Source organism: uncultured Bacteroides sp. (genome assembly GCF_949298305.1).
In the GTDB taxonomy this organism is placed as follows: domain Bacteria; phylum Bacteroidota; class Bacteroidia; order Bacteroidales; family Bacteroidaceae; genus Bacteroides.
Genome location: NZ_CASFWU010000003.1, coordinates 1 through 57671 on the forward strand (window position 1 = coordinate 1; position 57671 = coordinate 57671).

A 57671-nucleotide genomic window follows, 5' to 3' on the forward strand; every position below is an offset into this window, starting at 1 on the left:
CTGGGGCGCCTGCTACGCCCGCCACGTCTATCCCCTCGTGGCCCGTGTGCTCACCGGCGTGTCCGACCTCATCCCCTTCGCCGTGGGCGACCTCTTCATCGCCCTCAGCATCGCCTGGCTCGTTGTCTATCCTTTTTATGCCCGCCTCCGCCGGAAGAAACCGTGGCGGCGCATCGCAGGGCGCGAAGTGGAATATCTGCTGTGGGTGTACGCATGGTTCTACCTGGCCTGGGGGCTGAACTACTCGCAACCCGACTTCTACCGGCGGACGGGCATCCCATACACTCCCTATACGGCAGAGAACTTCCGTGCTTTTCTGGACAACTACATCCGGCGGCTGAACGCCTCGTATGCAGAGGTCACCTCCATCAACGAACCGCTGGTGTGCCGCGAGAGCGTCCTGGGCTATCAACAAATCAGTGATTCGCTGGGCGTACATGCCCCCTTTCATCCCTCGCCCCGCGTAAAGACCATGCTGTTCACACCGCTGATTTCCAAAGTGGGCGTCACGGGCAGCATGGGTCCCTTCTTCTGCGAGTTCACACTGAACGGCGACCTGCTGCCCTCGCAATATCCCGCCACCTATGCCCACGAGCTGGCTCACCGCCTGGGCATCACCAGCGAGGCCGAGGCCAACTTCTACGCCTATCAGGTCTGTACCCGCTCCCAGGTGCGGGGCATCCGCTTCAGCGGCTATTTCTCCGTGCTTTTCCATGTACTTTCCAATGCCCGCCGCCTGCTGGATGAGGCCGAATACGCCGCCCTCGTAGACAGCATCCGGCCCGAAATCATCCGCCTGGCCGAAGAGAACCAGGCGTATTGGGCAGCCAAGTACAGCCCGCTCATTGGCAGCATCCAGGACTGGATGTACGACCTTTACCTGAAAGGCAACAAGATAGAGAGCGGACGGCAGAACTACTCGGAAGTAGTGGGACTGCTGATTTCGTATGAGATGAGGGGGAAAAGGACGGAAATGTAGACGAGTGTATCAAATTAAGGAAGCGTTTTCCTTTAGGCACGGATTACACGGAAATTCGCGGATAGTTGCGCTGCCATATTAAAAGAGAGGGTGTATCGAAACCCTAAGCGGCTGACCTTTTGTTTTTTTTGGCACGGATTACACGGAAATTCGCAGATTATAATTTTTCTTTCTCTGTGTTTTCCGCGTAATCCGTGCCTAAAGGAAAACGCTTCCTTAATTTGACACACCCCCTACAAAGGTATTTGCCATAACCGTATTCCTTCATATTAGTACTCTCTTTCACTCCACAACCTTGAAGGCCACAGGTGTACCGCTCTGGCTGTCGGGGGCTACCCACAGGTTGAAGTCGCCCGGCTCAACCACCCGCTTCATGTCTATGTTCCAGAAAGCCAGTTCTTCCATCGGCAGCTCAAACGTCACGGTCTTTTTCTCGCCCGGCTTCAGGCTGACGCGCGTAAAGCGTTTCAACTCCTTCACGGGGCGGGTGACGGAACCCACCTTGTCCTGCACATAGAGCTGGGCAATCTCCGTCCCTTCATAACGGCCGGTGTTCTCCAGGTCGAACGTGACGGTGAGTACATCGCCCGACTTCAATTCTGTGGCCGACAGCTTGGGCTCGGAGTAACGGAAAGTGGTGTAGGACAGGCCGTAGCCGAAGGGAAACAAGGGCTCGAACCCGGCATCCAGGTAGTAAGACGTACATCCCAGCGAGGTCTGTCCGGCTTCCAAAGGTATATCGTCCAACAGGATTTCCGTCCTGCCGGCAGGCCGGCCCGTGTTGTTGTGCGAGTAGTACACTGGAATCTGCCCCACCATCTTGGGGAACGTGACCGGTGTCTTGCCGCTGGGCACCGCCTTTCCCCACAACAGGTCGGCCAGCGCCGGGCCGCCCATCGTGCCCGGATGGAACATGTAGAGCACAGCCGACGACTGCTCCACCTCATCGCCGATGGTCAGCGGACGTCCGGCCATGACCACCGTCACCAGCGGCTTGCCCGTCTGCGCCAGGGCGGCTATCAGTTCGCGTTGTGCTCCTTGCAGGTTCAAGTCGGCCAGGCTGTGAGCCTCGCCCGAAAGGATGGACTCCTCGCCCACAAAGGCCAAGACGACATCGGCACGCAACGCGGCAGAAACGGCACGGGGTATGCCCTGACGGTTCTTGTCGCGGCTGCACACCAGAGCAGGTTCATACAACACCTGCACTTTTCCGTCCATCGACTCCCGGATGGCCTGCAAGGGTGTGACTGTCCGCTCCTTCTCGCCGTCGAAAGCCCAGGTGCCCAACTGGTCGTGCGGAGCGTCAGCCATCGGACCTACCACAGCCACAGTCTTGACAGAAGCCCCCAACGGAAGCACATCGTCTTCGTTCTTCAGCAGGATGGCCGACTCCGTAGCCGCCCGCTTGGCCGTTGCCAGATGTTCAGGGGCATACATCACCTGCAGGCTCTCGTCCGTATAAGGCCGGTCGAACAATCCCAGACGGAACTTGATGCGCAGAATGTTACGCACAGCTTCATCCAGTACCGCCTCCTTCACCTTGCCTTCTTTCACCAGTTCCGGCAAAGCCTCCAGAAAAGTGCCGCTCACCATCTCCATGTCCACACCCGCATTGACCGCCTTCATGGCCGCCTCTTTCCTGTCCGCGGCAAAGCCGTGGCTGACCATCTCGAAAGCCGATGCCCAGTCGGTCACTACAAAGCCGTCAAATCCCCATTCGTCACGCAACACTTGGCGCAGCAGGAAGATGTTTCCCGTGGAAGGCACTCCGTCGTTGTCGTTGAACGAAGTCATATAGGTGGCCGCACCGGCCTTGGCAGCCGCCTCGAACGGAGGCAGGTAGACATTGCGCAGACGGCGTTCGGGAATGAACGTCGAGTTATAATCCTTTCCACCCTCGGCGGCACCATAGCCGGCAAAGTGTTTGGGGCAGGCCGCCATGGAAGTCGGTTGGTTCAGCGAGTCGCCCTGAAAGCCTTTCACCATGGCCGCTCCCAACACGGACGTCAGATAGGTATCCTCTCCGCAGCTTTCGGCTATCCGCCCCCAGCGCGGGTCGCGGGCGATGTCAATCATGGGGGCAAACGTCCAGCGGACACCCGTCGAGGAGGCCTCGATGGCCGCCACACGGGCTCCCTCCTCCACCACCTGCGGGTCAAACGTAGCCGCCTGCCCCAGCGGAATGGGCATCACCGTCTTGAATCCGTGAATCACATCGCGCCCCATCAGCAGGGGAATCCCCAGTCGGGACTCTTCCACCGCCACCCGCTGCAAGGCATTGGCCTGCACAGGGTCGACCACATTGAACAAAGAACCTGTCTTACCAGCTTTTATGAAAGGAATCATCTCCTCCACATTCCCATTGAAAGAAAGCTGGTTCATCTGTCCGATTTTCTCCTCCAGCGTCATTTGGGACAACAAAGCATTGATTTTCTCTTCAACATGGGCATTACTCCCCTGTTGTTTTTGCGTACAGGAAGCCATTCCTGCCAGAAACAGCAACCCGACCGAAAATAATTGAATCGTTTTCATACCAAAGATTATAAGATAACTCTCCACAAAAATAACACTTTCATACCTATAATACCCTATAATCCCATTTTTAAAAACAAACAAATTCAACCCATTCAGAAAACTATCTCTTCTTCCGTCCCCCGTTTTGAAATTCTTTGTACCTTTGCGCCACTATTCTAACAACCAAGATCATGCAACATACCCGTAAAGAGCAGATGGAAGCCTTTGGACGCTTCCTCGACATACTGGACGAACTGCGCGAGAAATGTCCGTGGGACCGCAAGCAGACCAACGAGAGCCTGCGCCCCAACACCATTGAAGAGACTTACGAACTGTGTGATGCCCTGATGCGCGACGACAAGCAGGACATCTGCAAGGAACTGGGCGACGTCCTGCTCCACGTAGCTTTCTACGCCAAAATAGGCAGCGAGACGGGCGACTTCGACATCAAGGACGTCTGCGACCGCCTCTGCGAAAAACTCATCTACCGCCACCCGCACGTCTTCGGCGACGCCAAAGCCGAAAGTGCTGCCCAGGTAGTGGAAAACTGGGAACAGCTGAAACTGAAAGAGAAAGGCGGAAACAAGACCGTGCTGAGCGGCGTACCCGCCGCCCTGCCCTCACTCATCAAAGCCTACCGCATTCAGGACAAGGCCCGCAACGTGGGCTTCGACTGGGAAGAGCGCGAACAGGTGTGGGACAAGGTGAAAGAGGAGATTCAGGAATTTCAAGCTGAAGCGGCCAATATGGACAAGCAGAAGGCCGAAGAAGAATTCGGCGATGTACTGTTCAGCCTCATCAACGCCGCACGCCTCTACAAAATCAATCCCGACAACGCGCTGGAGCATACCAACCAAAAGTTCATCCGCCGTTTCAACTACCTGGAAGCCCACACCATCAAGGAAGGCCGTAACCTGCACGACATGACGCTGGCCGAAATGGATGCCATCTGGGAGGAAGCCAAGAAGCAGGAGAAAGGAGAATAAGAGTTAGCGGTTAGTGGTGAGCGGTTAGTGGCCGTCCGGATAGGTACTAACCACTAACCCCTTACCGCTAACCACTAACCGTTCACCACTAACCGCTACATCCTACTCTTCAACTGGTGAATACCCCATTAAAAAAGGGGATGCGCCCAACAACAGCACATCCCCTCTTTACATATTTTCCTCAGGAACAAGAAATGACCAACGGCATTACCTCTTTGGAGGAGCACCTTTCGCCTTTCGCATCCCCTTCAGCAGGTCCCGGTTGAAGCGTACTTCGGCCCGCTGAACCAAATAAATCTTCTTGTTGGGAAGCACTTTCTTGAAGCGTTCGTAATAAGTCTTGTCCAGGCGTGCCGCAGCGATACGCGCTTCGTAGACGCCTTCCATAATCTCATTATATTGCTCCTCGGTCGTATTCTCTTCCTTCCCTTGACGAAGGAGTTTCCAGGCATCGTCATTCAACGCCTTTTTCCGGTCTTGCAGTTCAAAATAAATCGGGAAAAACTTGGCGGCTTCTTCCGCGGTCAGTCCAGCTTTTTCTGTGATATAAGCTTTCTGCTTGGCACGAAACTCTTCTTTACTCAAACGTTGTTGGTTACATCCGTCCTCCGCCTGAAGCACAGGCACCAGACTGAATATCATGACCAACAGTACAAACAGTTTTCTCATCGTTCTAAAAAATCCATTAATTGTAATAGAATGGCCGTCGTATCTCACGTCGCTTGCCGACAAAGGCCGCTTCTTGAGAACTCACGTCCATTCACTTTGTTTTCACCATCATTCCGCATCAGCTTCCGTCAGGTAAACGTAGAAGGAATAGTCATCCAACATCGAATTATCCACAATGGAGTTGATGTATTCCGTTTCCTGCTCCGTATCTTCTACTGCGACACGGTCGGCAGCCGGAACACGGTCTGAAGAAGCAACGCGGATAATCAGCGCCGCCCCTACAAACATGGCAGCCATATACATCCACGGCTTCACTTTATCCCACAACGTAGGTTCTTTCTGCTCGTAAGCGGGAGTCTCTTTCTCAGGAAGCCGGTTCATCACCTCTGAAGTCAGATTCTCAAAGAAACCTTCGGGTACACGAAAAGGATTCTCCGTACCCACCGTTCTTAAAAGTTTGTCTTCCTCTTTCATAAAGCATTCTCCTTTCTGTTTTTTTAGACAGCATTTTCCGTTGAAGGTTTAATCTTCCCCTTCCAAAAACTTCTCTATTTTTTTCACGGCATGGTGATACGAAGCCTTTAGTGCCCCGACCGAAGTACCGAAGATGTCGGACATCTCTTCGTATTTCATTTCCTGATAATACTTCAGGTTGAACACCATGCGCTGCTTCTCGGGCAGAGTCTGCAAGGCTCTCTGCAAGGCCAGCTGTATCTTGTCGCCCGAGAAGTACGGGTCACCCTCCAGACGGTCTATCATGGCCGCTTCGGGGTCGTCCAGCGAAACGGTGGCCGCAGCCCGCTGTTTGTTCAGGAAGGTCAGACATTCGTTCAGTGCGATACGATAAAGCCAGGTAGAGATCTTTGCCTCCGCCCGGAAATAATCTATGTTGGTCCAAGCCTTGATGAAGGTATTCTGAAGCAAATCGTTGGCATCGTCATGCGAAAGCACCATACGACGGATCTGCCAATACAGCTGTTCGCTATATTGGGCCACAATCATCTCAAATCCACGCCTCTGTGTACTCTCTTCCTGCAAAAGCGCCAACACTTCGCGTTCATTGTAAGAAGGATCCATATCTATTCATTCGCATTTTATTCCTTAAGGCATCGGCCTGCAGGCGTCGCCTTTTCTACTTAAATATCAAAAAAGACCGAGGGTTTAATCGGTTTATAATAAATTCACTATATCGGCACACAAAGTGTCTCGCAGGCAAGCTGCGTCTGGGGGAAACAGGCCTGTGCCTGCTGCAACAGGCGAGACTCGTCTTCATAGCGGGCCGAGTAATGCCCTATCAGCAGTTTCTTCACTCCGGCATCCCGGGCCAGCCGGGCTGCCTGTCCGGCCGTCGTATGGAAGGTTTCCTTGGCACGAGGAGCATCCTCGTCCTCAAAAGTCGCTTCGTGGAACAACAAGTCCACCCCCTGAAGCTGCGCGGCCAGCCCCGGACAATAGATGGTGTCCGAGCAGTAGGCAAACCTGCGCGGCGGATCGGACGGAGAAGTCAGGCGTTCATTCGGCACCACCTCCCCTTCGGGCGTCACATAGTCCGCCCCGTTCTTGATGCGGTTAAACTCTGACACAGGCACTCCGTAGCAGTCCAGCATGTCGCGCAGCAGATGACGGGGACGTGGATTCTCTGCAAAAAGGAAACCACAGCAGGGCAACCGATGGCGCAAGGGGATGGTCGTCACCGTGATGGAACGGTCTTCAAAGACCACCGCAGGCTCCCTCGTTTCAAACTCATGGAAAACCACCTCATACGTCATCTGACGGTTGAGGAACATGAGCATGGGCCTCAACAGTTTCTCCAACCCCTCCGGCGAATAGATGTGCAGGTCTGCCGTCCGCCCCAAGAGGTTCAGGGTGGAAACCAGCCCCGGCAGTCCCAGACAGTGGTCGCCGTGCAGATGGGAAATGAAGATGTGGTTCAAACGGGAGAACTTCAGGCGCGACTTGCGGAACTGCAACTGCGCCCCCTCGCCGCAGTCTATCATAAACAGCTTGTCGCGCACGTTTACGACCTGCGAAGTAGGGAAATGGCGTGTAGTAGGCAAAGCGGAACCGCATCCCAGTATATGTAATTCAAATTTCTCCATGTCAATGCAAAGGAACACAAATTAGCCTAATTACACAAGTCTCCACTCCACATTTATCAAGGAAAATCAAAGGCCGGGAAGGATTTTCATACCCGACATGTCCTGCCTGCATATAAAAAAAGAGAGCATGCCAGCGAGGCACACTCTCTTTCCATATTTCAAGAAATCCAATTATTATTTCTTCTTGCTGTTGGCTTCCAGCTGTTCCTTCAGGGCAGCCAGTGCGTCAATATCGCCCAGCGTAGTGGAAGCAGCCTGGTTCTGGATTACCGGAATCTCTTCCTTCTTGCTGTTGGCCTTCTTGGCAGCCTTCTTCTCTGCTCTCTCTTCAGCCTTGGCAGCATCTTCGAAGATACGGCTGTGAGACAGGATGATGCGCTTGGCATCCTTATTGAATTCAATCACCTTGAACGGCAGTTTCTCATCCAACTGGGCCTGTGAACCGTCTTCCTTAACAAGGTGCTTCGGAGTGGCGAAACCTTCAACACCGTAAGGCAGTGCAACTACGGCACCCTTGTCCAGCATCTCTACGATGGTACCTTCGTGTACTGAACCTACTGTGAACACTGTCTCGAATACGTCCCAAGGATTCTCTTCGAGTTGCTTGTGGCCGAGGCTCAGACGACGGTTTTCCTTGTCGATTTCCAGTACCTGAACGTCGATGTCGGCACCAATCTGAGTGAATTCAGACGGATGCTTAACCTTCTTCGTCCAAGACAGGTCGGAGATGTGAATCAGGCCGTCAACACCTTCTTCGATTTCAACGAATACGCCGAAGTTAGTGAAATTGCGTACCTTGGCAGTGTGCTTGCTGCCGATGGGATACTTCTCTTCGATAGTTTCCCAAGGATCGGCCTTCAGCTGCTTGATGCCGAGAGACATCTTGCGCTCTTCGCGGTCCAGCGTCAGCACTACGGCTTCCACTTCGTCGCCCACCTTCATGAAGTCCTGTGCAGAACGCAGGTGCTGGCTCCAGGACATTTCAGAAACGTGAATCAGGCCCTCTACACCCGGAGCGATTTCGATGAATGCACCGTAGTCGGCCATCACAACCACTTTACCCTTCACGTGGTCGCCCACCTTCAGGTTCGGGTCAAGAGCATCCCAAGGATGCGGAGTGAGCTGTTTCAAGCCCAGAGCGATGCGCTTCTTCTCGTCGTCGAAGTCGAGAATAACGACATTGAGCTTCTGGTCGAGTTCAACCACTTCTTTCGGATCGCTGACACGACCCCAAGACAGGTCGGTGATGTGAATCAGACCGTCTACGCCGCCCAGGTCGATAAATACGCCATAAGAGGTGATATTCTTGACGGTTCCTTCGAGAACTTGTCCCTTCTCGAGCTTGCCGATGATTTCCTTCTTCTGCTGTTCCAGTTCAGCCTCGATAAGAGCCTTGTGGGAAACAACCACGTTCTTGAATTCCTGGTTGATCTTGACAACCTTGAATTCCATTGTTTTGCCAACGAATACATCGTAGTCGCGGATAGGCTTCACGTCGATTTGAGAACCCGGCAAGAAAGCTTCGATGCCGAATACGTCTACAATCATACCACCCTTTGTGCGGCACTTGATGTAACCCTTGATAATTTCTTCGTTCTCCAGCGCAGCGTTCACGCGGTCCCAAGAACGGGTAGCGCGGGCCTTGCGGTGAGACAGTACAAGCTGTCCTTTCTTGTCTTCCTGATTTTCGATGTACACTTCTACGGTGTCACCAACCTTCAGGTCAGGATTGTAACGGAATTCACTCATCGGAATGATACCGTCTGATTTGTAACCGATGTTCACAACTACTTCACGCTTGTTCATTGAAATCACGGTTCCGTCAACTACCTCGCGGTCGTTAACCTTGTTCAGCGTATTGTCATACGCCTTCTCCAGCTCTTCGTGGCTGACGTTTGTTACGGCTTCGCCGTTCTCGTAAGCATCCCAGTTGAAGTCTTCGATGGGAGCAACATTTTTAAAGTTTTCCATTAATAAAATAAATTGTTTAACTCGTTAATTAAGTGAGACATTATGTTGACTCAATTTTCAAATCGGCTGCAAAGATAGCAGTATTTTCCTGAACAGCAAACAGGAGAGTGAAAAAAACTACTGCCAACCAGCGAATTGCCTCCGTGCCGATGACCGCCGCAGCACCCGGCACGTGTCTTTACATATCTTTCAGAAACTGATGTTCAGTCCGGCCATGACCGTGGCCCGCGGCATGGGATAGCCGGCATTGATTTCGTAAGACTGTGCCAGCAGATTCTCCCCGCGGGCCCAGACGGTGAGCCAGCCCGCAGGACGGTACGAAGCCCGCAGGTTCCACAGCACGAAGTCTTCGGTCTGCACCGGGTCGGTCTGCGTATAAAGTCCGGCAATGTACTGCAGGCCGGTGGAGAGGGTCCAGCGTCCCTGCATGAAACATGCGCCGGCATAGAGCTTGTGTTCGGGAGCCGCCACAACGGGATGTTCCATGTGGAGGTAGCTGTAGTTGCCGTCCACCGACCAGCGGCGGTCAATGCGCCAGGCGGCCTGAACCTCCACGCCCGCATTCTCAATCTCGCCCGAGTTCTGGTTCAACATGCCGCTCCCGTTGGGGTTGGGCAGCGTCTGGATGAGGTTCTTGCCGTCGATGTAGAACAGGTTCGCGCCGTAGGTAAGGCGCCCGTCCATCAACCGCTGCGAGAAGGCCAGCTCGTAGTTCCATACGGATTCGGGCTGCAAGTCGGGGTTCTGGGGCGGAAACATGTACATCTCCCGCAGGATGGGATAGCGGAAGCCCTTCGAGGCAGAGACCTTCAGTTCTGCCGCACGGGGCAGGTGGAAGGCCAGCCCCGCCTGGGGCACCCACTCCGTGCCGACCCGCGAATGGTGGTCTACCCGGAGTCCGGCATTGAACGTGAGCCAGGAACCGATGTCCTGACGCAGGTCGGCATAGCCGGCAAACTCATCCTCCCGCTTGTCCACCAGGTCGGAAGTGGTCCCTACGTTTTCTCCGCCCACATACTCGTTCCAGGCGTGGCCCCCATAGTGGAACCAGTCGAAGCCCAGCGTGATGCGGTTGCCCTGAAAGAATTGTGTACTCTGATAGACGGACACGCCCATCATATTGTCCGACGAGAGGAAGCGGTCGTCCTGAGGCCCCTCGCCCGCAGAGGGGGTATAGCCGTCGTTAATCCAGTGATGTCCCCAGTTATAGAAGAAGCTCACCGCGCCCGAAGTTTTTTCGTAGCTGTTCTCCACGGCCATTGAAGTCATGCCGCGGGTGATGCGCTGGTCGCCGTCGAGCAGCGGGGCACTGACCGGACCGGGGTAGGAAGCGTTGAAGTGAGTCACGTCCACGTCGGCGCGCAGGTTCCAGTTGTCCGACAGCTCATAGCCCAGCTTGGCATAGCCGCCATACTGCTCAAAGCCCATGTCGTCGCGGTGTCCGTCGGTTCGGTTGTACGAGCCCGAGAGGATGCTGGAGAAGCGTCCCCGACGGATGCGGTTGGTCAGTTCGGTCTCCAGCGTGTTGTAGGAGCCATAGCCCACTCGCACATCCGTACGGACCCCGTCCTCCTGCATCTTGCGGGTGACGATGTTCACCACTCCGCCCATGGCGTTCGAGCCGTAAAGCACCGAGGCCGGCCCCCTGAGCACCTCCACCCGCTCGGCCAGGAACGACTGGTAGGCATCGGCAATGGGGTGGCCGAAGATGCCGGCATATTGCGGATGGCCGTCTATCATCACCATCAGGCGGGCCGTGCTGCCGCTCAGTCCGCGCAGGGAGATGCTGCCCGCCGCGCCGCCGGACACACCGTAGCCCATCACACCCCGCGAGGTGACAAACAGGCCCGGAACCTGCTCGGTGAGTACGGGCAGCAGCGAAGGCTGCATGGCCTGCTCTATCCGCTCACGGTTGACGACTGAGACGGTCTGCGACAGATGGCGCACATCCGTCTCACTGCGTGCGCCCGTCACCACTACCTCGCCAATGGGATAGACGCGGGTGGAGTCCACCCGCATCTGCGCGCACAGGGGCAGCGCAGCGAACAGCGCAAGGCAGACAAGAATTCCGGTGGTTATGCTGACTGTTTTCATATACCTATTTATATTAGAGACAGCCGCCATGCGACCTCACGGCATCCAGACCGGTGCCGGAGCCGCATAGGGCGGTGCAAAAATAGCAATTATCGGCCTACGACCGCTTGTCAAGGCCGTTATTTTTACCCCTCAAGCCTCCCGGCCGAAGTGCAGACGGGGCCGCACAAAGAGCCGGCGAGGCCGGAGCGGCCGACGTCCCGGAACGGGGAAAAGCCTCATCCGCAGCAGCGACGGGGCATCGGCCCGACGGGCAGAAGACCTCCGCCCCGCGTCTGTCGGCCCGGCCGGCAGACAACTGCCGCCGGCCAGGGGGCGGTTTTTTCCCTCCGGCCGGCGGCAGGACAATGCGGCAGGCTGCGACGGCCGCTCCGGCTGCGGCGGGTGGAGCCGCCGCCACACAGTTACTTCAGCCGCCCGTATGCTTCGTCCGAAACCGGCTCCAGCCATTCGTTGGAAACGTCTTCGCCCGGCACCTCGAAGGCCAGGTGGGCAAACCAACTGTCGGACGCCGCACCGTGCCAGTGCTTGACGTTGGCGGGGATGTGGATGACCGTGCCGGGCAGAATCTCCACAGGCTCCTTGCCCTCCTCCTGATACCAGCCGCGGCCGGCCACGCCGATGAGCATCTGTCCGCCGCCCTTCGTGGCGCGATGGATGTGCCAGTTGTTGCGGCAGCCGGGCTCGAAGGTGACGTTGGAGACGGGCACCTGCTCGCTCGAGACAGGAGCCAGATAGCTGTTGCCCACAAAGTAGCGGGCGTATGCCGTGTTGGGCTCGCCGATGGGGAAAATCATCTCGCGCTGGAAGGCTGCCTTGGCGTCAGCCCCGCCGGCATCTTCGGCCCATACGTCCTTGGCCAGGCGGAAGGCCGCCCACGCCTTGGGCCATCCGGCATAGAAGCCGATGTGGGTCAGAATCTCGGCAATCTCGGTGCGGGTGATGCCGTTCTGCCGGGCCGTCTGGAGGTGGTAGGTCAGCGAAGAGTCGGTGATGCCCTGGCTGATGAGTGAGGTGATGGTGACCAGGCTGCGGTCGCGCAGTCCGAGTTTGTCGGTACGGCTCCACACCTCACCGAAGAGTACGTCGTCGTTCAGTTCCGCGAATTTGGGAGCGAAGTCCCCGAGCTGGTCGCGTCCAGCCGTCTGCTTGATTTTTTCCTGTGCCATAATGGTTGTAGTGTTTAATGTCCATGCGACAAGCGCAAGTAGAATGTGGGTTTTCATAACGTTGGCCGATTAATTGTGAGTACATCGTTTTCCTGCTGCAAAGGTACTCCTTCGGCACGGATTGGCGTGTATACATATTACGGATGTTTTTACCCGAAACGCCGATTCAGCCCTCGCCGCAGCCGGCACGGCGGACGGTCATTTTTATTTACAGGCAGAAAACACCGCCGAGGTTGGCAGCCTCGGTCGTATACAGAGGTACCCTCAGTCCTATACTTAGGGTGCCTCAGTCGTATTGTGAGGGGGTCTCAGTCAAGGACTTTTCCGACGGCTTCATAGCACGTTCATTATCAGGAGGTTGCAAACCGGCAGGAAGAGACAAGGCCGATAAGAATAATCTTTACACAACAAGGCCGCCGCCAACAGGTGCGGTCCCGGCCGGCACTCAGCGGTTGAACAGTTCAAAGGTGAACTTCACGCCCACTTCCTGATACTGCCAGTTGGCAAAGCTGGCAAAGACGCCGAAGTCGAACACGTGGGTGCCGATGCCGTAGCCCACCTCCAGATAAGGATTCAAGTGGGGCACGAAGAGGGTGTTCAGGTAGAGGCGCTCGTTGAGCACGTATTGAGTGTACTTCTTCAGGTGGTGGAGCAGCAGGAAGGGCGACTCATAGACCACATGAGTGCGGAAGTACTTCCGCGAGGAGTTGTACCAGCGTCCGTCCAACAGCTGGAACACGCCGCCTATATCGTCCGCCCAGCCCGTGGGGAGATTGGAGCGCCGCAGGTTGGCAAAGTCCACGAAGTAGAGTTCCTCCTGGTTGGTGAAGGCTCCCCACCCCACCCGATAGTAGATGTCGCGCATCAGTCCCAGGGAGATGTGGTGCTGGAAGTCCAACTCAATCCGCTCATAGTTTCCCGAGTTTTCAAAGATTCCGCCGATGCCCCGCTCCCAGTCTACGGACACGGTGGGATAGTTGGAATATAGATTGATTTTACGGTCGCCGTTCATGTAGTAATACTGGCCCGGCGTCCACGTCAGCCTCACGCCCGGCGCAAAGCTGGTGTACGTGTGGCGGAAGTGATTGAGCAGTTCGCGGTCAAAGTTGGGGAACAGCTGAGGCGGTCCTTCCTCCGAGCGGGTGACGGGAGGGCTGTCCGGGAAGAGGAGGACGAACTTGGACTTCTCGGCCTCGGTACGCCGGTGCATGGACAGGCTGACGTCCAGCGTCAACCCGTTGACAATCTCCCAGCTGTGGCGCAGGATGAAGTAGAGGTCCTTGAAATAGTCCAGATGAATCTGGTTGAAGTCGAAGAGGCTATCGGGGATGTTCTTCAGGTCGTCCAGCACGTCACTGCTGTAGATGCGGTTGCCGTTACCGAACTCCACATGCAGGGCCGCCCGCTTGCGGGGCCAATAGTCAAAGTCGGTATTGACACGCCAGTAGAACTCATTGCGCGTGAAGTTGTAACCGATGCGCGGCACAATGCGCAACAGGCGGTCGTGGGAGAAGAGGCGGTTGTACTTGAACTCCTGCCGGTAGGAAAGGCCGTTGGAGCCGCTGTAACTCAGCAGGAGCGGATTGATGAGCGGAGAACAGCGCACGCTGCCCAGCTTGTTGAGGTCGACGGTGTAATTGCTGATGAGGGCATCGCCAATCTCGCCCCAGAACTCCAGCGTCTTGTTGACCGGTTTCTTCTTCTTCACCTTCGCGGTATCCAGCTGCAGGAAGTAGTCCTCGTAGAGCGTCTCCTCGTGTTGGGTGAGCGGAATGGGGCGCACGGTCTTGAAGTAGGCCGTGTCGCGCAGATAGGCATTGGTATCGGTACTCAGGGTGTAGGACTTCGTGAGGTCATAGTCTTTCTTCTTTTTCTTTTCAAACAGCCTCTCGGTGTCCTTCTGCCGGATACCCTCATAGTCGAGCACAGCCACATAACTGCCCTCCACCACATTGCCCAAGAGGCGGAACGTGCCTTCCACGTTGTAGTGGACGGGCAGGAACTCGTCGTCCTCGCCTACCCCGCCCAGTTTCACCAGATTGTTGAAACGGAACATTTCCGAACGGCCCGAAAAGCGCATCTCGCGGATGCTCCACACCTGGTCGCTGACCACCATGTACCCCTCTACCAGCTGGTAGCTCTTGTTCTTGGGCACAAAGCGCACCTTGTATTGCCGGTCGTGGGGCTGGCCCATCACCGAGTCCAGATAATAGGCATAATACTTCTTGGCGTTGGGAGCCAGGGGCGAAAGCAGCTTGTCATAAAGCAGCGTGGGGGCATAGACATTGATGTGGAAGTACTCCAGCAGGCGGCCGTCGCCCTCCCAGAACTCGGAAGCCGTGCCCACACTGGCCTTCACCTTCTGGTCGTAGATGTCAGGAGCCGTGAAATGGAGGTCGCTGTATGTCTCCATCATGTATTCGTTCACACCTTTCCGCAGGCGGAACATGGTGGGGATGAAACGTATCAGCCGGTTCTTCTTGCGGATGTTGACCTGACCTTTGATGTACAGCCCTGCATGGTATTCGTCGATAATGCCTTCGTAGAAAGGGGCAAAAAAGATGACTTTGTCCATGATGGAGTCGGCCGTATGGGCAGTCTCTTTCCGACGGTCGGGCACAAGTTCCTCCTTTGCCTCCAGCCTACCCAGGAACAAGAAGCACAGCCCTATCCATATATACAGTAAACGTTCCAACCGCAATTTCTCTTTTCAATAGACCGCGGCAAATATAGAAAAAATAGAAAAAAAGGTGTACTTTTGCAGCCAACAATCAACAAAAGAGAAGACAAATATGTCAAAAATGAGATTTTTTGCTTTACAGGAGCTGGCCAACCGCCGCCCTCTGGAGGTCAATATTCCCTCAAACAAGCTGTCCGACTACTACGGCAGCCACGTTTTCGACCGCAAGAAGATGCAGGAATATCTGCCCCGCGAAGCCTACAAGGCTGTGGTGGACGCCATCGAGAAGGGCACCCCCATCAGCCGCGAAATGGCCGACCTGATAGCCAACGGCATGAAGAGCTGGGCCAAGTCGCTGAACGTCACCCACTACACCCACTGGTTCCAGCCACTGACGGACGGTACGGCCGAGAAACACGACGGATTCATCGAATTCGGCGAGAACGGCGAAGTCATTGAACGCTTCTCCGGCAAGCTGCTCATCCAGCAGGAACCCGACGCATCATCCTTCCCCAACGGCGGAATCCGCAACACATTCGAGGCACGCGGATATACCGCCTGGGACGTGTCTTCCCCCGCCTTCGTGGTAGACACCACCCTCTGTATTCCCACCATCTTCATTTCCTATACCGGAGAGGCACTGGACTACAAGACTCCGTTGCTCAAGGCACTGGCTGCGGTGGACAAGGCAGCTACCGAGGTCTGCCAGCTGTTTGACAAGAACATCTCACGCGTATTCACCAACCTGGGTTGGGAGCAGGAGTACTTCCTGGTAGACCTGGCCCTCTACAACGCACGTCCCGACCTCTGCCTGACGGGCCGCACCCTGATGGGACACTCATCCGCCAAAGACCAGCAGCTGGAAGACCACTATTTCGGTTCCATCCCGCCGCGCGTCACGGCGTTCATGAAGGAACTGGAAGTGGAATGCCACAAACTGGGCATCCCCGTCAAGACCCGCCACAACGAGGTGGCTCCCAACCAGTTTGAACTGGCCCCCATCTTCGAGAACGCCAACCTGGCCAATGACCACAACCAGCTGGTGATGGACCTGATGAAGCGCATTGCCCGCAAGCATAACTTCGCCGTACTGCTCCACGAGAAGCCTTACAGCGGCGTGAACGGCAGCGGCAAGCACAACAACTGGTCACTCTGCACCGACACGGGCATCAACCTCTTTGCTCCCGGCAAGAACCCCAAAGGCAACATGCTCTTCCTCACCTTCCTGGTCAATGTGCTGATGATGGTCTACAAGAACCAGGACCTGCTGCGCGCTTCCATCATGAGTGCCGGCAACAGCCACCGTCTGGGCGCCAACGAGGCACCGCCCGCCATCCTCTCCATCTTCCTGGGCAAGCAGCTTTCGGCCATTCTCGACGAAATCACCCGCCAGGTAAGCAGTAGCAAGATGACGGCCGAGGAAAAGACCACGCTGAAACTGGGCATCGGGCGTATCCCCGAAATCCTGCTGGACACGACCGACCGCAACCGCACGTCGCCCTTCGCCTTCACCGGCAACCGCTTCGAGTTCCGCGCAGCAGGCTCCTCTGCCAACTGTGCCGCCGCCATGATAGCCATCAACGCTGCCATGGCCAACCAGCTCAACGAGTTCAAAGCCTCCATCGACAAGGCCATGGAAGAAGGACTCAGCAAGGACGAAGCCATCTTCCAGGTGCTGAAAGAGACCATTGTGGCATCAGAGCCGGTACGCTTTGAGGGAGACGGCTACTCGGAAGAGTGGAAACAGGAAGCCGCACGCCGCGGACTCACCAACATCTGCCACGTACCCCAGGCACTGATGCACTACATGGACAACCAGTCGCGAGCCGTACTCATCGGCGAACACATCTTCAACGAGACAGAACTGGCCTGCCGCCTGGAGGTGGAACTGGAGAAATACACCATGAAGGTGCAGATAGAAAGCCGTGTATTGGGCGACCTGGCCATCAACCACATTGTCCCCACAGCCGTGGCATACCAGAACCGCCTGCTGGAGAACCTGCGCGGGCTACGGGAAACGTTCTCGCCCGAGGAGTATGACGAACTCAGCGCCGACCGTAAGGAACTGATCCGCGAAATCTCCAAACGTGTCACCGCCATCAAGATGCAGGTACGCCAGATGACCGAAGCCCGCAAGGTGGCCAACCACATGCCCCACTACAAAGACAGAGCTTTTGCTTACGAAGAGACAGTACGCCCCTATCTGGAAAGCATCCGCCAGCACATCGACCACCTCGAAATGGAGATTGACGATGAAATCTGGCCGTTGCCCAAATACCGGGAACTGCTGTTCACCAAATAAGCGGAACTCCACTTGAACGCAAAGGACGCGACTCTGCCCGGCATTAGCAACCGCCTGCACAGATTCGCGTCCTTTCTGTATCTGCCGGCACCGGGCCATCGGTGTCTCATTCAGCCGCATTGTGGCACCCGCCTGCCGTTATCGGCGGCAAAGCTACCGGTTTCAGACTCCAAAATCATCCTTTTATCCCGGAAGTTGCACATTTTTGCAACAAATGCGTAATAATTCATTTTTTCTTTTTACATTTGTGCTATATAACACAGTTATGCAGCACTCATGGTAAAAGTAAACTTGTCAGACATCAATGTACCGGAGCTGATCGCCGATATGTGGAGACCTCTCAGTGAAGAGCAACGGGAGTTCCTCGCCGAGCACTTTACACTTCAGAATTACAAGAAAAATGAAGTAATTCATTGTGAAGGTGAGACACCTACCCACCTCATGTGCCTGTTGAGCGGGAAGGTAAAAATCTACAAGGACGGCGTAGGAGGCAGAAGCCAGATTATCCGCATGGTAAAGCCTGTGGAGTATTTCGGCTATCGGGCTTACTTTGCCAAGGAGGACTACGTGACTGCCGCTGCGGCTTTCGAGCCGTCCCTGATTTGCCAGATTCCCATGAGTGCCATCATGACCCTGGTCGCACAGAACAACGACCTGGCCATGTTCTTCATCCGGCAGCTTTCCATCGACTTGGGCATTGCCGATGAGCGTACTGTCAACCTGACCCAAAAGCACATCCGTGGACGCCTGGCCGAGTCGCTGCTGTTCCTGAAAGAGAGTTACGGACTGGAAGAAGACGGCTCCACCCTCAGCATCTATCTTTCGCGCGAGGACCTGGCAAACCTTTCCAACATGACCACCTCCAACGCTATCCGTACACTGTCGCAGTTTGCCTCCGAAAGACTGATTACCATCGACGGCCGTAAAATCAAGATTATAGACGAAGAAAAGCTGAAGAAAATCAGCAAAATAGGATAAAAGTAAAAGATTAACGACAAATGGTGAATGGCTGATGATATATATCCCAATGGGACATCAGCCATTCACCATTTTCATTTGTCACGTTCCCTTCCTACTACCCGTTCAGCAGGTATCTTTCTGCCTCGATGGCAGCCTTGCATCCACTGGCAGCGGCGGTAATGGCCTGGCGGTAATGGGGGTCGGCCACATCACCGGCAGCAAATACGCCCGGCACCTTGGTGCGCGGAGTGCCCGGTTCGGTCAGGATATAGCCCACCTCGTCCGTGTCCAGATAAGGCTTGAAGATGCCGGAGTTGGGTTCGTGACCGATGGCCAGGAAGAAGCCGTCTATGGGCAGGTCGTAACGTTCCTCGTCAGGCTGTCCCATGCGTTTCACCAGATGTACGCCTTCCACCCCGCCTTCGCCATACAGGCCTACGGCATTGTGCTCGAACAGCACCTCTATCTTCTCGTTGCCCATCACACGTTCCTGCATGATTTTGGAAGCACGCAGGAAAGGCTTGCGGACGATGAGGTAAACCTTGGAAGCCAGTCCGGCCAGATAAGAAGCCTCCTCACAGGCTGTATCTCCGCCTCCTACTACGGCCACCACCTTCTTGCGGTAGAAGAACCCGTCGCACGTGGCACAGGCGCTGACACCGATGCCGGCATATTTCTTCTCGTCCTCCAATCCCAGATACTTGGCGGCAGCTCCGGTGGCAATGATAATGGTATCTGCCTCAATCACCTTTTCGTCGTCAATCGTCACCCGGTAGGGCTTTTGGCTAAGGTCGGCGGCAGTAGCCACTCCATAGCGCAGGTCGGTACCGAAACGTTCGGCCTGCTTGCGCAAATCCTCCATCAGTTGCGGACCGCTGATGCCTTCGGGATAACCCGGAAAGTTTTCCACATCGGTCGTAGTGGTCAGCTGTCCGCCCGGTTGCAGTCCTTCGTACAACACCGGCGAAAGGTTGGCACGACTCGCATAGATTGCCGCTGTATATCCGGCAGGGCCCGATCCGATAATCAGGCATTTCACTCTTTCTGTATCCATATCTTTCACTTTTAAATTTTAAATTTCATTCTTCACATTGCATCACCTCAAATCAATCACCTCTGCACCCGGATATTCCTTGGGGTCGAAAGTAAAGAAGCGGTCGGGGTAGGACTGACCGGTTTCGTAAGACGTGACCGAAACAACCGCCACGTCCTTCCCACCCCGCTGGGCCATACTGATTCTCAAGGGACGGAACGTATTTTTCTGCACATAGAGGATAATGCACTGCAATTCCTGCTTCGGGTCGGTAGAAGTCAGAATGACCTCGTAAGCATTCAGCTTCTGCCCGGTGGCCGTATTGCCCGTCTTCAGGCTATAGCCTTGTCTGTACGAATACAGCAGGGCGTAGGGATTCAGGCTTTGCAGTTCATCGGGGGTAGGCTCCGATACATTCACTTCCTCACTGGAAGTGAGATAACTCCACTGGGTATGTCCGTCGAACCAAGTCTTGACACCTTCGGTCTCCAGCACGAACTTGTCACCCTTCAGGAAAATGGTGCCCGAGGCCGTGTTTCCCTGTGACTGCACCGTAAACGTGGCTTTGATGCCTCCGGCCTTCTCGAAGTTGCCGGCCGTACGGTCCAGAATCTGGCGGGCATCCGGCTGCTGCGCCCACACCTGAAGAGCGAGGCACAACATCCCGATTAATCCTAATATACCTTTAATTCTCATATTTTTCAAACATTCGGTCATTGCAAATTGTTCAGTCGCATTTCCAGGTCGTTCTCATCGATACAGAATACCTCACGTGGCTTACTGCCCTGTGCAGGGCCTACGATGCCGGCCTTCTCCAACTGGTCCATCAGCCGTCCGGCCCGGTTGTAACCGATGGCAAACTTACGCTGGATGAGCGAGGTGGAGCCTTGCTGGTGGACAACTATCAATCGGGCGGCATCCTCAAAGAGCGGGTCAAGACGGCCCATGTCCACATCGCCCAAATCTCCGCCCGCACTTTCATCCACATACTCGGGGAGGTAGAAAGCAGTGGGATAGCCTTGCTGACGGGCAATGTATTTCGTAATCTCGGCCACCTCGGGCGTGTCGATGAAAGCGCACTGCACGCGTACCGGGTCTGCCCCTTGCAGAAACAGCATGTCGCCGCGGCCTATCAGCTGGTTGGCCCCCGGACGGTCGAGGATGGTGCGGGAGTCTACCATGGCCGACACGCGGAAGGCGATACGGGCGGGGAAGTTGGCCTTGATGGTACCCGTGATGATGTTCGTCGTGGGTCGCTGTGTGGCTATAATCATGTGGATACCTACCGCACGGGCCAATTGGGCAATACGGGCAATGGGCAGTTCCACATCCTTGCCCGCCGTCATAATCAGGTCGCCGAACTCATCAATCACCACCACGATGTAGGGCATGTAGCGGTGTCCCTTTTCGGGATTGAGGCGGCGGTTGATGAACTTCTCGTTATATTCCTTCACGTTGCGCACATGGGCCAGCTTCAGCAAGTCGTAGCGCGTATCCATCTCCACACAAAGGGAGTTCAGTGTCTGCACCACCTTGGTTACGTCGGTGATGATGGCATCCCCGCCGTCGGGCAGTTTGGCCAGGAAGTGGTGTTCAATGACCGAATAGATGCTGAATTCCACCTTCTTGGGGTCAACCAGCACAAACTTCAGTTCGGCCGGATGTTTCTTATATAATAAGGAGGTAATGATGGCGTTCAGTCCCACCGATTTTCCCTGTCCCGTAGCACCGGCCACCAGCACGTGGGGCATCTTGGCCAGGTCCACCATGAACACCTCGTTGGTGATGGTCTTTCCCAGGGCAATGGGCAACTCGTAGGTAGACTCCTGGAATTTCTTGCTGCCGATGATGCTCTGCCCCGACACGATTTTCGGATTGGAGTTGGGCACCTCGATACCAATGGTACCCTTGCCGGGAATGGGGGCAATGATGCGGATGCCCAAGGCCGAAAGGCTGAGGGCAATATCGTCCTCCAGACCGCGTATCTTCGAAATGCGCACGCCCTGTTCCGGTGTAATCTCGTACAGGGTTACCGTCGGTCCCACGGTGGCCTTGATGGAGTTGATTTCGATGCCGAAGCTGCGCAGGGTGTTCACAATCTTGTCCTTGTTGGCATTCTGCTCTTCCATGTCGATGGTAGGCCCGTTGTCGTCGTAATGCTTCATCAGGTCGAGCGTGGGGAAGTGGTAGTTCTCCAGATCCAGCCGCGGGTTGTAGGGCTCTGTCTCCTTGCCCTGATAGTCCTCTTCCTCCTCGGCAGCCGCTACCTCAAACCCCGGTTCGCGGTGGCTTTTTTCCTCGGTTTCGGCCGTTGCGGGCTCCGGTTCGGGAGTTTCGATGGTCATGGTCACCTCAGAGGCCGATGTGCGACGTTCAGCCGACGTTTCGTTATTCAGTTCCAGCGTTATCGGCTGTTCATCGTCCTTATCGTCAGGAGCCGTCTCGGGCTGCGGTTCGTCTTCAGTTTTTTCAACCTTGTCTGCTACAGGTTTCTTCTTTTCAGGCTTGCGTCCCTTCACTGTCCACGAATCCCTGAATTCCTCGGGCACGGTCCCCTCGGCACTCTCCTTCTTTTCCTTCCGCCTCAGGAAGTTCAGCGCAAACAGTCCGCGCAGCCACACGACCGTGCGCGCACTCACGTAGATGAGGAAGCAGACCGCCGTGACAAACAGCAGCATCCATACACCCGGAACCCCTATCTGCGACACCAGCCAGTTGCTGACGTTATAGCCGTGCATACCGCCCAGGTAGAGGAACGAGTCCTTGTACTGGTCCATAAAGGCAAAGCCGAAGAACACGGAAAACCATATCATCAGCAGCGAACAGCCTATGAACCACCGCCACAACCTCACCGTGCGCACCTTCATCAGCTTCAGTCCGGCCATGGTGAGAAACACCAGGATGAAGAACGAAGACACGCCGAAGCAGTCGTTTATCAGGTAACTGGCCAGCTGCGCTCCACGCGAGCCGGCATAGTTCTTCACGCCGTTGTCGGTCGAAGCCAGTTGCTGTTCGCCTCCGTCTATGATGCTCTGGTCGGCGGCGCCGGTAACAAAGAACGACGAAAAGGCCAGCAAAAGGTAGACGGAAAAAATGACCAAAATCAAACCGATGACGAAACGGATGGTCTCACTCTTGAAAACGGCCTTCATCTTCTGAAAGAACGACGGAGATGCCGGTTTATCTTTGGGAGTCTCTTTTTTCATTGCAAAAATACTTTCTTGTTTGGCTTGCAAAATTAAGAAAAACTCCGTTAGCAAACCAAATGACAGTGATTTAATTTGCACCACCCTCCAGCTCTTCGATAATCCGTTTCACGTCCACCGGCTGCAGGCGTCCGTACACCTTCTCGCCTATCAGCACCACAGGCGCCAGCCCGCAGGCCCCCACACAGCGCAGGCAGTCGAGCGAGAACTTGCCGTCGGGGGTGGTCTCGCCCACCTCGATACCCAGCACGCGCTTGAACTCCTCAAGCAGCCGCTCCGAGCCGCGCACGTAGCAGGCGGTGCCCATGCAGACCGAAATGGGGTAGCGTCCCTTGGGCGTCATGGTAAAGAAAGTATAGAAGGTGACCACGCCGTAGACCCTGGACACCGGGATGTCCAGCCGGCGGGCTATGATGCGCTGCATTTCCTCGGGCAGATAGCCCAGCAGGTGCTGCGCCTCGTGCAGGATGTTTATCAGTTCGCCCGGCCGGTCGCCGTGGCGCCGGCAGATGTCCTCCACCTGCTCCGCCACATCGCAAGCTAATCTATTGTTGTTGTCAGACATAATCTCTCGGTTTAATGGTTATGATGCCGGCAGGCGTCCGCCCGGAGGAGTCCCGGCGGATGCCTGTCCGACGCTTATTCTATCGACTTGTTGAAATAGTGCGTATGCAGCAGCCGTTCCGCCTTCTCGCCCAGGGGTTTGCCCAGATACTCCTCGTAGAGGGTGCGGATGTAGGGATTGGCGTGCGACTTGCGCAGGGGCTTGGTGGCATCCTCGCGATACAGTGCATTGGCACGGGCATAGAGCACGTCGGAGTGGCCGTGATGGAGCGGCTGTCCGCCGCCGCCGATGCAGCCGCCGGGGCAAGCCATGATTTCAATGACATGATACTCGTTGCGCCCGTTGCGCACGTCGTTCAGCAGATGACGGGCGTTGCCCAAGCCGTGGGCAATGCCCACTTTCAGCTCGAAGCCGTTCAGGTCGATGGCGGCCCGGCGCACGCCTGCCAGCCCCCTCACCTGCTCGAAGTTGACGTTGGACAACGGCTTGCCCGTATAGATTTCGTACACCGAACGCAGGGCCGCCTCCATCACGCCGCCCGTGGCGCCAAAGATGACGCCCGCCCCGGTAGAGGCCCCCAGGGGCATGTCGAACTCGGCGTCGGGCAGAAGGGTGAAGCCGATGTTGGCCTGCTTGATGAGCCGTGCCAGCTCGCGCGTGGTGATGGAGTAGTCCACGTCGGGGCTGCCGTCGGTCTTGAACTCCTCGCGGTCGCACTCGTACTTCTTGGCCAGGCAGGGCATGATGGAGACCACCACCAGCCGCGAGCGCGGAATGCCCATCTTCTCGGCCCAGTAGGTCTTGGCTATGGAGCCGAACATCTGCTGGGGCGAACGGGCCGTAGAGGGGATGTCCAGCAGGTCGGGGAACTGATGCTCGAAGAAGTTGACCCAGGCGGGACAGCACGATGTGAGGATGGGGAGGCGCACCGAGCGGTCGCCGTCCAGGTAGCGGGTCAGGCGGTTCAGAATCTCAGCCCCCTCTTCCATCACGGTGAGGTCGGCCGCAAAGTCGGTGTCGAACACGTAGTCAAAGCCCAGCTCGCGCAGGGCGTAGACCATCTTGCCCGTGACCAGCGTGCCCGCGGGCAGACCGAACTCCTCGCCCAGGGCGGCACGCACGGCGGGCGCCGTCTGCACCACCACGACCTTGTCCGGGTTGGACAGGTCGTCCAGCAGGCGGTTGGTGTGGTCGCGCTCGGTCAGGGCGCCCACGGGACAGACGGCCACGCACTGGCCGCAGTAGGTACACTCGCTGTCGGTCATCATCTTGTCGAAGGCGGGGGCGATGGTGGTGTTGAAACCGCGCCGGATGGCACCCAGCGCACCCACGGTCTGTACATCGTTGCAGACGCTCTCGCAACGGCGGCAGAAGATGCACTTGTCCATGTTGCGCACAATGGACGAGGTGACCTCACGCTTGCGGGGCGACAGCTCGCCGCCGTTGAAGGGCATTTCGCGGATGTTGAAGCGCAAGGCCAGATTCTGCAACTCGCAGTTGCCCGACTTGGGACAGGTGAGGCAGTCGTTGGGATGGTCGGAGAGAATCAGCTCGGCCACCACACGGCGGGCGTTCATCACCCGCAGCGTGCTGGTGCGCACCACCATGCCGTCCGTGCAGCGGGTGGCGCAGGCGGGGGCCAGATTCCTCCGCCCCGCCACCTCGACCACGCAGATGCGGCACGAGGCGGGGTTGTTCTTCACGCAGGTGCCCTTCAGGTCGATGTGGCACAGGGTAGGTATGTCGATGCCAATCTTTCGGGCAGCCTCCAGGATGGTGGTCCCGGCCGGCACCGTGATGTAGTGGCGGTCTATCTGTAAGGTAATCTGTCTTTCGTCCATAATGCTTGCGTATTAGAAGTCAACTGACGGTAATGGCCTTGAACTTGCACCGCGCCATGCACATGCCGCACTTGATGCACTTGCCGGGGTCTATCACGTGAGGCTTGCGCACGTCGCCCATGATGGCGTCCGCCGGGCAATGCTTGAAGCACAGGTGGCAACCCACACAGAGCGTGGGGTTGATGACATAAGTGAGCAACGCCTTGCACTGCCGGGCACGGCACACCTTGTCGCGGACGTGCTCCAGGTATTCGTCGTAGAAGTTGTCCAGCGTGGAGAGTACGGGGTTGGGCGACGTCTGGCCCAGCCCGCAGAGGGCGGTGTCCTTGATGACCCTGCCCAGGGTGGAGAGCTTCTCCAGGTCCTGCTCCGTCCCCTTGCCGGAGGTAATCTTGTTGAGCAGCTCCAGCAAGCGCTTGTTGCCGATGCGGCAGGGAGTACACTTGCCGCACGACTCCTCGACGGTGAAGTCCAGGTAGAAGCGGGCGACAGACACCATACAGTCGTCCTCGTCCATCACAATCATGCCGCCGGACCCCATCATGGAGCCCGCCGCCAGCAGGTTGTCGAAGTCGATGGGCGTGTCCAGGTGCTTCTCCGTCAGGCATCCGCCCGAGGGGCCTCCCGTCTGCACGGCCTTGAACTTCTTCCCGCCCTTGATTCCGCCGCCAATCTCGTAGATGACCTCGCGGAGGGTAGTGCCCATGGGCACCTCTATCAGCCCCACATTGTTTATCTTTCCCGCCAGGGCAAACACCTTCGTCCCCTTGGAGCGCTCCGTCCCGATGGAGGCGAACCACTCGGCCCCCCGGGTGAGGATGACGGGGATGTTGGCCAGCGTCTCCACATTGTTCACGTTGGTGGGCTTGCCCCGGTAGCCGCTCTCGGCCGGGAAGGGCGGCTTCAGCGTGGGTTCGCCGCGCTTGCCCTCCATGGAGTGAATGAGCGCCGTCTCCTCGCCGCAGACAAAAGCGCCCGCACCGTAGCGTATCTCGATGTCGAAACTGAAGTCCGTGCCCAGTATCCGCGTGCCCAGCAGGCCGTAGTCCCTCGCCTGCCCGATGGCGGTCTTCAGGCGGTGGATGGCCAGGGGATATTCCGCCCGGATGTAGACCAGCCCCCTGCCGGAGCCGATGGCATAGCCGCAGATGGCCATGGCCTCCACCACCGAGTGCGGGTCGCCCTCCATGATGCTGCGGTCCATGAAGGCGCCGGGGTCGCCCTCGTCGGCGTTGCACACCACATACTTCACGTCGGCCTGCCGGCTGGCAGCGAACTCCCACTTCAGGCCCGTGGGGAATCCTCCCCCGCCCCGTCCGCGCAGGCCCGAGCGCTTGATGACGTCCACCACGTCGGCGGGCTGCTTGTGGAGCAGGCAGTCCGCCAGGGCCAGATAGCCGTGGCGGGCAATGTACTCCTCGATGTTCTCGGGGTCGATGAATCCGCAGTTGCGCAGGGCAATGCGCTTTTGCTTGCGGTAGAAGTCCATGTGCTTGGAGTCGCTCACCGTGCGCCCGTCCTTGGGGTCGACATAGAGCAGACGCTCCACCTTGCGGCCGCCCACAATGTGCTCTGTCACGATTTCCTCCGCATCTTCGGGAGCCACCTGCGTGTAGAACGTGTTGTCGGGAATCACCTTGACGATGGGCCCCTTCTCGCAGAAGCCGAAGCAGCCCACGGTGATGACCTCCACGCGGTCGTCCGCGCCTTTCGCGGCCAGTGCCGCCTTCAGACGGTCGGCAATGAGGCGGCTCGACGAGGCTTTGCATCCGGTTCCCCCGCAAACCAGAATCTGCAGATGCTCCGCGCCTCCGGCCAGCCCGCAGCATGGCGCCTCCACGCTGCGGTTGCTCTCCTCGCGCAGTAGCAGTGCCTGGCGGGCACGCTGTCTGATTGCTTGCAAATCTTGGGTAGTCTGTATCTTCATGTATATCAGATTTGGTCAAATACAAAGATAGCGATAAGTTTTCATTATCAAAATGAAAGCAACATAGATTTTGATTCCCCAAGTGCCATAATCCATTTCACCTGCCTGTTCGGGCATCAAACCTCCTTAACCGGCCTCCCGACCTCTTTTTATCGAAAAATATCAGGAAAAGCATTAATAAAACAGAAAAGAAGCATTGAAAATGCAGTCATATTTGTAATGAGTACAAACAACATTATCTTTGCTTCCTGAAGTTATTATTCACTCAGGTTTCACACTTACGGAACCCATGTTATTTATTTCACTAAAAACTATCCGACCATGAAAAAACGTTTCTTATTCTTCGTCGCAACAGCCCTCATCAGCGCCCTGACAGCATTCGGCCAGACAAAAGAGTACCAGCTTTCAAGCCACATTCTCGACATCAACCAGGGCAAGCCGGCAACCGGAGTCAAAATCACCTTGGAAAAGCAGGACAAAGACGACCACTGGACCGTTATCGATGAAAAGACGACCAACCCGGACGGCCGCGTGAAAGATTTCCTTGAACGAGACGGAAACGACCATAAAGGCATCTACCGGTTGACTTACCACGTTGCGCCCTATTTCGAAGCACAAAAGCAATCTACTTTCTACCCCTTCATCGAAGTGGTGTTTGAAATTAAAGACAACAACCATTACCACGTCCCCATCACCCTTTCGCCCTACGGATACTCCACCTATCGGGGCAGCTGACGCCTTACAATGCCCGAAAGGCAGCCGCACACTTCACGCCACATTCCCCATGCGACCTTCGTCAAGGAGCACATCCCCTATCTTTTTTTAGGAAGAAACAAACCTTTTTCCTATCTTTGCAAACCGAATATAAGCAGATTACGCTTAGACTCCCAAACAATATGAAGAAAGAAAGCCAAGTGATATTTGACCGAAACGTGGTGGAATTTGTGACCGTAGCCGCCGAGTTCTGCAAGTTTCTGGAGCAGGCCGAAGGAATGAAACGTCCGACTTTCGTGGACACATCCCTGAAGATACTCCCCCTACTCTACCTGAAGGCTGCCATGCTGCCGCCCTGCGAAGCGATGGGCGAAGAAGAGCCGGAAAACTATGTGACCGAAGAGGTTTACGAGATTGTCCGCATGAACCTGGCAGGCATACTGGGCGAGAAGGACGATTATCTGGACGTCTTTGTCTCGGACATGAAGTACAGCGACCAGCCCATCACGAAGTGCATCTCTGAAGACTTGGCCGACATCTACCAGGACATCAAGGACTTTGTCTTTGTCTTCCAGCTGGGGCTGAACGAAACCATGCACGACGCCCTGGCCCTCTGCCGCGAGAACTTCGCCCTCTACTGGGGACAGAAGCTCGTGAACACCCTGCGCGCCCTGCACGACGTGAAGTACGGACAGCCGGACGAGGACGAAGAGGACAGCGGAGCCCACCACGATGATGACCCCATTTTTTAATCCCAGAGCCATGGTAATCAGAAGAACAATAGATAAAGAAGAGCTGAAGGACATGCCCAAGGCCGCCTTTCCCGGACAGATACACGTGGTGCAGACACCCCAAGAGGCCGAAAGAGCCGTCGCCTATCTGAAAACCTGCCCCCTGCTGGGGATAGACAGCGAGACGCGCCCCTCGTTCAACCGGGGAGAGACGCACAAGGTGGCGCTGCTGCAGGTTTCGTCGGAAGAGCACTGCTTCCTGTTCCGCCTCAACCTGACGGGACTGACACTGCCCATCATCCTACTGCTGGAGAGCCCCAAGGTGACCAAGGTGGGCCTCTCGCTCAAAGACGACTTCATGATGCTGCACAAGCGCGCGCCCTTCGAGCAACGCGCGTGCATCGAGCTGCAGGAATTTGTCCGTCCCTTCGGCATCCAGGAGAAAAGCCTGCAAAAGATTTACGGCATCCTGTTCGGCGAGAAGATATCCAAAAGCCAGCGCCTCTCCAACTGGGAAGCGGGCGAACTGACCGAACCCCAAAAGCTGTATGCAGCCACAGATGCCTGGGCCTGCCTCAACATCTACAACAAACTGCAGGAGCTGAAGCAGACGGGCGACTTTGAAATTGAAACCGATACGGAAGAGGAAAGTAAGAACGAAAATAAAGAATAAGGGCAAGCGGAAGCATGAGCCGACGGGAACTGCCCTGTTTAACCCAATGGACAAACGGAATAAAATGTATAAAGTATATCTGAAACCCGGCAAGGAAGAGTCGCTGAAACGCTTCCACCCGTGGGTGTTCTCGGGCGCCATCGCCCGCCTGGAGGGCGAACCCGAGGAAGGCGAAGTAGTGGACATCTACACCTCACAGAAAGAATTCATAGCCAAGGGACATTGGCAGATAGGCAGCATTGCCGTGCGCGTGCTGAGCTTTGACGCAAACGAAGCCATCGACGCCGCCTTCTGGAAGCGCCGCCTGCAAACGGCCTACGACATGCGCCGCAGCATAGGCATTGCCGACCATCCCGACAACAACACCTACCGCCTGGTACACGGCGAGGGCGACAACCTGCCGGGGCTGGTGGTGGACATCTACGCACGCACCGCCGTGATGCAGGCCCACTCGGCCGGCATGCACCTGGAGCGCATGGTGATAGCAGACGCCTTGGCCGAGGTGATGGACGGACAGATAGACAACATCTACTACAAGTCGGAAACAACCCTCCCCTTCAAGGCCGACCTCTACCCCGAAAACGGATTCCTGAAGGGAGGCAGCCGGGACAACGTGGCCATGGAATACGGCTTGAAGTTCCACATAGACTGGCTGAAGGGACAGAAGACGGGCTTCTTCGTAGACCAGCGCGAAAACCGGGCCCTGCTGGAACGCTATGCCCGCGGACGCAGTGTGTTGAACATGTTCTGCTACACAGGAGGATTCTCTGTCTACGCCATGAGAGGCGGAGCCAAATTAGTGCATTCGGTGGACAGCTCGGCCAAGGCCATCGACCTGACCAACAAGAACATTGCCCTGAACTTTCCCGACGACACGCGCCACGCCGCCTATGCCGAAGACGCCTTCAAGTATCTGGAACGCATGGGCGACCAGTATGACCTCATCATTCTGGACCCGCCCGCCTTCGCCAAACACCGCGACGCCCTGCGCAACGCCCTGCAAGGCTACCGCAAACTGAACGTGAAGGCCTTCGAGAAAATCAAGCCGGGAGGCATCCTCTTCACATTCTCATGCTCGCAGGCGGTCAACAAAGAGCAGTTCCGGACAGCCGTATTCACCGCTGCCGCCATGTCGGGGCGCAATGTGCGCATCCTGCACCAGCTCACCCAACCGGCCGACCATCCCGTCAACATCTACCATCCCGAAGGGGAATACCTGAAAGGACTGGTACTCTACGTGGAGTAAAAGGCCGGGAAAACAGGCAAAACAGCTAAATAGTGTTAACAAACAGCATTTTCCCATCAATTTATTATGTTATATAACACAAAGACCCTTATCTTTGCACTGTGTTTTTCATGGTATTAGATTTAAGGTTAATAAAGATTGGGTGTCTGGGATAGATACCCTTCTTTTTTTTATGCCTATTTGTTCCCTCCCCCGAAAAAATCATTCGGCCAGTTTTCTGGCCATTTCCGAAAAACACTTGCAAAATGTCGCTCCAAATGAATTTCTGCTGACACAGGCTTTCTGCAAAAAGCGCAAAACAGAAGCCGGAAGAGCACTTTCAGGTTGTTTGGGTCGCCCACCGTGCAAGCTCCGTCCGTCCACCGTGCTTGCTTCGTCCGTGCAGATTGCTTGCTCGGAACACGCAGATTGCTTGCCGGAAGCCCGCAAAATGCTTGTGCGGAACGCACAAAAGCCTTGTTACGCCCTCCCGAAAAGGCAGCCGCCTCCTTCAAAATGGCTTTCGGAAGCTGCAAAGAGGGCGTTTTTCTACCTCGGGAGCCCTATTTTCCTCTCTTTCAAATGTAAGGATTTCGCTATCCGGCTGCCATGCAGGAGGTTACGGCAATCCGCGTCCGTTTTTCCGCACAAGCCGGGCGGAAGGCCGGAAAAAACGGATTCTCACGCATCAGGAAAGCCAAAGTGTCAAAATGTAAAATGAGGAAATCGTAAGCGGCACACCCAAGAAGGAGCACACTCCGGTTTGGGCTATCCGAAACAAGAAATCTGTTTCCGCGTTCTGCGCCCGGAAATGCCCCTGCACGGTTTTCGGGCAATTCTCATTTTCCTCCTAAAAAAGTGAAACGTTACTTGTTTTTCTCCTCGTGGTATCGTACATTTGCATACTTATGTAAAAACCAAAAATCTGTTTATCTTAAAAACTTAAACAAAAAAAGCTATGAACATCAAAGTCCGCCTGATTATCATGAACTTCCTGCAGTTTGCCGTGTGGGGTTCCTATCTGACATCCATGGGCAGCTATCTGGTCAACGTCAATCTGGCAGCACACATCGGAATCTTCTACGCCATGCAGGGCATCGTCTCCCTCTTCATGCCGGCCATCATAGGCATCATTGCCGACCGCTGGATTCCCGCACAACGGCTTTTGAGCATCAGCCATTTCATAGCTTCTTTCTTCACCGGACTTACAGGTTACTACGGCATGAAATACGGGGCTGAAGTGGAGTTCGGCACCCTCTTCACCTTCTACTCGCTGAGCGTAGCCTTCTACATGCCCACGCTGGCCCTGTCCAACTCGGTGGCCTACAACGCCCTGGACAAGGCCGGACTGGACACCATCAAGAACTTCCCCCCCATCCGCATCTTCGGCACCATCGGATTCATCTGCTCCATGTGGCTGGTGGACATTCTGGGATTGCAGAACGATTACGGGCAGTTCCTGGTGTGCGCCCTCATCGAGGTCATCTACGCCTTCTATGCCCTGACGCTCCCCTCCTGTCCCACGAACCGGGGCGGACAGAACAAATCGCTGGTGGAAGCGCTGGGCCTGCGCGCCTTTGCCCTGTTCAAGCAGAAGAAGATGGCCATCTTCTTCCTCTTCTCCATGCTGCTGGGCGTGTCGCTGCAAATCACCAACGGCTTTGCCAATCCCTATATCAAGAGTTTCGGCAGCATCCCCGAGTTTGCCGATACCTTCGGCGTGCAGCACGCCAACATCCTGATTTCCCTGTCGCAGGTGTCCGAGACGCTCTGCATCCTGCTGATTCCCTTCTTCCTCAAACGCTTCGGCATCAAATACGTGATGCTGATAGCCATGCTGGCCTGGGTATTGCGCTTCGGCCTGTTCGGAGCGGGCAATCCGGGCAGCGGCGTGTGGATGTTCATCCTCTCGATGATTGTCTACGGCGTGGCATTCGACTTCTTCAACATATCCGGTTCTCTGTTTGTTGACCGCGAAACCGATAAAGACATCCGCTCCAGTGCTCAGGGGCTGTTCATCATCATGACCAACGGACTGGGCGCCACCATCGGCACCCTGGGAGCACAGGCGGTAGTAAACTATTTTGTAGACTTCAACAGCGATGTCCCGCAAGTGGAACAATGGCAATGCGCCTGGTACACCTTTGCCGCATACGCACTGGTAGTGGCTGTCGTGTTTGCCCTGGTATTCAAGTACAAGCACCGGCCGGAAGACATATAACCCCAACAACATGAACAAGACCAAAAAAGAACTGCAGGTTCTCAACATATCCAACAGCCAGGAACAGGCCGGTGCCTACGCGCTGGTGCTGGGCGAAGTGGACGGCGACCGCCAGCTGCCCGTCATCATTGGCAGCAACGAGGCCCAATACATTGTCATCGAACTGAGAGGCATTGTCCCGCCACGCCCGCTGACCCACAACCTGTTTGCCTCCGTACTCGAAGCGATGGGCGCCAAACTGATGCGCGTGCTCATCTACCGGGTGGAAAACGGCATCTTCTATTCTTATATCTACCTGAAATACGGAGAAAACATCATGCGGGTAGACGCACGCACCAGCGATGCCGTCGCATTGGCGTTACGGATGAATGCACCCATCCTGGTCTATGAAGAGATACTTGAACAAGAAGGAATACGGATGGAAGACTTTATCGAAAAAGAGACATCCGCCTCTCCCCGGAAACCCACCCTGCAATCATTGGAAGCCGCCTTGCAGAAGGCCGTCGAAAGCGAAGACTATGAACTCGCCGCCCAGCTACGCGACCAGATAAACCAACTGAAGACCCCGTAAACAAACGTCCTGAAAACGCCCAAACCAAGCATTATGCACGTATTCTATACACCCCAGATACAGACATGCGCCGAACTGCCCGAAGAGGAAGCCGCACACGCCGTACGCGTGCTGCGCCTGCAAGCCGGCGACGAGGTGATGCTCACCGACGGCGAAGGCTGCTTCTACCGCGCCGAGATAACCACCGCCACCAATAAGCGCTGCCTGGTGCGCGTCCTCGAAACACAGCCACAGGCCCCCTTGTGGAGCGGACACCTGCACATAGCCATGGCGCCGACCAAGAACATGGACCGCACGGAGTGGTTTGCCGAGAAGGCCACAGAGATTGGCTTCGACGAACTGACCTTCCTGAACTGCCGCTTTTCGGAGCGACGGGTCATCAAGACCGAACGCATTGCAAAGATACTGGTGTCGGCCATGAAGCAGTCGCTCAAGGCACGCCTGCCACGGCTGAACGAAATGACCGACTTCGACCGTTTTGTGACACAGCCCTTTACGGGCCAGAAATTCATTGCTCACTGCTACGAAGGCGAGAAGCCCCTGCTGAAGGACGTGGTGCAGCACGGTGAAGACGCACTGGTGCTGATAGGCCCCGAAGGCGACTTCAGCCCGGAAGAGGTGGAGAAAGCCCTGGCCAACGGCTTCCGCCCCATCAGCCTGGGCCGCTCCCGACTACGCACAGAAACGGCTGCCCTGGTAGCCTGCCATATACTGAATCTACTTAACCAATAAAAAAAACAAAGAGATGAACAAGAAATTATGTTTGAAGTTGTCAGCATGGATCATGCTGCTGTTTGTGGCAACTGCCTGCTCGAAAAAAACAGAGTACACCAACGCCATCCCCGGCGATGCAACAGCCGTATTTTCGTTCAACCTGAACGAGTTGGGCAAGAAAGCGGGAGGCAGCGAGGAAAACAAGGCCCTCATCGAAAAGATGACGGAAGCATTGGGACAAAGCAACCTGAACGCCGCTACCGTTGACCAGCTGAAGACCATCGTGAAAGACCCGAAAGCATCGGGCATCGACCTGAGAGAGCCCGTGTACATCTTCCGCTCGGCCGACTTTCCCGTTGCCCTGCTGGCCAAGGTGAACAACGAAGACGACTTGCAGAAGCTCATCGGCCTGGGCGAGAAGGAACAGGCCTGCACCCCCGTGGCCGAAGGCGAAGGCTACCGCTACACCACCATCAACAACCAACTGTTGCTGGCCTTCACCCCGACTACGGTCATCATGACCGACTATGGTAACGAAGCCGCCACGCAGGAAAAGATGCTGGCCAACCTGGCCACAGTGCTGAAGCAGACAGCCGAAAACAGCATTAACGCCGACGAGGGCTTCCAGAAGGCTGTAGGAATGAAGAAGGACATCACCCTGTATGCCTCGTACGCAGCCCTGCCCAAGATGTACACAGAAGCCCTCCGTTCGACCATGCCCAACATCCCCAATTGGGAAGGAATGATAATCCTGGGCGGACTGTCGTTCGAAAAAGGCCAAATCGTCATTGATATGGAACCCTACGCCAAAGATGCCGAACTGAAAGCCTACATCGAAAAGCAGAGTGAAGCCACCCTTCCCCTCCAGAACAAATACCTGAGCAACTATCCCCCCGCCACCTGGTGCTACCTCACCATGGGTGTCAACGGAGAGAAGGCCGTCAGCAACCTGCAGGAGACCAATGCCCTCGCCATACTGCCTGACGGACAACGCCAACTGCTGGAACAGCTGCTGAAATCCCTGCGCAACGACGTAAGCGCGGGCGCCTTCATGGAAAAAGGCATGCCCACCGTGTTGCTCTGCGCCGAAACCGAGGACGAAAACCTGCTGAAGACTTTCTTCGAAAAAGCTACCGAACAGCACCTGCTGAGAAAGAACGAAATGATACAAGTGAACGACCAGGAATACGTCTTCCAGTCGCTCTTCAAAGTCTACTTCGGCATCAAGGACAAGAACCTCTACATCACCAACGGAGAGCAGCTCTACAAGGACCTCATGGCCGGCAAGAACCCCGACAATGAGAAAATGCCCTACGCCGACAAGCTGAAAGGCAAGAACTCGGCCTTCATCCTCAACATCGAAGCCATCTGCTCGCAGCCCGAAGTAGGGCTCGCCATGCAAAGCATGAGAGACAAGGAGCTCGTTGAACTTTGGCAGATAGTCCAGAAGATGACCCACATCGAAGCGACAAGCGACGGACAACACGCCCAAGGCGTAATCGGCCTGAAAGACAAGGACCAGAATGCGCTGAAGTTCATAGTAGACAACATCAAGCAGTTGGCAGGAGGCTTCTGACCCCTCCCAACAGCGCACAACCCACCGGGCACGGACCGTGCAGAGCGGCTGGGCAACGGACTGCAACCCCGTCCGTGCCCTCCCCCCTGCGTAGTCCGTGCCTGTCCAATGAAAAGCTACCGTCACACCTATTTTCCAGAAGACAATCCTCCGCATGAACAGCATCCATCTCAATCAAGCCCTTCCCCAAGTGTTCGCCGGCCGCGACAACGTGGTTTCCAACGTGTGGCAGCGGGACGTGGCCTTCCTCAAAGGCCGCCGCTACCTGATAGAAGCCGCCTCGGGCACGGGCAAATCCTCGCTTTGCAGCTACATCTACGGCTATCGCCGCGACTACAAGGGCCTCATCGACTTTGACGGACAGGACATCCGCCGCCTCTCCACCCGCCAATGGGTCACCGTCAGAGAACGCTCGCTCAGCATCCTGTTCCAGGACCTGCGCATCTTCCCCGAACTCACCTCCATGGAGAATGTGTTGCTGAAGAACCGTCTGACCGGACACAAGACGAAAGAAGAAATCAACACCCTGTTCGAGACAATGGGCATAGCGGACAAGACGGACGAAAAGGCCGGCAAACTCTCCTTCGGCCAGCAGCAGCGGGTGGCCTTCATCCGCAGCCTCTGCCAGCCCTTCGACTTCATCCTGCTGGACGAACCGGTCAGCCACCTGGACGACGCCAACGGAGCCGTCATGAGCCGCCTGCTGGAAGAAGAAGCCCGCAGACAGGGGGCAGGCATCCTTGTCACCTCCATCGGGAAGCACCTGAAACTTGACTACGACACCATCCTAAAACTCTGACACCCCATGAACAGACTTGTTTGGAAACTCCTCCGCCAGCACATCAGCATCGGCCAACTGGCCGGATTCTTTCTGGCCAACCTCTTCGGCATGACGATTGTCCTGCTGGGCATCCAGTTCTATCAGGACGTGCTGCCCATCTTCACCCAGGGCGACAGCTTCATGAAGAAGGAATACATCATCGCCACCAAAAAGCTCAACCTGCTGAGCAACCTCACCGAGAGCGGAAACACCTTCAGCAACGACGAAGTGGAGAAACTGAAGCAGCAACCCTTCACCCGCAGCGTGGGAGCCTTCACCCCCTCGCTGTTCAAGGTTTCGGCCGGAATGGCCATGCAGGGGACGGGCATCCAGCTATCTACCGAAATGTTCTTCGAGTCCGTGCCCGACGAGTATGTAGACGTCAGCCTGGAGAGGTGGCATTTCGACAAGGACAGCCGCTCCATCCCCATCATCATTCCACGCAACTACTTGAACCTCTATAACTTCGGCTTCGCCCAAAGCCGCAGCCTGCCCAAGCTGACCGAAGGGCTGATAGGACTGATACAGATGGACATCCTGATACGCGGCAACGGGCAGACCGAACGCTACAAAGGCAACATCGTGGGCTTCTCCAACCGGCTGAACACCATTCTGGTGCCCCAGTCGTTCATGGACGAGGCCAACCGCCGCTTCGCTCCCGACAAGGAAGCCCATCCGTCGCGCCTGATTGTGGGAGTGAAGAATCCTGCCGACCCCGCCATCAGCCAATACTTCCAGCAGAACAGCTACGAGACCGAAGGCGACAGCCTGGACGCTGGCAAGACCACCCACTTCCTGCGCCTCATCACCGGCATCGTGCTGGGCGTGGGCCTGTTCATCAGCATCCTGTCCTTCTACATCCTGATGCTGAGCATTTTCCTGCTGTTGCAGAAGAACACCGTCAAGCTGGAGGACCTGCTGCTCTTAGGCTACAGCCCCGCCCGGGTGGCCCTCCCCTACAACCTGCTGACCACCGGGCTGAACCTGCTTGTGCTGCTGCTCGCCGTAGTGGGCACGCTTCAGGTGCGCCACCTCTACCTTCCCGTCTTGCAAGACCTGTTCCCCAGACTGGAAGAGGCCTCCTTGTGGCCAGCCGTCCTGACCGGCTTCCTGCTGTCAGCAGTTGTATCCGTCCTGAACATCCTAAGCATACGGAAGAAAATAAACGGCATCTGGAAGGGCCGGCACTGAATAGAAGGTGTTTCACCCAGTTGTGTACCCAGTACTTGCAAGGAAGTACTGGGGTACCTGCGTAAGCCTACTCAAAGACTTGCAGGGAAGTACTGGAGTAAGTGACAAAAAATCATCTGAACTATTACCAAGGATTGGTGAAAGACATCTCAAGAAGCACTCGAATCCCCACCGGAAATCTCTGATGAATCCTCCTCCTTCCCTTGATGCTTGTACATATAATCTTTGGGGGACATGCCATATCTCTCCTTGAACGAACTGGAGAAATGTGATAAATTGACATAACCGGTAGCATAGGCAATCTCAGAGATAGTCAGTTTCTTATCTTCGGCCAATAGAGTAGCCGCCTGCTGCAAGCGAATGTTTTTGATAAAATCTCGAGCAGAAAGATTGGTCAGTTCTTTCAGTTTCCTATGGATATGTACCCTACTTAAGCCCACCTCATTCGCCAACATTTCAACATTCAGGTCAGGATCAGCCAAATGTTCATTCACCACTTTCATAACCTTCTCCATCAGCTTCTCGTCACCAGACTTTATTTCAATCTTCTCCATTTTGCTCTCTTGCTGCTGTGCCCCGCTAAACTTGTTACGAAGCAAACGTCGGTTGGAAATAAGATTGGCAATAACACCTTTTAATAATTCTGTATTAAATGGCTTTACGATGTAAGCATCTGCACCAATATCTATACCTTCCAGCTTATCCTCCGGTTTTGACTTGGCCGTCAGAAGGACAACTGGAACGTGGTTAACATTCGTATTCTGCTTTATTTTACGACAAAGGGTCAGCCCATCCATCTCGGGCATCATAATATCACTTATAACCAGATCAGGAGCATCAGAAAGAACCAGTTCATAAGCTTCTTTACCATTGCAGCACGTCTGTACCCTATATTCTCCCGAGAGTTCTTCCTTCAGATAAGCCCGTATTTCTTCCTCATCTTCCACCACCAGCACCTTCAAGCGAGTTTTAGCTTTCAAAGGTTTATCACTGCCGGTTTTCGTAGCTTCTTCATCCAAAGCCGGTTCGGAAGTAGGACGCATAGGCATCCCCGGTAAACTGTGTGTTACTACAGTTTCTCCTGCACCCATTTCGAGTTCATCCGCCCTCAGGTGGGCTGCCCCCAACGGAATGCGGATAACGAAACGGCTGCCCGAAGTATCCTCACGATTCTCTGCAAAGATTAAGCCATGATGCAGTTGTACCAGCGAGCGGGACAGATGCAGGCCGATGCCCGTACCGAAATTGGAATTGGTCACATCGTTGTTTATCTGATAGAAACGTTCGAAAATCTGGTCTATCTTATCCTTATCTATGCCAATACCGTTGTCTGTCACCGTAATCTCGAAATATTCTTTCAGTGCATCCTTCCGCGAAGGGTCTTTTCCCGTAGTAAGCTTGACCTGAATCTCGCCCTCTTCGGGCGTGTACTTGAAAGCATTTGACAGAATGTTCATCAGAATCTTGTCAAAGTTGTTCAAGTCTATCCAGACTTTCAGTTGCGGCATGTCATGCACGAAGCTGAAGCGAATCTTCTTCTTTTTGGCCATATAGTCAAAAGTCAGCATCACATCGTCAATAAAGCCTACCATATCTGTCTCACGGAACTTCATGAACATTTGCCCCTTATCCAGCTTTCGAATGTCCATCAACTGATTAATCAACCGCAGAATCCGTTGTGCATTCCAATAAATCATCAGATAGGTTTTGTGCAGTTCCGAATCCTTCTTGTCCGAAAGCAGTTTCTCAAGCGGATTGATAATCAACGTCATCGGAGTACGTATCTCATGAGAAATATTGATAAAGAACTGCAGTTTGGCCTCGTTTAATTGTTCTATGTGTTCACGCTTCATAATCTCGCGACGGTGACGCATACGAGAATACAGATAATTCACAATGCCTGCCACCAGCAAGCCAAAGAGGATGACGTATATTAAATATGCCCACCAAGTTTCATACCAGGGAGGCGAAATAAGAATTTGAACCGCACGTACTTCGGAAGCTTGCCCGTGCAGCAAAGCCCTGACAGAAAACGTATATTTTCCCGGAGGAAGGTTGTTATAAGTCACACGGTTTACGCCAGGTTCCGTTGTCGACCACTGACGGCTCAGTTCCTCAATGCGATATTGATAGGAAATCTGCTCAGGCACATTATATTGTAAGGTTGAAAACACGATACTGAACGTATTGTCATCATGGGATAGCTGAAACTGCCGAGCATCCTGTACAATCCCATCGATAACCGCTTTCCCGCCAGAGAGTGTATTTTTATGTACAGGACGATTGAAAATGAAGAAATCGGTTATCCAGACTTGAATATCTTTTGAACCACTGTCGATGGCATCCGGCCAAAAGCTGGTAACACCGTTTACTCCACCAAAATAGATTTTGCCCGAACGGCCCTTAAAGAAAGCACCGTGCATAAATTCATTGCCCTGCAATCCATCGCCTACATAATAATTAATGAAATGTCCTTCTGTCACATTATACTTACTGACACCCCAATAAGTGCTAATCCATATATTGGAATTTCCATCCTCACACAATCCACAAATTACATTATTGGGAAGGCCATCCTTTGTCGTAAATCTCTGCACTGTTGCACTTTTTTTATCAAACCGGAAAAGACCGTCGGTCGTACCGGCCCAAATGTTGCCACTCTCATCCTCCATCAGAACATAGCCTACACAATCTGTAATCAACAAATTCTTCTGCCCGTAATCCAGAAAACTTCCAGTAACCGGATTAAAACAGCTGATACCTTTGTAGTGAGCCAGCCAAATCATTCCCTCGCTGTCACAAAACAAATAATTCACCCAGTCATTAGCCAACTCATTGCGTGTCAAGTCTCCTTTCTCATCTTTAGACGATTCATAATGCTTCAATTCACCTGTCTGCAAACTGTATTGATAAAATCCTGAGCCTAAAGTAGCCACATACAAGTTCTTTTGCCTATCCTCTGCAATAGCCAAGACTTTTTGTCCGGAAGTAGACGGCAAATATTCGCATTCCCCCGTTTGCCGATTCAACTTAGCCAACCCACGGGTATAAGAACCTAGCCACAAATTGCGGTCTGTATCTTCGTAAATGGACATCACAGTATTGGCTACCGAACGCGAAGAGACACCCGGACTGTAATGACGTATCCTTTTTCCATCTGACGTCAGTTCATAAATACCTTCATTATCCGTTCCTATCCACAAATGAGAGCCGCTGTCTTGGAAAATAGACATTACACATCCCTGCCCAATAGGATTATAATAAGTAGATTTGCAACCGAAATAATCGAAGGGATTATCCTGCTTGGGTACCAGAACAATTCCTTTCTGAAATAATCCCAACCAAAGATTATCATCCTTGTCTTCCAAAATAGCATGTATTTTACCAGAAGAAAAATCCAAAGGAGCAGCATTGATGGTAAAATTCTCCAGGCAATCGGATTGTGGATTGTAAATTTTAAGTCCCTGCCCGTCAGTCCCTACCAGCAGTCTGTCATCTGCCCATGCCAAGCAGTAAACCGAAATGACTTTCCGCCCCTCGCAAGGCACTTGAACGAAACGTTTCTTCGTCCTGTCATAACGCGAAAGTCCGTTTTTTTGAGTGCCAATAAACAGATTACCATTTTTATCTTCTATAATGGCAGAAACATAATTGTCATTGATTTCCGGATATTTGAAAATCCGTATTTCCTTTGTATCGAGCGAATAACAAATCAATCCATCACCTTCGGTTCCTATCCAGATGTTTTGGTGCGAATCCTCGTACATGTTCACCTGGAAATTATAATTTGCCTGATGCAAGAGATTATCCGCTGATATACCTTCCATACGTGTCTCGTCCAAGCGGAACAGGCCTTGACCGGTAGTAGTCATCCAGATTTCACCGTTATGCAGTTCTATAATCTGAGTGACATGGGGAAACACTTGCCGTCCGCCACGCATCATCGGAATCTCTGAGAAGGTATCCGTCTCCCGATTATAAAGCATCAGACCGTCTATACATCCCACCATCAATCTTTGGCGAGTATCCTCAAAAAGAGTCCGTACATAATTGTTTTTAATGGAGGAAGTATCAGAAGATACATGGTAATAATTGGAAAAACGCATTCCATCAAAACGATTCAGTCCATACTCAGTCGCACTCCACACAAACCCACGACTGTCCTGAAACAGCTGATTGACCATGCTGCTGGACAATCCATTCTCTGTTGAATAAAAACGACCGGTCTGGGCATGAACCTGCATACACCCCCAAAGCAACAAAAAACTTAAATAAAAAAGGCTATATATGTTCTTCATCCTACAAATTATCAAGATTGAAGTCCAAAGATAGGATTTATTCTTTAAAATAAAATATTTCAAAAACGTTTTTTCAATCTACAACATTGAATCACAAAAATCAGAAAGACAGTACTTATTACAATATCCGTTCGTACATTCCGACAGAAATAGAATTACAACATTTTGAAATACAGGGAAAAACCATCCATAAGGGAATTGGAGAAGCAAACAAGAGTTAACAATTAGGTCCTTCCGACAAAATTAGCAATACCAACCATAACCGTATATTTTATCCTTTCAACCAACAGATTCGCAAAAAATCTCTTCAAGGTTCAATGATGTTATATGAGAGAAAGTTTATGTAACATAAAAGAAAGCAATCCGACAATTGAGAAAACAATACACCCAAAGCTAATAAAGAAAAATCTTCAACACATTTCTGTTCCAAGTTTCACATCGGACAAAATAACAGACAAGAAGCGCACAGATATCCCTAATCCATATTAAAAAAAAGAATCTATTATGAGAAACAAGATGCCATGAAAAGGCTGTTTTTCCACAGCGACACCCCTTTTTGATACACAAAGCAGAATCGATGTACGATAAACAAAAGAAAATGTAACATACAGAGGCAATGTGTAACCCAGAAAAAGATTTGTGGTACGTCCTACAAACCGTTTTACAAAACAGATATCTATCTTTGTGTTCGTAAAAAGTCTTAAACTAATGCCAATGATGACAACGAAAAACTATATATTTATTTTGCTTCTGTCTATCTTTGTGACAGGAACGACATTTGCCCAAAACAGCATCCTACGAAAGCAAGGAAGCACTTCCCAGCTGGTGGTAGACGGTAAACCTTTCCTCATATTGGGAGGTGAATTGGGCAACTCGTCCGCCTCATGTATCCCAGACATCGAACGCATATTCCCTAAACTTCAGCAAATTGGATTGAATACAGTTCTTGTCCCCGTATATTGGGATTTGACGGAACCGACCGAAGGGAACTTCGACTTCACACTGACCGACCAGGCACTGAAATCTGCCCGCCAATGCAACCTGAAAATCATTTTCCTCTGGTTTGGCACCTGGAAGAACTCCATGAGCTGCTACGCGCCGCTCTGGTTCAAGAAGGACTATCAAAAATATCCCCGTTCATACACCCGCAACGGCAAGCCGTTGGAGATAGCCAGCGCATTCTCCGAGAACGTTTTCCAGGCAGACCATCGCGCTTTCAGCCAATGGCTGAAGCATCTGGCTACCGTTGACAAACACGACGGCACCGTTATCATGATTCAAATAGAGAATGAAATCGGAATGTTGGAAGATGCCCGTGACCACTCGAAAGAAGCAAACCGCGCCTTTCATTCTCCTGTTCCCCAAGAACTGACAAGTTATTTGCAGAAAAACAAAAAAGCACTTCACCCGCGTATGCTGGAAAAATGGAGCAGCCAAGGTTGCAAGACGAACGGGAACTGGGAGGAAATCTTCGGAAGCGGCATCGGAACAGACGAGATTTTTATGGCGTGGCACTATGCCCGATATGTAGAGAAGATGGCACAAACAGCCCGTTCCATCTTCAATGTTCCTCTTTATGTCAATGCGGCCATGAATAGCCGTGGACGGAAACCTGGCGAATATCCGTCGGCAGGTCCCTTGGCACACCTGATTGACGTTTGGCATTGCGGAGCCCCCAGCATTGACCTGTTGGCTCCCGACCTGTACGACCAAGGATTTGCCGGTTGGGTAGCCCAATACAAACGGCCCAACAATCCGTTGTTCATCCCGGAAACGAAATTAACAGACGACAACGGAGTGAGAGCCTTCTATGTCTTCGGCGAACATGACGCAATCGGCATCAGTCCGTTTTCCATTGAAGACTATCCAGACACGCCCCATACTCCATTGTCGAAAAGTTATGCCAAGTTGAAAGAACTGATGCCTCTCATCACCCGATACCAAGGGAAAGGGGCGATGAAAGGATTGCTCTTCGACCAAGAGAACAAAGAACGTATTCTGACTGACGACGAACTGACAGTCACCTGCCGCCACTACTACACCCTCCCATGGGACGCACGTGCCACAGACGGTAGCCGATGGCCGGAAGGCGGAGGTTTACTGCTGAAATTGTCCAAAGACGAATATCTTGTTGCAGGCAGTGGAATTGTCGTAGAATTTGCAAAAAGCACAGAGAAGCAATACGATAATCCTTCCCAAGCCTCATTGGGAGAAGACGGATTTGCAACCCGAGGTAATAACCAGGCCCCAAGCGCAAAGCAGTGGAAAGGTCTCCGTTGCGGTTTAGCCAGTGTGGATGAAGTGAAAGTAAACGGGGACGGAAGCATTGGCTATGTCCGCCGTCTGAACGGAGACCAAAGCCATCAAGGGAGACATGTCCGCATCCCGACAGATGACTTCAAGATACTACATGTCAAACTCTATGAATACCAATAACAACACATACAATCAGCATATATTAACCCATAAAGATATAAAAGGTATGAAAATTGAATTGAGTTATAATAAGGTTAGGTTAGGAGTGGCAGCGCTGCTTTGCCTTTGCGCTACCCCCTGGGTAGAAGCAAAGGTAAAGCTGCCTGCTTTAATTTCAGACGGCATGGTGCTGCAACGCGAACAACCCGTCAAGCTGTGGGGAACAGCCGATGCAGGAGAAACCGTTGAGGTGAAGTTTCTGAAGAAGAGTGTAAAAAATGAAGGAAAAGTGTCTTTGCCTGCCGCAATGAAGGGCAGCAAGCTGAAAGCCTCTTACACCGCCGTCGCTGATGAAAGCGGCCAATGGAACATCGTGCTGCCTCCGCTGAAAGCCGGAGGTCCGTACCTGCTGCAAGTGAACGACATTGAATTGAAAGACATCCTGATAGGCGATGTATGGCTCTGCTCCGGCCAGTCAAACATGGAACTGCCTGTAAATCGGGTAACCGATATGTTCGCTGACGAAATCCGTTCATACAACAACGACCGGATACGCCACATTATCGTACCTAAAGTATATAACTTCCACGCTCCTCAGGACGACATGCCTCAGACAAGCTGGAAACCACTGACACAGGAAAACGTAATGGATTTCTCGGCTTTGGCCTATTTCTATGCCAAAGCACTTTATGAAAAGACCGGCGTACCCGTGGGACTTATCAACTCCAGCTGGGGCGGTACACCCGTCGAAGCATGGATTAGCGAAGAAGGACTGAAAGAGTTTCCGCTCTACATCAACGACAAGCGCCAATATGAAGACGATGCCTATTGCGACCATATTAAAAAGGTAGAAGGCGAAAGCTTCTACCGCTGGAACCTTGCGCTCTACAAGGGCGATCCCGGATTGCACGAGGCAAAACCTTGGTATGCTGCCGACTACGATGACTCGGGTTGGAAATCCGTAGAGATGTTCTCCGCCGAATGGGGCTCGAACGGACTGAATCCGATAGGAGGTTCACACTGGTTCCGCAAAGAAGTGGAAATTCCTCAAAGCTGGAATGGCAAGGAAGCCGTTCTGCGCCTGGGCTGCATTGTTGATGCAGATTCGGTTTACGTAAACGGACAGTTTGTGGGAACCACCAGCTACCAATATCCGCCCCGCATCTACCGGATTCCTGCCGGATTGCTGAAAGCGGGCAAAAACAATGTCACGATTCGCCTTATCAGCAACGGAGGCTATCCTCAGTTTGTCAAAGAGAAACCCTATAAAATCATCTGCACACCCACAGAAGGGAAGCAGGAAGAAGTAAGCCTGGAAGGAAACTGGAAATACCGCCTTGGAGCACCGATGCCCAACGCTCCCAGCATGATGTTCTTCTGCTACAAGCCCGTATGTCTGTACAATGCCATGATATCACCCTTACGCAACTACTCAATCAGAGGTGCCATCTGGTATCAGGGAGAATCGAACGTATCACGTCGTAACGAATATACAGCATTGCTCACCGCCATGATAGCCGACTGGCGCCGCACCTTCCAGAACGAAGAATTGCCGTTCTACATCGTAGAATTGGCCGATTTTCTCTCCAAGGATGACATCGGCGGACGTAAGGCCTGGGCCGAGATGCGCCAGGAACAGGCCAAGGCCGCACAAAGCAACAGCCATGCCACACTGATCAAGAACAGCGACCTGGGTGAGTGGAACGACATCCATCCGCTGGACAAGAAGACGCTGGGTGGACGTGTGGCAGATGCCGTATGGAAAGACATGAATCAATCGAAATAACAGAATTAAAATAAACAAAGCTCTAATTATTTATGGAACCTGTAACAAAAAACAACGAAGAGTCCAAAGGATTCTACAAATTGTCATGGCTCCAACGAATCGGATTCGGCTCCGGTGACTTGGCACAAAACCTTATCTACCAGACGGTATGCATGTACCTGCTCCTCTTTTACACCAATGTCTATGGATTGAGCCCATCATCCGCAGCCTTCATGTTCCTGATTGTTCGTGTAGTGGACGTATTGTGGGATCCGCTGGTAGGAGCTTTTGTCGACAAGCACAACCCTCCGCTGGGCAAGTACCGTTCTTACCTGGTATTGGCCGGTATTCCTCTGACAGGTTTTGCCATTCTTTGTTTCTGGAACGGCTTTTCCGGTTCTTTGGTTTATGCATACATTACATACGTGGGCTTATCCATGCTCTATACATTAATCAATGTTCCCTATGGCGCGCTCAACGCATCATTGACCCGCGACACCGACGAGATTACCACATTAACCAGCGTACGTATGTTCCTGGCCAATACAGGCGGATTGGCAGTTGCCTATGGTATTCCTAAGATTGTAGCCGCCATTTCTCCCGACGGTCTGACCAACACCACAATGAGTGCCCATGCCTGGTTCGTCACCATGACCATCTATGGTGTCATCGGGTTGGCTTTGCTCATTTTCTGTTTCACGCAGTGCCGTGAGCGGGTCGTAATGGATGCCAAGGAAACTGAAAATGTAAAAGTATCTGACCTGTGGGTGGAATTCAAGCGAAACCGCCCCTTGCGTGTCTTGGCTTTCTTCTTCGTCACAGCCTTTGCCATGATGGCAGTAGGTAACTCGGCAGGTTCCTATTATATGATTTACAATGTGCAAGGCACCAGCGACCAGATGGCCAATTTCATGGCACTGGGTTCCATTCCGGCCTTCATCTTCATGCCGCTCGTACCTTGGATCAAACGTAAGATAGGTAAACGCGCCATGTTCAACGTGTTCCTGTCCATCGCCATCATAGGCATGGCCATGCTTTACATCATTTCAGTCACTCCCTCTCTGAAATCTCAGATTTGGCTGGTGTACGTAGCCCAGTTCATCAAATCAACGGGTGTCATCGTGGCTACAGGTTATATGTGGGCGTTGGTTCCCGAAGTCATCTCATACGGAGAATACACCACCGGCAAACGCATTTCGGGCATTGTCAACGCACTGACCGGCATCTTCTACAAAGCCGGTATGGCCTTGGGAGGTGTGGTTCCCGGCCTGGTATTGGCTTATGTAGGTTTCGACCAAGAGAATGCTGTCAGCCAGTCTCCTTTAGCCGAACAAGGCATCCTTTGGCTGGTAGCTGTCATTCCCGCCATTCTGTTGGCGTTGGCCATGTTCATCATTTCCAAATATGAATTGAGTGATGAAAAGATTGACGAAATCAACAAAGAAATTGAAAAGCGCAACAAATAAGGAAAAACAAAGCAAACGATTTGCACGGAGATGAGCGGACAAGATTCACATAACCGCCCGTCTGTGCCTATCGTACAGAATTTATCCACAAGGATTCTGCAAAGACGAATAACTCAAAATAATGAATCTATAAAAAACAAACGATTATGGAAAAAGAGAAAAGATACCTGTTTCCGGCCGACTATATGGCCGACCCGTCGGTACACGTGTTCAACGACCGCGTTTACATCTACCCCTCCCACGACTGGGAATGTGAGAACGTTGAAAACGACAACGGCGACCAGTATGTCATGAAGGACAGCCACGTGCTCTCCACCGACGACCCCATGCACGGCGAAGTCATCGACCACGGCAAGGCACTCGACATTGCCGACATCCCCTGGGCCGGACGCCAGCTGTGGGACAGCGACATTGCCGAGAAAGACGGCAAATACTACCTGTACTTCCCGCTGAAGGACAAGACCGACATCTTCCGCATCGGCGTGGCCGTCGGCGACCGCCCCGAAGGTCCGTTCATTCCCCAGCCCGACCCCATCCGTGGCAGCTACAGCATCGACATCGCCGTACTGAAGGAAGGCGAGGACTACTACATGTACTTCGGCGGCATCTGGGGCGGACAGCTCCAACGCTACAAGGACAACAAGGCACTGGAGATTCCCGAACTGCCCGAAGGCGACCAGCCTGCCCTGCCCAGCCGCGTAGTAAAACTGAGCAAGGACATGCTGCAGTTTGCCGAAGAACCGCGCCCCGTCATCGTGGTGGACGAAAACGGCGAGCCGCTGAAGGCCAACAACCCCTACCGCTTCTTCGAGGCCAGCTGGGTACACAAGTACAACGGAAAGTACTACTTCTCCTACTCGACGGGTGACACGCACATGCTCTGCTACGCCATCGGCGACAATCCTTACGGCCCGTTCACCTACCAGGGCGTCATCCTGACTCCCGTCGTAGGCTGGACTACCCACCACTCCATCGTGGAATACAAGGGCAAGTGGTATCTGTTCCACCACGACAGCGTGCCCTCGGGCGGCAAGTCCTGGCTCCGCAGCCTGAAGGTGTGCGAACTGGAATACGATGCCGAAGGCCACATTTTAACCATTGACGGCGGAGGAGAAAAATAGCATGAAACGACGCTGGATACTGACAGCAGGGCTGGCCCTGCTGTCAATACTCAAAATGGCTGCCGAAGACGGCAGCCATTTATGGCTCCGCCCGCACCAAGGAGCCAATGCACAGGTGACCGCACCGCGCCAGTCGCCCACTCTGGACATTGCCGCCAACGAACTGCGACAGGCCTGGAAGGGAGCGCCCGTGACGCTCGAACTGAAGAAGGACAAGCAGCTGGGACAGGAAGGGTTCCGCATCAGCCGGCAGGCCGACCGCGTACTCCTCTCCTCGCCCAACGAAACCGGACTGCTCTACGGAGCCTACCACCTGCTGCGCCTGCAGGAGACACAGGCCCTCTCCCGCCTGGACGGTGAGGGAGTGACCGAAGTACCCGCCTACGGTCTGCGCATCCTCAACCACTGGGACAACCTGGACGGAACCATCGAGCGCGGCTATGCAGGCCAGTCGCTCTGGAACTGGGACGAACTGCCCGGCAAGCTCTCCGACCGCTACGAAGCCTATGCCCGCGCCAACGCCTCGGTCGGCATCAACGCCACCGTGCTGAACAACGTCAACGCCTCGCCCCAGATGCTCTCTACCGAATACCTGCAAAAAGTGAAAGCACTGGCCGACGTCTTCCGCCCCTACGGCATCCGCGTCTTCCTGTCCGTCAACTTCGCCTCGCCCATGCAGCTGGGCGGATTGTCTACAGCCGACCCGCTGGACAAGGCCGTCATCCGCTGGTGGAAGGACAAAGCCAAGGAAATCTATCAGCTGATACCCGACTTCGGCGGCTTCCTCGTGAAAGCCAACTCCGAGGGACAGCCCGGCCCGTGCGACTTCGGCCGCACCCACGCCGAGGGAGCCAACATGCTGGCCGATGCCCTGAAGCCCTACAAGGGAATCGTCATGTGGCGTGCCTTTGTCTACAGTCCGTCGGATGCCGACCGCGCCAAGCAGGCCTATCTGGAGTTCCAGCCGCTGGACGGCCGGTTCCGCTCCAACGTCATCGTACAAATCAAGAACGGCCCGATAGACTTCCAGCCGCGCGAACCCTACAGCCCCCTGTTCGGCGCCATGCCGAAAACGCCGCTGATGGTCGAGTTCCAGATTACGCAGGAGTATCTGGGCCACTCCAACCACCTGGCCTACCTGGCCCCCATGTGGAAGGAATTCTTCCAGTTCGTGACTCCCGCCTCCATCCAGGCTGTGGCCGGAGTAAGCAACATCGGCTCGGACACCAACTGGTGCGGACACCCCTTTGCGCAGTCCAACTGGTACGCCTTCGGCAGACTGGCCTGGAACCCTGAACTCAGCTCGGACGAGATTGCAGACGAGTGGCTGAAGCAGACCTTCACCACCGACGAGGCCTTCGTAGGTCCCGTCAAGGAAATCATGCTGGAGAGCCGCGAGGCCGTTGTGGACTACATGATGCCGCTGGGTCTGCATCACCTCTTTGCCTGGGGACACCACTACGGCCCCGAACCCTGGTGCAGCGTGGACGGCGCACGCCCCGACTGGCTGCCCTCCTACTACCACAAGGCCGATGCAGAAGGTATCGGGTTCGACCGCAGTTCCAAAGGCAGCAACGCCACCGCGCAGTATCCCGCAGAACTGGCGGCACAGTACGACAACCTGTCCACCTGCCCCGACGAGTACGTCCTCTGGTTCCACCACGTGCCCTGGACACACCGCCTGCAGAGCGGCCGCACCCTGTGGGACGAGCTGTGCCACCGCTACGACAACGGTGTGCAGCAGGTAAAAAAGTTCCAGAAAGTATGGGACCAAGCCGAAAAGTATGTAGATTTGCAACGCTTCCAGGAGGTACAATCCTTGCTGAAGATACAGATGCGCGACGCCGTGTGGTGGAAGGACGCCTGCCTGCTCTATTTCCAGGAGTTCTCCAAGCTGCCCATCCCTTACGACATCGAACGCCCCATCCACAACCTGCGCAGCCTGCAAAAGGTGCAGCTGCCCATCAGCAACTACGAGTGCCCCACAGAAGAATTGTTGAACAAGAACAGATAAAGGAATATGGAAAAAACATGGAGATGGTTCGGAAAGAAAGACAAAATCACGCTTGACATGCTCCGCCAGATTGGCGTGGAAGGCATCGTTACCGCCCTGCACGACGTACCCAACGGAGAAATCTGGACAACGGAAGCCATTCTGGACCTGAAGAACTACATTGAATCCCACGGCCTGCGCTGGTCTGTGGTAGAGAGCCTGCCCGTGTGCGAGGCCATCAAGTACGCCGGCCCCGAACGCGACCAGCTGATTGAGAACTACAAGGTCAGCCTGGCCAACCTGGGCAAAGCAGGCGTCAAGACCGTGTGCTACAACTTCATGCCGGTCATCGACTGGATACGCACCGACCTCCAGCATCCCTGGGCCGACGGCACCTCGTCGCTCTACTTCGACCGCATCCGCTTTGCCTACTTCGACCTCAAGATTCTGCAACGGGAAGGAGCTGAAAAAGACTATACCCCGGAAGAACTGCAGAAGGTGGAACAACTGGACCGCGTCATCACCGAGGCCGAGAAGGACGAACTGATAGACACCATCATCGTCAAGACCCAAGGCTTCGTCAACGGCAACATCAAGGAGGGCGACAAGAACCCCGTGAACATCTTCCGGAACCTGCTGGCCCTCTATAAAGGTATCGACCGCAACGCCCTGCGCGAGAACATGCGCTACTTCCTCAACGCCATCATGCCCGTGTGCGACGAGTACGGCGTCAACATGTGCGTACACCCGGACGACCCGCCTTTCCAGGTGCTGGGCCTGCCGCGCATCGTGACGGACGAGGCGGACATCGCCTGGTTCCTGAACGCTGTGGACAATCCGCACAACGGACTCACCTTCTGCGCAGGCTCGCTCAGCGCCGGCGAGCAGAACGACACCCGCACGCTGGCCCGCAAGTTTGCCTCGCGCACCCACTTCGTACACCTGCGCAGCACGAAGGCCATGCCCGGCGGCAACTTCATCGAGAGCTCGCACCTGGAAGGAAGAGGCCACCTGATAGACCTGATACGCATCTTCGAGCAGACGAATCCCGCCCTGCCCATGCGCGTAGACCACGGCCGCACCATGCTGGGCGACGAGGACAAAGGTTACAACCCCGGCTACTCGTTCCACGGACGGATGCTGGCACTGGCACAGGTGGAAGGCATGATGGCCGTGGTGCAGGACGAAATGCGCCGCGGCGAGTGCCGATAAGGCAAGCCTCTGCATGCAAGCAGACAGATATGCTTCGGCCGCGGACAACAGGAGTGTTACGGGGGAAAAATCCACTTCCCCGACGCAACACATCCTGTTGCCCGCGGCCGTTTTATGAACGTTCCACGCTTTCCTTCTATCCGTTTGATGCAATGGCCTTCACACCTTCACAGCATCACAATCCACAGATTAACAACTGTTTTCTGTGAGTTCAGGGTTTCACGACATCCGTCCTCCACCTCTCCCCCAACAGTTTGTCCCCGACCGTTTCTCATCAGGGAGAAACATGAATGCCCGCAGGGACACCGGACCGTGCAAGCACCGTCCGCAGTGAATGCTTGCACGGTCCGTCCACCATGCTTGCATCGTCCGCGGACGATGCAAGCATTCACCTGACGGAGTATGCCTATCCCCTGTAATACGGTTCACGCCGCTTCCGGTCTGCTCCGTTGTTCCGGCAAAAGCACACACTGCTTCGGGCAGACAACGTTCTCAGCTATGCACGTTCTCCGCGTCCTCCAGTTTCTTCAGCCTCAGCAGCGCCTCTATATAATAGTAGTCGGCGTAGATGATGGAGGCGTCAATCTCCGAACCGGCGGGTTTGTGACCGGTGGAATGCAGCAGGAAGGAAGGCTTGCTCTTGCGGCTCTGGTACTGCTCCGAACTGAGCGACTCCAGCATCTTCACCGCAGCGGCACGGTAGTGCTTGCTCCGCTCTTCCTGGGTGAAGGTGGAAAGTTCCAGCAGCGCCGAGGCAACTACGGCCGCGGCCGAGGCGTCGCGGGGCGCGTCGGGTATGGCAGGGTCATCGAAATCCCAATAAGGAACGTAGTCTTCCGGCAGGCGTTCCAGATAGACATCGGCCACCCGTTGCACGAACTCCAGATAGCGGGGGTCCTTCGTCTCGCGGTACATCACCGTGTAGCCGTAGATGGCCCAGGCCTGTCCGCGTGCCCACATGCTGTTGTCGGCATATCCCTGGTGGGTCACTCCGCGCAGGAAGTCGCCTGTCAGTGTGTCGTAGACAGCCACATGGTAGGACGTATAATCCGGACGGAAGTGGTATTTCATGGTCTTGTCGGCATGTGAGATGGCCAGGTCTGCCAAGTAGGGATTGCCTCCGTTCTTGGCTGCCCAGAACAGCAGTTCCAGATTAATCATGTTGTCCATGATGGTGTTATGTCCGCCGAACAGCTCCACGTTGCGCGGCCAGGAGAGGATGGTTCCCACCCGGGGCCGGAAGAGGGTGGCCAGCGTGTCCGCCGTGTCCAGTATCACCTGCTTGTACTCCGGGTTGTTCGTCAGGCGATAGGCATTCCCGTAACTGCAGAATACCAGAAAGCCCAAATCGTGGTCGAAGGCCGGAGTCTCTGACAGGAACTTGAGCGAGGCCGTAAACTTCTCGGCTTCCCGGCGGATGGCTTCGTCGCCGGTATATTCGTAGTCATACCAGAGGATGCCCGGCCAGAAGCCAGCACACCATTCTTCCTTGGTGGCCTTGCGGCAATGCCACGTGTTGAGGCTGTCCGCAATGTTACGGGGCATCATCGTGTAGTCTATGGTGCCGCCGCCCGCCTCCTTCAGTTCTTCCAGCGTGCGGTGTACCTGTTTGTCACAATAGTCCAATGCGCGTTCGGCATCGAATTCTTTTTCAGCGGTGGTGCAGGCCGAGAGCAAACACAGGCCCAGTCCTGCCAGCAATGTCTTTGTCTTCATATTTTTGTTATATCATTTGTCTACACGAAACCAGTCGGCATCCACCCAGCCGCGCTCCTTGCCGTGGGGCGTGGTGCTGAAGAGGCCCACCTTGGCTCCTATCCATTTGCCCTGCCGGGCCTGGAAGGGCACACCGGCGGGGTGGTACTTCTTTCCGTCCAGGCTGTAGAAGAAGCGGCACCGGCCTCCCTTCTCCACCGCCACCCGCAGGTAGATTTCCCGCTCGTAGTTGGGATAGAGCCCAGCCTCGAACTTGCGGCTCGGCGGCAGCTCCGTCAGACGGGTCACTGTCTCCGCATTTCCCTGCTCGGCGTCGCGGCAGACGGCCTGCTTCAGCACAAAGCCTTCGCCCAGCTTCTCCACGCCCAGGTAGCAGTAGTCCCAGCCCATCACAATCAGGCCCGACTGCTGTCCGTCGGCCTTGGCAGAAATCTTCAGCCGGGTGGTAGCGGTAAACTCCTCGGCGGGAAACTTCTGCAACAGCAGGTTGGGCACCTCCCAGAAGTTCACGAAACGTTCGGACAGGATGTGGCCGTAGAGGCGCACGTAGCCCAGGCCCGTAGTGAAGCCGAAGGTGTCCTGATAGTTGGCGTGCCACTGCCATTGCAGGCCCAGGTTGCGCGAGTCGAACTCGTCGCTTTCCACCGGGGTCTCCACCGGCCACTCGCGTCCCACGTCCGGCTTGCGGCAGGTTGTCACCGGTTCGCCACAGCCGTCGCCGTCCTGGTCCTTGCCTATCACGGGCCAGTCGTCCACCCACGTCATGGGGTTCAGATGAATCACACGGCCATAGGCACCCTTGTCCTGAAAGTGTACGAACCAGGACTGCCCGGTGCAGGTTTCCACCCAGCCGCCCTGGTGCGGGCCGTTGATGTCCGTCCCGCCCTGTGCCATCACGATTCGGGCCTCGTAGGGTCCGTAGACGTTTCTGGAGCGCAAGGCCAGCTGCCAGCCCGTGGCCACACCGCCCGCGGGAGCCAGTATGTAGTAATACCCGTTGCGTTTGTAGAATTTGGGACCTTCGACGGTGTGGTTCACCCCGTCGTTCCCGTCAAACACGAAGACGGGATTGCCGATGACCTGCGTACCCTCGGCATTCATCTCGCAGACCGTAATCACGCTGTTCATGCCTGCCCGGCTGCCCGCCCAGGCATGTACCAGGTAGGCCTTGCCGTCGTCGTCCCACAGCGGCGTGGGGTCTATCATGCCCCGTCCGGCCTTCACCAGCACGGGCTTCTCCCACTCGCCCTGTGGGTCGCGGGTCTTCACCATGAAGATGCCCCAGTCCGGGTCGCCCCAATAGATGTAGTATGCTCCGTTGTGGTGCCTGATGGAGGGAGCCCATACGCCCTTGCCGTGTTGGGCCCGGTTGTAGAACTCCTGCGGCTCGATGGCCTTCAACGCATAGTTCACCAGCTGCCAGTTCACCAGGTCCTTGGAATGGAGGATGGGCAGCCCCGGCGTGCAGTTGAAGCTGGAAGCCGTCATGTAGAAGTCATCGCCCACCGCGCAGACATCCGGGTCGGAGTAGTCGGCGTGAAGCACCGGATTCCGGTAGGTGCCGTTACCCTGGTCGGCCACCCACACTTTGGAGACGTACTGGGCACCGGCATCCGGGCCCAGCAACGTCAGCAAAAAACCTATCAAAACAATCTTTACCTTCATCCTATTTACAACTTAATCAGAAGTTAATTCTGTACGAGGCGGCAGGACTTCCCCGAACCGCCCGATAACATTTATATATACGAAGGGAAAGGCCGGTACACTCAACCGCCTACAACATTTCTCCCCGATATTTCTTGCAGCCCTTGGCATTGCCGTCCGCTACGGGCACCAGACGGATGGCCGCACCACCCCGCGGCTTCAGGCGGAACCGCAACGTCTGCGAGGCATCCACCACGCGGCGCAGGCACTTCACCTGCGTGCGGGTCTTCACTTCTTCTCCGCCGTCGGTATAGATGTAGGCCAGGTACTTGCGTCCTTCCTCCAGGAAAGAGAGCGAGACGTCTTCCTGCGAGCCGTCGTTGTTGGTCAGCGCGCCCACAAACCAGTCCGCCCCCTTGCGGCGGGCCATTACCACGCTCTTGCCCGGAGCGCCGGAGAGCACCCGCGAATCGTCGAACACCGTCTGCAGATGCTCGAACCACTCTATCTCGGGCTCGCCCTGGTAGAAGGAAGGACGGTCGTACCAGAAGATGGTCTGCAACGGGCTGTAGAACACCAGCGAAGCGGCCAGCTGGTGGGCGTGGGTGTTCTTCAGCCGCTTGTCGAAGTAGCAGATGGTGTAGTCGGCTGCCCCGTTGATCATGCGGGTGAAGGGCAGGATGGTGTTGTGCGTGGCATCGGGAAACTCCTCGTTGCCGCAAATGCCCTCCTGGGTCAGCAGGTTGGGATAGGTGCGGCTGAAGCCCGACGGACGGAACTCGTCGTGGATGTTCATCAGCAGGTGGTTGTCGGCGGCCAGGCGGACCAGGTCGTGCAGCCACGTGGCCCAGCGGTGGCTGGCATACTGTACGAAGCCGGACTTGACACCCACAATGCCCCACTGGCGTAGCAGGGGGAAGAGCTCGCGGGCCTGCTTCATCAGGGCGTGCTGGTTGACGTACACCCAGATGCCGACTCCCTTTTCCCGTCCGTAGGCCACCACGCGCGGCATGTCCAGCTTGTCCACCACCCGGGTGGCATCGCCGTCGTGCGAGGTGCAGGGCATGTACCACTGCCAGTCGAAGAGCATGTAGGGAATGTGGTGTGCTGCACAGAAGTCGATGGTGGCTATGGCTCCCTCGGTGCTGATGGTGGTCTCGCGCATGATGGTGCCCGGCTTCACCCACTCGTCGGCATCGGCAATCTCGCACGGCGGGTTCAGGTTCAGCAGGAGGTCGTTGTGCTCCAGCAGGTCGCCCGGTTTGTCGGCCGCCATGATGACCTTCCACGGCGTAGCGTAATAGGTCACCACGTCCACCGGACTGTACATCACCGACTCCAGCGTGTGGGCTTCGCCCTCCTTGGCACGGAACTTCGTCAGGCACCAGTCGTCCACGTCGGCATCGGCCAGTGCCGCCCAGGTGCCGCCGGGCAGCTCCAGCGTCAACGCCCGCTCTACGGGCCGCTTCAGGCTGTCCACAGGCAGGTAGTCGAAGCGGGCCTGCGCCCATTGCTCGCTCCAGGCCATGGTGCCGGCAGGAAAGGTGTATTCGGTCAGGTCCTCCGTCACCTTGTGGAAGATGGCCTTCGGATGCTCGGGCAGGTAGTAGCGGAAGGCGATGCCTTCGTTGTAGGCACGCACCTCAATGTGGAGGCGGTATTGCGACCCGTCCTTCTTGCTCAGGCAGAGGGTGGCGGCATGGTAGCGGTCGCGCACACGGCTACGCTCGCCGTAGAGGGGTGTCCAGGTCTCGTCCACCGAAGGCAGCACGACGACCGAATCCGCCTCCAGGTTGTCCATCCAGCACTCGGGCTGCTTCAGACTGCGCACGCCCAAGGCCATCTCCCACACGCGGTTGTCCATCTGGAGCCCGGCGCGCGAGTCGGTCACCACCGGCCGTCCTTTGTAGCTCACGCTGTAACGCACTTCCTTCACTCCCTTCCCGTTCGTCCGCTGCCCGAAGGTCACGGAGTGGGTACCGTCGGGCGAGGCTAACTTCAGCACCCCGCCGTCGCCTGCCGTCACCGAAGCCGATACGGCCAGTGCCCAGCATAAGATTCCTAATTTCTTCATATCCGTATAGTTTGTCTTTATTGTCCGGAACTTAATCCATTGTTTTAGAACCAATACGAATGGAAAAAAGAATCTACTCAAAAGCATTTCCCTTTTTCATCCCTGACGCCCCTCATTTCCCGCAAAGGACAAAGAGGCTCGGAGACAAAGCCAAAGAGGCTCGGAGGCAAGGCCAAAGAGGCTCGGAGGGAATAGCCGGAAGAAGCGGAGAGTTCTCATACATTTTTCATACCTTTGCCTCCAAACCCATATCCCAATCAGAAAGATGAAAAGCTATGTATTTTTAGACGGCATCCGTTTCTATGCCTACCACGGTGTAGGGGCCCAGGAAGAATTGGTAGGCAACGAGTTCACCGTCAGCCTGCGCCTGCAGGTCGACATCCGGCAGGCGGCCGAAACAGACCGCGTGGAAGACACCGTCAGCTATGCCGATGTGTACGAGGCCGTAAAGGCCGAAATGAAAATACCGTCCGAGCTGCTGGAGCATGTGGCAGGACGCATCGTGAAGCGAGTGCTGCACGACTTCCCGACCGTGG

Annotated in this window: 40 protein-coding genes (1 of these 40 running past the window's edge); 21 read left to right on the plus strand and 19 right to left on the minus strand. The window is 54.8% G+C overall.

The window, feature by feature from the left end; all coding sequences use genetic code 11:
• On the plus strand, window positions 1-979 hold a 979-nt coding region (locus tag Q1Y74_RS00545), incomplete at its 5' end, for a DUF3810 domain-containing protein (RefSeq protein ID WP_300811743.1).
• A 282-nt stretch (window positions 980-1261) separates the two neighbouring features.
• Here Q1Y74_RS00545 and bglX read toward each other — a convergent pair.
• On the minus strand, window positions 1262-3511 hold the full coding sequence (bglX, locus tag Q1Y74_RS00550) for a beta-glucosidase BglX (protein ID WP_300811744.1): 2250 nt from the start codon (window positions 3509-3511) through the stop codon (window positions 1262-1264).
• Between the two features lie 173 nt (window positions 3512-3684).
• On the opposite strand from bglX, the gene mazG reads away from it, so the two are divergent.
• Window positions 3685-4479: a nucleoside triphosphate pyrophosphohydrolase gene (gene mazG, locus Q1Y74_RS00555; protein WP_300811745.1), complete on the plus strand. Its 795-nt coding sequence runs from the start codon at window positions 3685-3687 to the stop codon at window positions 4477-4479.
• A 207-nt stretch (window positions 4480-4686) separates the two neighbouring features.
• Here the strand turns inward: mazG and Q1Y74_RS00560 are convergent, their stop codons facing one another.
• The 8 genes from Q1Y74_RS00560 to Q1Y74_RS00595 form a co-directional block, all read right to left on the minus strand.
• On the minus strand, window positions 4687-5148 hold the full coding sequence (locus Q1Y74_RS00560) for a hypothetical protein (RefSeq protein ID WP_300811746.1): 462 nt from the start codon (window positions 5146-5148) through the stop codon (window positions 4687-4689).
• Window positions 5149-5256: 108 nt separating this feature from the next.
• Window positions 5257-5622: a hypothetical protein gene (locus Q1Y74_RS00565; RefSeq protein ID WP_300811747.1), complete on the minus strand. Its 366-nt coding sequence runs from the start codon at window positions 5620-5622 to the stop codon at window positions 5257-5259.
• A 48-nt stretch (window positions 5623-5670) separates the two neighbouring features.
• Window positions 5671-6225 carry an RNA polymerase sigma factor gene (locus Q1Y74_RS00570; protein ID WP_300811748.1) on the minus strand — a complete coding sequence of 185 codons (555 nt, stop codon included), beginning with the start codon at window positions 6223-6225 and terminating at the stop codon, window positions 5671-5673.
• A 107-nt stretch (window positions 6226-6332) separates the two neighbouring features.
• Window positions 6333-7247: a ribonuclease Z gene (locus tag Q1Y74_RS00575; protein WP_300811749.1), complete on the minus strand. Its 915-nt coding sequence runs from the start codon at window positions 7245-7247 to the stop codon at window positions 6333-6335.
• 174 nt (window positions 7248-7421) lie between these two features.
• Window positions 7422-9218, minus strand: coding sequence for a 30S ribosomal protein S1 (gene rpsA, locus Q1Y74_RS00580; RefSeq protein WP_300811750.1), 1797 nt, complete (start codon window positions 9216-9218; stop codon window positions 7422-7424).
• Between the two features lie 189 nt (window positions 9219-9407).
• Window positions 9408-11237, minus strand: coding sequence for a TonB-dependent receptor (locus tag Q1Y74_RS00585; protein WP_300811793.1), 1830 nt, complete (start codon window positions 11235-11237; stop codon window positions 9408-9410).
• A gap of 479 nt (window positions 11238-11716) precedes the next feature.
• Window positions 11717-12538, minus strand: coding sequence for a carboxymuconolactone decarboxylase family protein (locus Q1Y74_RS00590; RefSeq protein ID WP_300811751.1), 822 nt, complete (start codon window positions 12536-12538; stop codon window positions 11717-11719).
• Window positions 12539-12926: 388 nt separating this feature from the next.
• A complete protein-coding gene (locus Q1Y74_RS00595; RefSeq protein WP_300811752.1) occupies window positions 12927-15182 on the minus strand; it encodes a DUF5686 family protein in 2256 nt (751 codons plus the stop codon).
• A gap of 91 nt (window positions 15183-15273) precedes the next feature.
• Here Q1Y74_RS00595 and Q1Y74_RS00600 point away from each other — a divergent pair, with 91 nt between their 5' ends.
• Together Q1Y74_RS00600 and Q1Y74_RS00605 are read left to right on the plus strand one after the other, a co-directional pair.
• Window positions 15274-17463 (plus strand): glutamine synthetase III, encoded by a 2190-nt coding sequence (locus Q1Y74_RS00600; RefSeq protein WP_300811753.1) that lies wholly within the window; start codon window positions 15274-15276, stop codon window positions 17461-17463.
• Window positions 17464-17739: 276 nt separating this feature from the next.
• Complete coding sequence (locus Q1Y74_RS00605) at window positions 17740-18441, plus strand: Crp/Fnr family transcriptional regulator (RefSeq protein ID WP_300811754.1); 702 nt, start codon at window positions 17740-17742, stop codon at window positions 18439-18441.
• A 97-nt stretch (window positions 18442-18538) separates the two neighbouring features.
• On the opposite strand, the gene trxB is transcribed toward Q1Y74_RS00605, so the two are convergent.
• The 6 genes from trxB to Q1Y74_RS00635 all read right to left on the minus strand — a co-directional run bounded on the left by trxB (window position 18539) and on the right by Q1Y74_RS00635 (window position 26995).
• Entirely contained in the window at window positions 18539-19477 is a 939-nt protein-coding gene (gene trxB / locus Q1Y74_RS00610; RefSeq protein ID WP_300811755.1) for a thioredoxin-disulfide reductase, read from the minus strand.
• A gap of 42 nt (window positions 19478-19519) precedes the next feature.
• Window positions 19520-20152 (minus strand): LolA-like putative outer membrane lipoprotein chaperone, encoded by a 633-nt coding sequence (locus Q1Y74_RS00615; protein WP_300811756.1) that lies wholly within the window; start codon window positions 20150-20152, stop codon window positions 19520-19522.
• A gap of 17 nt (window positions 20153-20169) precedes the next feature.
• Entirely contained in the window at window positions 20170-22662 is a 2493-nt protein-coding gene (locus Q1Y74_RS00620) for a DNA translocase FtsK (RefSeq protein WP_300811757.1), read from the minus strand.
• Between the two features lie 70 nt (window positions 22663-22732).
• Window positions 22733-23227, minus strand: coding sequence for an NAD(P)H-dependent oxidoreductase subunit E (locus Q1Y74_RS00625; RefSeq protein ID WP_300811758.1), 495 nt, complete (start codon window positions 23225-23227; stop codon window positions 22733-22735).
• Between the two features lie 74 nt (window positions 23228-23301).
• On the minus strand, window positions 23302-25068 hold the full coding sequence (locus tag Q1Y74_RS00630; protein ID WP_300811759.1) for an NADH-dependent [FeFe] hydrogenase, group A6: 1767 nt from the start codon (window positions 25066-25068) through the stop codon (window positions 23302-23304).
• Window positions 25069-25087: 19 nt separating this feature from the next.
• A complete protein-coding gene (locus Q1Y74_RS00635) occupies window positions 25088-26995 on the minus strand; it encodes an NADH-quinone oxidoreductase subunit NuoF (protein WP_300811760.1) in 1908 nt (635 codons plus the stop codon).
• Between the two features lie 321 nt (window positions 26996-27316).
• Here Q1Y74_RS00635 and uraH point away from each other — a divergent pair, with 321 nt between their 5' ends.
• The 10 genes from uraH (at window position 27317) to Q1Y74_RS00685 (ending at window position 37431) form a co-directional block, all read left to right on the plus strand.
• Window positions 27317-27730, plus strand: coding sequence for a hydroxyisourate hydrolase (uraH, locus tag Q1Y74_RS00640; protein ID WP_300811761.1), 414 nt, complete (start codon window positions 27317-27319; stop codon window positions 27728-27730).
• A gap of 161 nt (window positions 27731-27891) precedes the next feature.
• Window positions 27892-28461, plus strand: coding sequence for a DUF5063 domain-containing protein (locus Q1Y74_RS00645; protein WP_300811762.1), 570 nt, complete (start codon window positions 27892-27894; stop codon window positions 28459-28461).
• A 10-nt stretch (window positions 28462-28471) separates the two neighbouring features.
• On the plus strand, window positions 28472-29113 hold the full coding sequence (locus Q1Y74_RS00650) for a 3'-5' exonuclease (RefSeq protein ID WP_300811763.1): 642 nt from the start codon (window positions 28472-28474) through the stop codon (window positions 29111-29113).
• 64 nt (window positions 29114-29177) lie between these two features.
• Window positions 29178-30359: a class I SAM-dependent rRNA methyltransferase gene (locus tag Q1Y74_RS00655; RefSeq protein ID WP_300811764.1), complete on the plus strand. Its 1182-nt coding sequence runs from the start codon at window positions 29178-29180 to the stop codon at window positions 30357-30359.
• 937 nt (window positions 30360-31296) lie between these two features.
• Window positions 31297-32559 (plus strand): MFS transporter, encoded by a 1263-nt coding sequence (locus Q1Y74_RS00660; RefSeq protein ID WP_300811765.1) that lies wholly within the window; start codon window positions 31297-31299, stop codon window positions 32557-32559.
• Window positions 32560-32569: 10 nt separating this feature from the next.
• Complete coding sequence (locus Q1Y74_RS00665) at window positions 32570-33130, plus strand: bifunctional nuclease domain-containing protein (RefSeq protein WP_300811766.1); 561 nt, start codon at window positions 32570-32572, stop codon at window positions 33128-33130.
• Window positions 33131-33163: 33 nt separating this feature from the next.
• Entirely contained in the window at window positions 33164-33862 is a 699-nt protein-coding gene (locus Q1Y74_RS00670) for a 16S rRNA (uracil(1498)-N(3))-methyltransferase (protein ID WP_300811767.1), read from the plus strand.
• 13 nt (window positions 33863-33875) lie between these two features.
• Window positions 33876-35420, plus strand: a complete 1545-nt coding sequence (locus Q1Y74_RS00675; RefSeq protein WP_300811768.1) for a DUF4836 family protein — start codon at window positions 33876-33878, stop codon at window positions 35418-35420.
• Between the two features lie 154 nt (window positions 35421-35574).
• Window positions 35575-36219 (plus strand): ATP-binding cassette domain-containing protein, encoded by a 645-nt coding sequence (locus Q1Y74_RS00680; RefSeq protein ID WP_300811769.1) that lies wholly within the window; start codon window positions 35575-35577, stop codon window positions 36217-36219.
• Window positions 36220-36225: 6 nt separating this feature from the next.
• On the plus strand, window positions 36226-37431 hold the full coding sequence (locus Q1Y74_RS00685; protein ID WP_300811770.1) for an ABC transporter permease: 1206 nt from the start codon (window positions 36226-36228) through the stop codon (window positions 37429-37431).
• Window positions 37432-37580: 149 nt separating this feature from the next.
• On the opposite strand, the gene Q1Y74_RS00690 is transcribed toward Q1Y74_RS00685, so the two are convergent.
• A complete protein-coding gene (locus Q1Y74_RS00690) occupies window positions 37581-41675 on the minus strand; it encodes a two-component regulator propeller domain-containing protein (RefSeq protein ID WP_300811794.1) in 4095 nt (1364 codons plus the stop codon).
• Window positions 41676-42443: 768 nt separating this feature from the next.
• On the opposite strand from Q1Y74_RS00690, the gene Q1Y74_RS00695 reads away from it, so the two are divergent.
• The 6 genes from Q1Y74_RS00695 (at window position 42444) to uxuA (ending at window position 51701) form a co-directional block, all read left to right on the plus strand.
• On the plus strand, window positions 42444-44165 hold the full coding sequence (locus tag Q1Y74_RS00695) for a DUF5597 domain-containing protein (RefSeq protein ID WP_300811771.1): 1722 nt from the start codon (window positions 42444-42446) through the stop codon (window positions 44163-44165).
• Between the two features lie 46 nt (window positions 44166-44211).
• A complete protein-coding gene (locus Q1Y74_RS00700) occupies window positions 44212-45930 on the plus strand; it encodes a sialate O-acetylesterase (protein ID WP_300811772.1) in 1719 nt (572 codons plus the stop codon).
• A gap of 32 nt (window positions 45931-45962) precedes the next feature.
• Window positions 45963-47375, plus strand: a complete 1413-nt coding sequence (locus Q1Y74_RS00705) for an MFS transporter (RefSeq protein WP_300811773.1) — start codon at window positions 45963-45965, stop codon at window positions 47373-47375.
• A gap of 146 nt (window positions 47376-47521) precedes the next feature.
• The gene (locus Q1Y74_RS00710; protein WP_300811774.1) at window positions 47522-48496 is read left to right on the plus strand and encodes a glycoside hydrolase family 43 protein; all 975 of its coding nucleotides are present in this window, start codon (window positions 47522-47524) and stop codon (window positions 48494-48496) included.
• A 55-nt stretch (window positions 48497-48551) separates the two neighbouring features.
• Window positions 48552-50510 (plus strand): alpha-glucuronidase, encoded by a 1959-nt coding sequence (locus Q1Y74_RS00715; RefSeq protein WP_300811795.1) that lies wholly within the window; start codon window positions 48552-48554, stop codon window positions 50508-50510.
• A gap of 6 nt (window positions 50511-50516) precedes the next feature.
• A complete protein-coding gene (uxuA, locus tag Q1Y74_RS00720; RefSeq protein ID WP_300811775.1) occupies window positions 50517-51701 on the plus strand; it encodes a mannonate dehydratase in 1185 nt (394 codons plus the stop codon).
• A 492-nt stretch (window positions 51702-52193) separates the two neighbouring features.
• Here uxuA and Q1Y74_RS00725 read toward each other — a convergent pair whose 3' ends face one another.
• From Q1Y74_RS00725 to Q1Y74_RS00735, 3 genes are all read right to left on the minus strand, one after another.
• A complete protein-coding gene (locus Q1Y74_RS00725) occupies window positions 52194-53417 on the minus strand; it encodes a glycoside hydrolase family 88 protein (protein ID WP_300811776.1) in 1224 nt (407 codons plus the stop codon).
• A 12-nt stretch (window positions 53418-53429) separates the two neighbouring features.
• Entirely contained in the window at window positions 53430-55082 is a 1653-nt protein-coding gene (locus tag Q1Y74_RS00730; RefSeq protein ID WP_300811777.1) for a glycoside hydrolase 43 family protein, read from the minus strand.
• Between the two features lie 109 nt (window positions 55083-55191).
• Entirely contained in the window at window positions 55192-57135 is a 1944-nt protein-coding gene (locus Q1Y74_RS00735) for a glycoside hydrolase family 97 protein (protein WP_300811778.1), read from the minus strand.
• Window positions 57136-57400: 265 nt separating this feature from the next.
• Here Q1Y74_RS00735 and folB point away from each other — a divergent pair, with 265 nt between their 5' ends.
• Window positions 57401-57671: the 5' portion of a dihydroneopterin aldolase gene (folB, locus tag Q1Y74_RS00740; protein WP_300811779.1), read on the plus strand. It continues 98 nt past the right edge of the window; 271 of the gene's 369 nt are visible here — the first part of the coding sequence; the start codon lies at window positions 57401-57403; its stop codon lies beyond the right edge, outside the window.

Bases quoted from the DNA above. Each gene is read 5' to 3' on its own strand.
- Q1Y74_RS00665 (WP_300811766.1), top strand. From the start codon at position 32,570: ATGAACAAGACCAAAAAAGAACTGCAGGTTCTCAACATATCCAACAGC.
- Q1Y74_RS00660 (WP_300811765.1), top strand. From the start codon at position 31,297: ATGAACATCAAAGTCCGCCTGATTATCATGAACTTCCTGCAGTTTGCC.
- Q1Y74_RS00730 (WP_300811777.1), bottom strand. From the start codon at position 55,082: ATGAAGGTAAAGATTGTTTTGATAGGTTTTTTGCTGACGTTGCTGGGC.
- Q1Y74_RS00645 (WP_300811762.1), top strand. From the start codon at position 27,892: ATGAAGAAAGAAAGCCAAGTGATATTTGACCGAAACGTGGTGGAATTT.
- Q1Y74_RS00575 (WP_300811749.1), bottom strand. From the start codon at position 7,247: ATGGAGAAATTTGAATTACATATACTGGGATGCGGTTCCGCTTTGCCT.
- Q1Y74_RS00705 (WP_300811773.1), top strand. From the start codon at position 45,963: ATGGAACCTGTAACAAAAAACAACGAAGAGTCCAAAGGATTCTACAAA.
- Q1Y74_RS00670 (WP_300811767.1), top strand. From the start codon at position 33,164: ATGCACGTATTCTATACACCCCAGATACAGACATGCGCCGAACTGCCC.
- Q1Y74_RS00600 (WP_300811753.1), top strand. From the start codon at position 15,274: ATGTCAAAAATGAGATTTTTTGCTTTACAGGAGCTGGCCAACCGCCGC.
- uraH (WP_300811761.1), top strand. From the start codon at position 27,317: ATGAAAAAACGTTTCTTATTCTTCGTCGCAACAGCCCTCATCAGCGCC.
- Q1Y74_RS00735 (WP_300811778.1), bottom strand. From the start codon at position 57,135: ATGAAGAAATTAGGAATCTTATGCTGGGCACTGGCCGTATCGGCTTCG.
- Q1Y74_RS00680 (WP_300811769.1), top strand. From the start codon at position 35,575: ATGAACAGCATCCATCTCAATCAAGCCCTTCCCCAAGTGTTCGCCGGC.
- Q1Y74_RS00620 (WP_300811757.1), bottom strand. From the start codon at position 22,662: ATGAAAAAAGAGACTCCCAAAGATAAACCGGCATCTCCGTCGTTCTTT.
- mazG (WP_300811745.1), top strand. From the start codon at position 3,685: ATGCAACATACCCGTAAAGAGCAGATGGAAGCCTTTGGACGCTTCCTC.
- Q1Y74_RS00590 (WP_300811751.1), bottom strand. From the start codon at position 12,538: ATGAAAACCCACATTCTACTTGCGCTTGTCGCATGGACATTAAACACT.
- Q1Y74_RS00625 (WP_300811758.1), bottom strand. From the start codon at position 23,227: ATGTCTGACAACAACAATAGATTAGCTTGCGATGTGGCGGAGCAGGTG.
- Q1Y74_RS00635 (WP_300811760.1), bottom strand. From the start codon at position 26,995: ATGAAGATACAGACTACCCAAGATTTGCAAGCAATCAGACAGCGTGCC.
- Q1Y74_RS00695 (WP_300811771.1), top strand. From the start codon at position 42,444: ATGATGACAACGAAAAACTATATATTTATTTTGCTTCTGTCTATCTTT.
- Q1Y74_RS00585 (WP_300811793.1), bottom strand. From the start codon at position 11,237: ATGCGGGTGGACTCCACCCGCGTCTATCCCATTGGCGAGGTAGTGGTG.
- Q1Y74_RS00570 (WP_300811748.1), bottom strand. From the start codon at position 6,225: ATGGATCCTTCTTACAATGAACGCGAAGTGTTGGCGCTTTTGCAGGAA.
- Q1Y74_RS00715 (WP_300811795.1), top strand. From the start codon at position 48,552: ATGGCTGCCGAAGACGGCAGCCATTTATGGCTCCGCCCGCACCAAGGA.
- Q1Y74_RS00690 (WP_300811794.1), bottom strand. From the start codon at position 41,675: ATGCAGGTTCATGCCCAGACCGGTCGTTTTTATTCAACAGAGAATGGA.
- uxuA (WP_300811775.1), top strand. From the start codon at position 50,517: ATGGAAAAAACATGGAGATGGTTCGGAAAGAAAGACAAAATCACGCTT.
- Q1Y74_RS00650 (WP_300811763.1), top strand. From the start codon at position 28,472: ATGGTAATCAGAAGAACAATAGATAAAGAAGAGCTGAAGGACATGCCC.
- Q1Y74_RS00560 (WP_300811746.1), bottom strand. From the start codon at position 5,148: ATGAGAAAACTGTTTGTACTGTTGGTCATGATATTCAGTCTGGTGCCT.
- Q1Y74_RS00700 (WP_300811772.1), top strand. From the start codon at position 44,212: ATGAAAATTGAATTGAGTTATAATAAGGTTAGGTTAGGAGTGGCAGCG.
- Q1Y74_RS00725 (WP_300811776.1), bottom strand. From the start codon at position 53,417: ATGAAGACAAAGACATTGCTGGCAGGACTGGGCCTGTGTTTGCTCTCG.
- trxB (WP_300811755.1), bottom strand. From the start codon at position 19,477: ATGGATACAGAAAGAGTGAAATGCCTGATTATCGGATCGGGCCCTGCC.
- Q1Y74_RS00675 (WP_300811768.1), top strand. From the start codon at position 33,876: ATGAACAAGAAATTATGTTTGAAGTTGTCAGCATGGATCATGCTGCTG.
- Q1Y74_RS00630 (WP_300811759.1), bottom strand. From the start codon at position 25,068: ATGGACGAAAGACAGATTACCTTACAGATAGACCGCCACTACATCACG.
- Q1Y74_RS00655 (WP_300811764.1), top strand. From the start codon at position 29,178: ATGTATAAAGTATATCTGAAACCCGGCAAGGAAGAGTCGCTGAAACGC.
- Q1Y74_RS00605 (WP_300811754.1), top strand. From the start codon at position 17,740: ATGGTAAAAGTAAACTTGTCAGACATCAATGTACCGGAGCTGATCGCC.
- rpsA (WP_300811750.1), bottom strand. From the start codon at position 9,218: ATGGAAAACTTTAAAAATGTTGCTCCCATCGAAGACTTCAACTGGGAT.
- Q1Y74_RS00685 (WP_300811770.1), top strand. From the start codon at position 36,226: ATGAACAGACTTGTTTGGAAACTCCTCCGCCAGCACATCAGCATCGGC.
- Q1Y74_RS00565 (WP_300811747.1), bottom strand. From the start codon at position 5,622: ATGAAAGAGGAAGACAAACTTTTAAGAACGGTGGGTACGGAGAATCCT.
- Q1Y74_RS00615 (WP_300811756.1), bottom strand. From the start codon at position 20,152: ATGAGAATTAAAGGTATATTAGGATTAATCGGGATGTTGTGCCTCGCT.
- bglX (WP_300811744.1), bottom strand. From the start codon at position 3,511: ATGAAAACGATTCAATTATTTTCGGTCGGGTTGCTGTTTCTGGCAGGA.
- Q1Y74_RS00710 (WP_300811774.1), top strand. From the start codon at position 47,522: ATGGAAAAAGAGAAAAGATACCTGTTTCCGGCCGACTATATGGCCGAC.